This window comes from Methanocellales archaeon, assembly GCA_028715985.1.
Taxonomy (GTDB): Archaea; Halobacteriota; UBA148; order UBA148; family UBA148; genus UBA148.
This window is the reverse complement of the sequence record JAQUQR010000001.1, coordinates 1-57066: the sequence shown is the minus strand read 5'-3', so window position 1 is coordinate 57066 and position 57066 is coordinate 1. Positions and strand designations below refer to the sequence as shown.

Annotated in this window: 64 protein-coding genes and 1 tRNA gene (1 of these 65 only partly in view); 21 read left to right on the top strand and 44 right to left on the bottom strand. The window is 43.4% G+C overall.

The genetic code is table 11. The features are described from left to right. Positions 1 to 2334: the 3' portion of a RelA/SpoT domain-containing protein gene (locus PHI74_00325; protein ID MDD5484470.1), read on the top strand. It extends 528 nt beyond the left edge of the window; only the last 2334 of its 2862 coding nucleotides appear in the window; its start codon lies beyond the left edge, outside the window; its stop codon occupies positions 2332 to 2334. A 140-nt stretch (positions 2335 to 2474) separates the two neighbouring features. Here PHI74_00325 and PHI74_00320 read toward each other — a convergent pair whose 3' ends face one another. Next, on the bottom strand, positions 2475 to 3245 hold the full coding sequence (locus PHI74_00320; protein MDD5484469.1) for an S-methyl-5'-thioinosine phosphorylase: 771 nt from the start codon (positions 3243 to 3245) through the stop codon (positions 2475 to 2477). 9 nt (positions 3246 to 3254) lie between these two features. Then, complete coding sequence (udp, locus tag PHI74_00315; protein MDD5484468.1) at positions 3255 to 4043, bottom strand: uridine phosphorylase; 789 nt, start codon at positions 4041 to 4043, stop codon at positions 3255 to 3257. Between the two features lie 176 nt (positions 4044 to 4219). On the opposite strand from udp, the gene PHI74_00310 reads away from it, so the two are divergent. Beyond that, positions 4220 to 4774 (top strand): arginine decarboxylase, pyruvoyl-dependent, encoded by a 555-nt coding sequence (locus PHI74_00310; GenBank protein ID MDD5484467.1) that lies wholly within the window; start codon positions 4220 to 4222, stop codon positions 4772 to 4774. 45 nt (positions 4775 to 4819) lie between these two features. Here PHI74_00310 and PHI74_00305 read toward each other — a convergent pair whose 3' ends face one another. Continuing rightward, positions 4820 to 5395 carry a multiprotein bridging factor aMBF1 gene (locus PHI74_00305; protein MDD5484466.1) on the bottom strand — a complete coding sequence of 192 codons (576 nt, stop codon included), beginning with the start codon at positions 5393 to 5395 and terminating at the stop codon, positions 4820 to 4822. Positions 5396 to 5414: 19 nt separating this feature from the next. Between PHI74_00305 and PHI74_00300 the strand changes: the two genes are divergently transcribed. Next, positions 5415 to 6671, top strand: a complete 1257-nt coding sequence (locus PHI74_00300) for a proteasome-activating nucleotidase (protein ID MDD5484465.1) — start codon at positions 5415 to 5417, stop codon at positions 6669 to 6671. Between the two features lie 15 nt (positions 6672 to 6686). Here the strand turns inward: PHI74_00300 and PHI74_00295 are convergent, their stop codons facing one another. From PHI74_00295 to PHI74_00205, 19 genes are all read right to left on the bottom strand, one after another. Then, positions 6687 to 7286, bottom strand: a complete 600-nt coding sequence (locus tag PHI74_00295; GenBank protein MDD5484464.1) for a CDP-alcohol phosphatidyltransferase family protein — start codon at positions 7284 to 7286, stop codon at positions 6687 to 6689. After that, positions 7283 to 7804, bottom strand: a complete 522-nt coding sequence (locus PHI74_00290; GenBank protein MDD5484463.1) for an adenylate kinase family protein — start codon at positions 7802 to 7804, stop codon at positions 7283 to 7285. The genes PHI74_00295 and PHI74_00290 overlap by 4 nt, the downstream gene beginning before the upstream one ends. Continuing rightward, a complete protein-coding gene (gene hisC / locus PHI74_00285; GenBank protein ID MDD5484462.1) occupies positions 7801 to 8877 on the bottom strand; it encodes a histidinol-phosphate transaminase in 1077 nt (358 codons plus the stop codon). Before hisC ends, PHI74_00290 begins: the two co-directional genes overlap by 4 nt. Continuing rightward, on the bottom strand, positions 8870 to 10072 hold the full coding sequence (locus tag PHI74_00280) for an acetylornithine transaminase (GenBank protein MDD5484461.1): 1203 nt from the start codon (positions 10070 to 10072) through the stop codon (positions 8870 to 8872). The genes hisC and PHI74_00280 overlap by 8 nt, the downstream gene beginning before the upstream one ends. Positions 10073 to 10177: 105 nt before the next feature. Beyond that, the gene (gene pyrG / locus PHI74_00275) at positions 10178 to 11758 is read right to left on the bottom strand and encodes a CTP synthase (glutamine hydrolyzing) (protein MDD5484460.1); all 1581 of its coding nucleotides are present in this window, start codon (positions 11756 to 11758) and stop codon (positions 10178 to 10180) included. A gap of 5 nt (positions 11759 to 11763) precedes the next feature. Next, positions 11764 to 12354 (bottom strand): hypothetical protein, encoded by a 591-nt coding sequence (locus PHI74_00270; protein ID MDD5484459.1) that lies wholly within the window; start codon positions 12352 to 12354, stop codon positions 11764 to 11766. Further along, positions 12351 to 12530, bottom strand: coding sequence for a methytransferase partner Trm112 (locus PHI74_00265; protein ID MDD5484458.1), 180 nt, complete (start codon positions 12528 to 12530; stop codon positions 12351 to 12353). Before PHI74_00265 ends, PHI74_00270 begins: the two co-directional genes overlap by 4 nt. Positions 12531 to 12563: 33 nt before the next feature. Continuing rightward, positions 12564 to 13871 (bottom strand): signal recognition particle protein Srp54, encoded by a 1308-nt coding sequence (locus tag PHI74_00260; GenBank protein MDD5484457.1) that lies wholly within the window; start codon positions 13869 to 13871, stop codon positions 12564 to 12566. Positions 13872 to 13877: 6 nt separating this feature from the next. Further along, positions 13878 to 14774, bottom strand: coding sequence for a signal recognition particle-docking protein FtsY (gene ftsY, locus PHI74_00255; GenBank protein ID MDD5484456.1), 897 nt, complete (start codon positions 14772 to 14774; stop codon positions 13878 to 13880). Positions 14775 to 14781: 7 nt separating this feature from the next. Then, entirely contained in the window at positions 14782 to 15195 is a 414-nt protein-coding gene (gene pfdA / locus PHI74_00250) for a prefoldin subunit alpha (protein ID MDD5484455.1), read from the bottom strand. Between the two features lie 2 nt (positions 15196 to 15197). After that, on the bottom strand, positions 15198 to 15374 hold the full coding sequence (rpl18a, locus tag PHI74_00245; protein MDD5484454.1) for a 50S ribosomal protein L18Ae: 177 nt from the start codon (positions 15372 to 15374) through the stop codon (positions 15198 to 15200). 6 nt (positions 15375 to 15380) lie between these two features. Continuing rightward, positions 15381 to 16040 carry a translation initiation factor IF-6 gene (locus PHI74_00240; protein MDD5484453.1) on the bottom strand — a complete coding sequence of 220 codons (660 nt, stop codon included), beginning with the start codon at positions 16038 to 16040 and terminating at the stop codon, positions 15381 to 15383. Positions 16041 to 16054: 14 nt separating this feature from the next. After that, entirely contained in the window at positions 16055 to 16312 is a 258-nt protein-coding gene (locus PHI74_00235; GenBank protein ID MDD5484452.1) for a 50S ribosomal protein L31e, read from the bottom strand. An 8-nt stretch (positions 16313 to 16320) separates the two neighbouring features. Next, positions 16321 to 16473 carry a 50S ribosomal protein L39e gene (locus tag PHI74_00230; GenBank protein MDD5484451.1) on the bottom strand — a complete coding sequence of 51 codons (153 nt, stop codon included), beginning with the start codon at positions 16471 to 16473 and terminating at the stop codon, positions 16321 to 16323. Next, positions 16470 to 17108 carry an alpha hydrolase gene (locus PHI74_00225; protein MDD5484450.1) on the bottom strand — a complete coding sequence of 213 codons (639 nt, stop codon included), beginning with the start codon at positions 17106 to 17108 and terminating at the stop codon, positions 16470 to 16472. Before PHI74_00225 ends, PHI74_00230 begins: the two co-directional genes overlap by 4 nt. Then, positions 17105 to 17431, bottom strand: a complete 327-nt coding sequence (locus PHI74_00220) for a DNA-binding protein (protein MDD5484449.1) — start codon at positions 17429 to 17431, stop codon at positions 17105 to 17107. Before PHI74_00220 ends, PHI74_00225 begins: the two co-directional genes overlap by 4 nt. Before the next feature lie 8 nt (positions 17432 to 17439). Continuing rightward, on the bottom strand, positions 17440 to 17889 hold the full coding sequence (locus PHI74_00215) for a 30S ribosomal protein S19e (protein MDD5484448.1): 450 nt from the start codon (positions 17887 to 17889) through the stop codon (positions 17440 to 17442). A 214-nt stretch (positions 17890 to 18103) separates the two neighbouring features. Further along, complete coding sequence (locus tag PHI74_00210) at positions 18104 to 18418, bottom strand: ribonuclease P (protein ID MDD5484447.1); 315 nt, start codon at positions 18416 to 18418, stop codon at positions 18104 to 18106. Positions 18419 to 18423: 5 nt separating this feature from the next. After that, positions 18424 to 18536 (bottom strand) — tRNA-Gly (locus tag PHI74_00205). A gap of 58 nt (positions 18537 to 18594) precedes the next feature. Here PHI74_00205 and PHI74_00200 point away from each other — a divergent pair. From PHI74_00200 to PHI74_00180, 5 genes are all read left to right on the top strand, one after another. Next, positions 18595 to 19119 carry a DUF367 family protein gene (locus PHI74_00200; protein ID MDD5484446.1) on the top strand — a complete coding sequence of 175 codons (525 nt, stop codon included), beginning with the start codon at positions 18595 to 18597 and terminating at the stop codon, positions 19117 to 19119. A gap of 154 nt (positions 19120 to 19273) precedes the next feature. Further along, the gene (locus PHI74_00195; protein MDD5484445.1) at positions 19274 to 19420 is read left to right on the top strand and encodes a 50S ribosomal protein L40e; all 147 of its coding nucleotides are present in this window, start codon (positions 19274 to 19276) and stop codon (positions 19418 to 19420) included. A gap of 1 nt (position 19421) precedes the next feature. Continuing rightward, a complete protein-coding gene (locus PHI74_00190; protein ID MDD5484444.1) occupies positions 19422 to 20177 on the top strand; it encodes a geranylgeranylglyceryl/heptaprenylglyceryl phosphate synthase in 756 nt (251 codons plus the stop codon). 234 nt (positions 20178 to 20411) lie between these two features. Continuing rightward, positions 20412 to 20717, top strand: coding sequence for a hypothetical protein (locus PHI74_00185; GenBank protein MDD5484443.1), 306 nt, complete (start codon positions 20412 to 20414; stop codon positions 20715 to 20717). A gap of 18 nt (positions 20718 to 20735) precedes the next feature. Beyond that, the gene (locus tag PHI74_00180) at positions 20736 to 21482 is read left to right on the top strand and encodes a nuclease-related domain-containing protein (GenBank protein MDD5484442.1); all 747 of its coding nucleotides are present in this window, start codon (positions 20736 to 20738) and stop codon (positions 21480 to 21482) included. Positions 21483 to 21520: 38 nt separating this feature from the next. Here the strand turns inward: PHI74_00180 and PHI74_00175 are convergent, their stop codons facing one another. The 6 genes from PHI74_00175 to PHI74_00150 form a co-directional block, all read right to left on the bottom strand. Continuing rightward, positions 21521 to 23524 carry a DNA topoisomerase I gene (locus tag PHI74_00175; GenBank protein ID MDD5484441.1) on the bottom strand — a complete coding sequence of 668 codons (2004 nt, stop codon included), beginning with the start codon at positions 23522 to 23524 and terminating at the stop codon, positions 21521 to 21523. Beyond that, on the bottom strand, positions 23496 to 24926 hold the full coding sequence (gene gatB / locus PHI74_00170) for an Asp-tRNA(Asn)/Glu-tRNA(Gln) amidotransferase subunit GatB (GenBank protein ID MDD5484440.1): 1431 nt from the start codon (positions 24924 to 24926) through the stop codon (positions 23496 to 23498). The genes PHI74_00175 and gatB overlap by 29 nt, the downstream gene beginning before the upstream one ends. Before the next feature lies 1 nt (position 24927). Further along, the gene (gatA, locus tag PHI74_00165; protein MDD5484439.1) at positions 24928 to 26322 is read right to left on the bottom strand and encodes an Asp-tRNA(Asn)/Glu-tRNA(Gln) amidotransferase subunit GatA; all 1395 of its coding nucleotides are present in this window, start codon (positions 26320 to 26322) and stop codon (positions 24928 to 24930) included. 1 nt (position 26323) lies between these two features. Continuing rightward, complete coding sequence (gene gatC / locus PHI74_00160; protein ID MDD5484438.1) at positions 26324 to 26602, bottom strand: Asp-tRNA(Asn)/Glu-tRNA(Gln) amidotransferase subunit GatC; 279 nt, start codon at positions 26600 to 26602, stop codon at positions 26324 to 26326. Beyond that, complete coding sequence (purB, locus tag PHI74_00155; GenBank protein ID MDD5484437.1) at positions 26599 to 27933, bottom strand: adenylosuccinate lyase; 1335 nt, start codon at positions 27931 to 27933, stop codon at positions 26599 to 26601. Before purB ends, gatC begins: the two co-directional genes overlap by 4 nt. A 174-nt stretch (positions 27934 to 28107) precedes the next feature. Next, on the bottom strand, positions 28108 to 29145 hold the full coding sequence (locus tag PHI74_00150) for a hypothetical protein (GenBank protein ID MDD5484436.1): 1038 nt from the start codon (positions 29143 to 29145) through the stop codon (positions 28108 to 28110). A 336-nt stretch (positions 29146 to 29481) separates the two neighbouring features. Here PHI74_00150 and PHI74_00145 point away from each other — a divergent pair, with 336 nt between their 5' ends. Beyond that, on the top strand, positions 29482 to 29907 hold the full coding sequence (locus PHI74_00145; protein ID MDD5484435.1) for a hypothetical protein: 426 nt from the start codon (positions 29482 to 29484) through the stop codon (positions 29905 to 29907). Positions 29908 to 29915: 8 nt separating this feature from the next. On the opposite strand, the gene PHI74_00140 is transcribed toward PHI74_00145, so the two are convergent. Then, positions 29916 to 30392 (bottom strand): rubrerythrin family protein, encoded by a 477-nt coding sequence (locus PHI74_00140; GenBank protein MDD5484434.1) that lies wholly within the window; start codon positions 30390 to 30392, stop codon positions 29916 to 29918. Between the two features lie 313 nt (positions 30393 to 30705). Between PHI74_00140 and PHI74_00135 the strand changes: the two genes are divergently transcribed. Next, positions 30706 to 31437, top strand: coding sequence for a ZIP family metal transporter (locus PHI74_00135; protein MDD5484433.1), 732 nt, complete (start codon positions 30706 to 30708; stop codon positions 31435 to 31437). Between the two features lie 58 nt (positions 31438 to 31495). Here the strand turns inward: PHI74_00135 and PHI74_00130 are convergent, their stop codons facing one another. Further along, on the bottom strand, positions 31496 to 32458 hold the full coding sequence (locus tag PHI74_00130; protein ID MDD5484432.1) for a calcium/sodium antiporter: 963 nt from the start codon (positions 32456 to 32458) through the stop codon (positions 31496 to 31498). A 121-nt stretch (positions 32459 to 32579) separates the two neighbouring features. On the opposite strand from PHI74_00130, the gene PHI74_00125 reads away from it, so the two are divergent. The 5 genes from PHI74_00125 (at position 32580) to PHI74_00105 (ending at position 35906) form a co-directional block, all read left to right on the top strand. Then, positions 32580 to 33560: a tyrosine--tRNA ligase gene (locus tag PHI74_00125; GenBank protein MDD5484431.1), complete on the top strand. Its 981-nt coding sequence runs from the start codon at positions 32580 to 32582 to the stop codon at positions 33558 to 33560. A 47-nt stretch (positions 33561 to 33607) separates the two neighbouring features. Next, positions 33608 to 33850: a translation initiation factor eIF-1A gene (gene eif1A, locus PHI74_00120; protein ID MDD5484430.1), complete on the top strand. Its 243-nt coding sequence runs from the start codon at positions 33608 to 33610 to the stop codon at positions 33848 to 33850. Continuing rightward, complete coding sequence (locus tag PHI74_00115; protein MDD5484429.1) at positions 33847 to 34599, top strand: serine protein kinase RIO; 753 nt, start codon at positions 33847 to 33849, stop codon at positions 34597 to 34599. Before eif1A ends, PHI74_00115 begins: the two co-directional genes overlap by 4 nt. A gap of 5 nt (positions 34600 to 34604) precedes the next feature. Continuing rightward, positions 34605 to 35129: a KH domain-containing protein gene (locus tag PHI74_00110; protein MDD5484428.1), complete on the top strand. Its 525-nt coding sequence runs from the start codon at positions 34605 to 34607 to the stop codon at positions 35127 to 35129. Between the two features lie 84 nt (positions 35130 to 35213). Further along, complete coding sequence (locus PHI74_00105; protein MDD5484427.1) at positions 35214 to 35906, top strand: DUF1614 domain-containing protein; 693 nt, start codon at positions 35214 to 35216, stop codon at positions 35904 to 35906. Positions 35907 to 35970: 64 nt separating this feature from the next. Here PHI74_00105 and PHI74_00100 read toward each other — a convergent pair whose 3' ends face one another. From PHI74_00100 to PHI74_00085, 4 genes are all read right to left on the bottom strand, one after another. Then, a complete protein-coding gene (locus PHI74_00100) occupies positions 35971 to 36690 on the bottom strand; it encodes an HAD family hydrolase (protein ID MDD5484426.1) in 720 nt (239 codons plus the stop codon). Between the two features lie 156 nt (positions 36691 to 36846). Next, a complete protein-coding gene (locus PHI74_00095; protein ID MDD5484425.1) occupies positions 36847 to 37617 on the bottom strand; it encodes an ABC transporter permease in 771 nt (256 codons plus the stop codon). After that, a complete protein-coding gene (locus tag PHI74_00090; GenBank protein ID MDD5484424.1) occupies positions 37617 to 38576 on the bottom strand; it encodes an ATP-binding cassette domain-containing protein in 960 nt (319 codons plus the stop codon). Before PHI74_00090 ends, PHI74_00095 begins: the two co-directional genes overlap by 1 nt. A gap of 529 nt (positions 38577 to 39105) precedes the next feature. Next, positions 39106 to 41940, bottom strand: a complete 2835-nt coding sequence (locus PHI74_00085; protein MDD5484423.1) for a GAF domain-containing protein — start codon at positions 41938 to 41940, stop codon at positions 39106 to 39108. Positions 41941 to 42137: 197 nt separating this feature from the next. On the opposite strand from PHI74_00085, the gene PHI74_00080 reads away from it, so the two are divergent. The 3 genes from PHI74_00080 (at position 42138) to PHI74_00070 (ending at position 44476) form a co-directional block, all read left to right on the top strand. Then, positions 42138 to 42866 (top strand): hypothetical protein, encoded by a 729-nt coding sequence (locus PHI74_00080; protein ID MDD5484422.1) that lies wholly within the window; start codon positions 42138 to 42140, stop codon positions 42864 to 42866. A gap of 211 nt (positions 42867 to 43077) precedes the next feature. After that, a complete protein-coding gene (locus PHI74_00075; protein MDD5484421.1) occupies positions 43078 to 43899 on the top strand; it encodes a fumarate hydratase in 822 nt (273 codons plus the stop codon). A 1-nt stretch (position 43900) separates the two neighbouring features. Then, positions 43901 to 44476, top strand: a complete 576-nt coding sequence (locus tag PHI74_00070; protein MDD5484420.1) for a FumA C-terminus/TtdB family hydratase beta subunit — start codon at positions 43901 to 43903, stop codon at positions 44474 to 44476. Here the strand turns inward: PHI74_00070 and larA are convergent. The 5 genes from larA to PHI74_00045 all read right to left on the bottom strand — a co-directional run bounded on the left by larA (position 44446) and on the right by PHI74_00045 (position 48713). Next, complete coding sequence (gene larA, locus PHI74_00065; protein ID MDD5484419.1) at positions 44446 to 45684, bottom strand: nickel-dependent lactate racemase; 1239 nt, start codon at positions 45682 to 45684, stop codon at positions 44446 to 44448. The genes PHI74_00070 and larA overlap by 31 nt on opposite strands. Further along, positions 45672 to 46190 carry an ArsR family transcriptional regulator gene (locus PHI74_00060; GenBank protein MDD5484418.1) on the bottom strand — a complete coding sequence of 173 codons (519 nt, stop codon included), beginning with the start codon at positions 46188 to 46190 and terminating at the stop codon, positions 45672 to 45674. Before PHI74_00060 ends, larA begins: the two co-directional genes overlap by 13 nt. Positions 46191 to 46287: 97 nt before the next feature. Beyond that, positions 46288 to 46710 (bottom strand): polymer-forming cytoskeletal protein, encoded by a 423-nt coding sequence (locus tag PHI74_00055; protein MDD5484417.1) that lies wholly within the window; start codon positions 46708 to 46710, stop codon positions 46288 to 46290. A gap of 14 nt (positions 46711 to 46724) precedes the next feature. Continuing rightward, positions 46725 to 47543, bottom strand: a complete 819-nt coding sequence (locus PHI74_00050) for a geranylgeranylglycerol-phosphate geranylgeranyltransferase (GenBank protein MDD5484416.1) — start codon at positions 47541 to 47543, stop codon at positions 46725 to 46727. A 357-nt stretch (positions 47544 to 47900) separates the two neighbouring features. Beyond that, positions 47901 to 48713: an aspartate dehydrogenase gene (locus PHI74_00045; protein MDD5484415.1), complete on the bottom strand. Its 813-nt coding sequence runs from the start codon at positions 48711 to 48713 to the stop codon at positions 47901 to 47903. Positions 48714 to 48759: 46 nt separating this feature from the next. Here PHI74_00045 and nadC point away from each other — a divergent pair, with 46 nt between their 5' ends. After that, a complete protein-coding gene (nadC, locus tag PHI74_00040) occupies positions 48760 to 49572 on the top strand; it encodes a carboxylating nicotinate-nucleotide diphosphorylase (GenBank protein MDD5484414.1) in 813 nt (270 codons plus the stop codon). A 214-nt stretch (positions 49573 to 49786) separates the two neighbouring features. On the opposite strand, the gene PHI74_00035 is transcribed toward nadC, so the two are convergent. Beyond that, positions 49787 to 51379: an FMN-binding glutamate synthase family protein gene (locus PHI74_00035; protein ID MDD5484413.1), complete on the bottom strand. Its 1593-nt coding sequence runs from the start codon at positions 51377 to 51379 to the stop codon at positions 49787 to 49789. Positions 51380 to 51513: 134 nt separating this feature from the next. Between PHI74_00035 and PHI74_00030 the strand changes: the two genes are divergently transcribed. Next, positions 51514 to 52500 carry an NrpR regulatory domain-containing protein gene (locus tag PHI74_00030; protein ID MDD5484412.1) on the top strand — a complete coding sequence of 329 codons (987 nt, stop codon included), beginning with the start codon at positions 51514 to 51516 and terminating at the stop codon, positions 52498 to 52500. On the opposite strand, the gene PHI74_00025 is transcribed toward PHI74_00030, so the two are convergent. Genes PHI74_00025 through PHI74_00015 form a run of 3 tightly spaced genes read right to left on the bottom strand, consistent with a single transcriptional unit; the run spans position 52497 to position 55406 of the window. Then, positions 52497 to 53198: a (5-formylfuran-3-yl)methyl phosphate synthase gene (locus PHI74_00025; GenBank protein ID MDD5484411.1), complete on the bottom strand. Its 702-nt coding sequence runs from the start codon at positions 53196 to 53198 to the stop codon at positions 52497 to 52499. The two genes, PHI74_00030 and PHI74_00025, sit on opposite strands and share 4 nt — an antisense overlap. After that, a complete protein-coding gene (locus tag PHI74_00020) occupies positions 53195 to 54244 on the bottom strand; it encodes a hydantoinase/oxoprolinase family protein (GenBank protein MDD5484410.1) in 1050 nt (349 codons plus the stop codon). The genes PHI74_00025 and PHI74_00020 overlap by 4 nt, the downstream gene beginning before the upstream one ends. After that, positions 54225 to 55406 (bottom strand): ATP-grasp domain-containing protein, encoded by a 1182-nt coding sequence (locus PHI74_00015; protein MDD5484409.1) that lies wholly within the window; start codon positions 55404 to 55406, stop codon positions 54225 to 54227. Before PHI74_00015 ends, PHI74_00020 begins: the two co-directional genes overlap by 20 nt. Before the next feature lie 42 nt (positions 55407 to 55448). Here PHI74_00015 and PHI74_00010 point away from each other — a divergent pair, with 42 nt between their 5' ends. Beyond that, entirely contained in the window at positions 55449 to 56171 is a 723-nt protein-coding gene (locus PHI74_00010) for a HisA/HisF family protein (GenBank protein MDD5484408.1), read from the top strand. Between the two features lie 561 nt (positions 56172 to 56732). Here PHI74_00010 and PHI74_00005 read toward each other — a convergent pair. Next, the coding region (locus PHI74_00005) for a cohesin domain-containing protein (GenBank protein MDD5484407.1) at positions 56733 to 57066 on the bottom strand (334 nt) is incomplete at its 5' end.

The following is a 57066-nucleotide window of genomic DNA, read 5'->3' as shown; positions in this document are numbered from 1 at the left end:
TTCTTAAAGGAAAAACTAGCTCAGGTAATGTCAAAATATATTACTAAAGCTAGTTATAATTTTTCATTTATTGTTGATCAATTCGAGAGACTTAAAGAGGGCAAACAAATACTAAATATCGACAAACTAAAAGAACTCTCTCAGTTGGGTTCAAATGAAAAAATACTAGAGTATATGGATAAGTTAAATATTTTTTCGAGTTATTATAGGTTGCCAGAAGAGTTTGATTTTTTACCTATTTTAGAAGATATTTGGAACAAATCAAAACAGAATGATGGTAACTCGAAGACCAAAAAGAGTCAAGATATTATCACTGCTTCTTTTAGATTTATTAGATCTGTTAAGTATTGGGATTATAAACGAATTATTGAACTTTGTGTGAATAAATGTTCTGAAGACCTATTCCGAAAAGAATGTCTTGAAACACTTAAGGTATTTGGAAAATATGATTTAAATGCAGTTAGAGCGATTGGTTATACCCCTCAAAAAATATTGATTGAGAGAATCTCTCAATTAGACAGTGAAAATACAGAAATTAAAGACGCTTTGATTTCCATATGCGGTTCTTTATTGAATAACACAATTGAAGGCTCGGCACAGGAACAGTTTGATACATTCACATTGATTATGGGTCCAATACCCATTAAGGACAAGATTAAAGAGATCAGGCACGACTCTATACAATTGTTAATTAAATTGTTTGAGAACGAACAAGATTGTAGAGAATCAGAAAAGATTATCACCGCATTGTTTAATTCTTCATCTCCAATACATAATGGGAAGACAACAGAAGAGCATACTAAAACTATGCGTGAAAATATTGATACTATTCTTTCCTTTTTGATCCAAAATTATGACAAAATAAAAAACTACAATAAAAGAGCCATTGAGAAGCATTTAATATGGTTTTCTGGAACGGGTAACGAATCTGAAAAGCTGAAAGAGATAAAGGGAAAGCTATCAGGTGATGAGAATTACCTAAAATACAAAACATTTGTGGGTTATGGCTTAGATTATGGTTCAGACTTCGAACAGATAGAAAAAGAAAGAAAAGAACAAATTGAAAGTTATGTTATTCAAATCACAGACAAAAACTTGAATGAATGGAAAAATTATTTAGTAACAGAAATATTGGCTGATTATAATGACCAGAATCAAGGAGAATACCAGAATGTTCATTATTTTTTATATAAGTTAGCAGTCAAAAAACCAAACGAAGGTAGAAAACTCCTTGATATTTCCGAATTATCTAAATTTAGAGTAGCTTTGCTAATTGGGTTGTTGGGAAGTGATAAAAAGAGCCAAATTAAAAAGGATATCAAAACAATGATAAAAAAGAGTGAATCTTTATCTGAAATTGCATCTGCATTTTTCTCAGTTAAAGACATAGATGAGTGTCTGCTATCAGATCTCACGAACAAGATATTGAAAAATGGTGAGATTTCATCTATTCTTGCAATTTTACACACGATATGTGGACAGTATTCTAATAATAAGAACCTTAAGGCGTTATTTGTAAAAATAATAGATAAAATGACGGATTTATCTTTTTATGAATGGCCACAGAAAGTATCATATCTTACAGATGAAATCAGTAAGGATTTATCTGTTGATGAATATGAAATCATTCTAAAAAATCTAGTTATGAAAAAGGTCGTGGATTATTATACTGAACAAGTTTTATTGCCTTTAGCTGAAAAAGAACCTGAGAGGATTATTGATTTTTTCTATAAGCGTGTTAAAAATAAAGAAAGTGGCGTAAAGTTGATTGATTCAATTCCTTTTGATTTTCAGTTATTAACTGGTAAATTAAACAAAAATAGTGATTTGATAATTAAAGAGATTTTCAAATGGTTTGAAAACGGTGATGGGAAGCTAAGATGGGGAGCAAGCTGTTTATTCAACATAATATTCCCAAAAATAGAAGGAGATATTAAGGGTAAATTGATTCAAATAATAAAAACAAAAGATACTACAAAATTAGACTATATTCTTTGGATTTTAGATAAATATGAAGGAAGTCCTGATGTATTGGAGATCATCAAGGAAATTGTTAAAAATTTCGAGGTTTCGCACGAATTAAGATTAGAGCTTCAATCTATTCTTTCCCATATAAGATTTGTTGGAGGGGAGTACGGTTTAGTAAAAGCCTATGAAGAGAAAATTAAAGATATAACGTCATGGAAAGATGATCCTAATGAATCTGTTTCCTCATTTGCCAAATCTTATATGGCGTATCTCCAAAATCGCATAAAATGTGAAAACGCCCGTGTTGAGCGGGAAATAGACTTAAGAAGAAGTGAGTTTGATAGGTTTAAAACAATAGAGCCTTAATATAAATTAAACAGCACAAAGTTAGCATATATGTATGAGTTCAAATGCTGGTTCGAATATCTTACACAGCATTCAAAGAGCTAATATTTCTTTAGTATATAATTGGATAACCATTGGATAACTAAAAGTCTTGCTCAACATCAACATATAGATGCCCTATCAGGCTTATCCCCACATTCACAACTTCTCTCTTCCGGTAAAATCGAAAGGGTCTTCCTGAGAAGTTTGCTGAGACGTTCCTGTTTAGACTCCATAAAAGAGATTATCTGGCGAATTCCAGGCTCTTCATATGAGATGCCTGCTGCCGGGTTTGCAACCAGTGCTATGGCAGCGTAACAGATTCCAACTTCCCTAGCCAAGATGCACTCTTTGGCGACTGTCATTCCCACCACATCCCCTCCAAGAAGTGCAAACATCTGTATCTCCGCACTAGTTTCAAATCGCGGACCTTCGACGCAGACATAGGTTCCTTTTTCATGCAAGCTCATTTCCAGTGCTTTTGATGCTTGCAGGATGATTTTCCTAAGCCCCGGACAATAGGGATTTGTCATTTCAATGTGTGCAACCTCTTCATCATGAAACGTCAGAGTTTGCTTCGTAAAATCCAGAAATTGATCCAGTAATATGAAATCACCCGGTTTCATGCTAGAATTTATGCCCCCCACAGCAGTCGTTCCAATAATCCTTTCGACTCCCAGGGCTTTCAGTGCAGCAATATTAGCTCGGTGATTGATCTTATGGGGGGGTATCCCATGACCTTTACCATGCCTTGCAAGAAAGACGATCTCCCTATCCCCATACTGCCCCTTAGTTATATTGGCAGCACCATATTCCGTCTTGATGATTTCTTCTCTTGACTCAAGCAATGCAATGTCATAAACACCGCTTCCACCTATTATGGCAATTCTCATAGGATCATCTCACATTAAAGAAGGATACCAATATTTCTTATCGCGTTTCTCTTTCCTTACATCCCATTCACTGAGTATCTTAACCGCCTCACTAGCAACTTGGGCTGCATCTTGCTCTCCCTTTAACTCAAACTTGTCTGGGCTAACTGCGAACACCGTGCAAATGGATCCGGCCCTGAGCCCGAAGAGGTTTGCTAACGTGAAGATGGCTGCTGTCTCCATTTCTAAGTTAAGCACACCTGCTCTCTGAAGATCTGACATCAAATTATTTGTCATGCTCGATTTATGTCCACTGAACCCAGCTCTCCCTTGTCCGCAATAGAAAGAGTCCGTCGATGCGGTAATTCCCACATGGTATGTACATCCTAAGATTTCTGCTGCCTCTATCAGTGACAACACGACCTCATAGCTCGCAACAGCTGGATATTCCGAGCATATGTATTGTTTGCTTGTTCCCTCGAGGCGTACTGCCCCAGTGGATATCACAAGATCGCCACAATTGATATGTGGCTGAATCGCACCGCAACTTCCAACCCTTATCATCGTGTCAGCGCCAATTCTTGCCAGCTCCTCTACTGCGATTCCAGCAGATGGGCTACCGATTCCAGTGGAGACGGCGCTAATGGGCACTCCTTTGTACACCCCTGTGTTGGTGCTGTATTCCCTGTGTCTCGCCACCTCTCGAAAGCTGGCCCATAATTTGGAGATGATTGATATGCGTGCAGGATCACCAGGTAACAAAACATACCGTGCTACATCTCCTTGACAACAATCGATATGGTATTGTCTTGATTCCATTCAGATCATTCCATCAATTCCTGTACTAGTTTACTTATGTATGGGAGTACAGCTGTATATCTTTTATTGTATTGCCAAATCTAGCAATTTATCTCAAAAATTTTTATCTAGGATATGAAAATGATTTTAAGCGTATATGTTACATTTAAGTACAAGTTCTGCAAGAGAGGTGACAAATGAATACGCCATTGGTTCCTAAGATGATGTTTTTTACGAGAGGTGTTGGGAGGCATACAGAAAAGCTAAGCTCCTATGAGTTGGCCCTAAGAGATGCCAAGATAGAAAAATATAATCTTGTTACTGTTTCAAGCATTTTTCCGCCTGGCTGTAGAATAGTCCCAAGAAGCCAATATTTAGGTGAATTAGAGCCAGGACAAGTCGTATTTTGTGTCATGGCACAGAATGCAACAAATGAGCATAATCGACTAATTGTTGCATCGGTTGGATGTGCAATACCCTCAGATCGAAAGGCATATGGATATTTGAGCGAGCACCATTCTTTTGGTGAGACTGAACAAATAGCAGGAGATTATGCAGAAGATTTGGCTGCATCGATGTTAGCATCCACGCTGGGCGTTGAATTTGACCCAAATGTTAGTTATGATGAGAAGAGGGAAATCTGGAAAATTAGTGGTAAAATAGTCAGAACGAAGAACATAACCCAATCTGCCGTTGGAGGGAAAAACGGCTCTTGGACGACTGTAGTGGCTGCTGCCGTATTTCTGCTTTAATTTTTCCACTAGTAGACGTGATGGATGGGGTGCTACTGCCCTCTGCTATCTTTTTTTATGTTTTATCACAGCGATCTCTCCAAACGTAAGTTCTTTTGGGTTCTGTGTGTCCAGCTTAGGCTCCAGGACCTGTTCAGTTAGCTTGATGGCCAGAGTGTGCTCCAATTTCTTTCGCAATTCATCGTCTGGCACCATATCTCCACGCTCTATTTTACTTATCAGCGATGACTTCTCTTTTACCATAGAAGCAAACTCTTCTTGAGTCCAACCGTGAGCTTGACGTGCTCTGCGGATTATCGTATAAAAATCCGGGATTAGCTCTCCAAAAAGTTGGTCATATGTGTCCCTATTTCTTCTGATTTTTTTAACGTGGTCTCCGCGAAGTAACCTACGCTGATCGTCTTCCACCCTGCGCACACTACTAACACCCCCCAGTCCAAAAGAGTATTTCTTGGCTATATCCGAAAGTACAGCTTGGCTTCCAGACATAGAAGGATCCCCATAGGTTGGATGCTTTTCATACTGTGCACATTTTCCACATGCGTTTAGATTGGATCTCTCTATTTTGATTATATGTAACTGTCCTTTGATTTCAGCGCCGCATATTTCACAGTAGACCATACCAAGAGATATATACAACATGAGCCTAATTAATATTACGGGATTACAGATGAGTGATGTTGATGCTGACCCAGAGCTAGATGATTTCTCAAAATACCTGCTTGACAGAGTTCGTCAATTAGAGGAGAAAAATCTCAGACTTTGGGAGGATTATCGCAGAATAGAGAGCGAAAGGCGATCTGCAGAAAACCAAAAAATACAGTACGAGCGAGAGATCCGAAAACTGAAGAGTGAACTTGAAAGACTAAAAGGTCCACCCTTAGTGGTTGGGACCATCCTAGATGTTCTAGAAAATGAGAAAGTGGTGATTAAGAGCAGCACAGGTCCTAAATTTGTTGTAAATGCCTCTCAATTTATCGAAGGGTCCAGTCTACTGCCTGGAACCAGGGTTGCCCTGAATCAGCAGACTTTGGCAGTTGTTGGCGTTTTGTCGCCACCCAAGGATCCAACGGTTTATGGCATGGAAATCATCGAATCTCCGTCTGTAGATTACGATCAAATAGGCGGACTTGAAGCCCAAATACAAGAATTAAAGGAGATCGTTGAGCTACCATTAATTAATCCAGACATCTTTGCCAAGGTGGGCATAAAACCGCCAAAAGGCGTATTGTTATATGGTCCACCCGGAAGCGGAAAAACGCTGATGGCAAAAGCTGTTGCTAAACGCACAGAGGCTACTTTTATTAGGATTGTGGGCTCCGAACTGATTCAAAAGTATATCGGCGAAGGCGCTCGCCTTGTCCGCGAGTTATTCGAAATGGCGAGAGAGAAGTCACCCTCTATCATATTTATAGACGAGTTGGATGCAATAGGGGCAAAACGTCTCGAAAGTGCAACGTCTGGTGACAGAGAGGTTCAAAGAACTCTTATGCAACTCCTAGCAGAGATGGATGGATTCGATCCAAGAGGAGATGTTAAGATTATCGCAGCTACCAATCGCCCGGATATTCTGGACCTTGCCCTACTTCGCCCTGGCCGTTTTGATAGAATGATCGAGGTACCGCTACCAAACCTTGAGGCCCGAGTGGAGATACTCAAAATCCATACCAAGGACATAAATCTCGCTGATGAAATCGACTTTAAGCAAATAACATCTGTAACTGGTGGCTTAAGTGGGGCGGATCTGAGCGCCATCGTCATGGAAGCGGGGATGTTTGCAATCCGGGAGAATAGGGAGGCTGTAACGATGAGCGATTTTGATAGAGCTGTAAAAAAAGTTTTAACCAATTCTCCAAAAATGGAGCCCTCATCTGATGCTGGAGAGATGTTCGCCTGAGATATTTTTGAAGCCCTACTTAGAGAGCTCCTGCCAGATGCGTATAAATCGTTGAATGGCTGTAAAATGGCTAGTAATTGCTATTAGGAGCAGTACCCACCCAAGAAGGGGCAACCCATAAATGTCCTCCGAGTAGACCGAATTTGCGATTATCGCGATAAATATAACTACCAGCCTATCAGCCCTGCCCAAAATTCCGCCGTAATATCTTCCAATATTCACAGCCTGTGCTTGTGTCCCTAGATAACTCGTTAATAACACGCCTGTGATCGCAGCAACGCCGATCTGCCAAGGTGCATAGCCTCCAAAGAAGATTCCACATACGATGAATATATCAGCATATCTATCGATCACATGATCTAGAAAGTCACCTCGCAAGTCTGCCGTACCAATACGGCGTGCAAGTGCCCCATCCAGTGCATCAGAGGCTGCATTTAGAAAGACCATGAGCCCAGCAAGGAATAAAAACCTGAAATAGAGGGAAATACCTGCCAGTGCTGCGAAAAATAGCGATGCAACTGATAAGGAATTTGGACCAGCACCCAGATCCTCTAGTGCACTTGCTATCGGGTCTATAAGCCCCCTAAAAAATGGTCTGAACGATTCAAGGGTCATCCGAATAACTCTCCGCTCCAATCAATTGACCCCGGACGGTACTTTTCCGAGCCATCGATGATCTCCATGATACAGCTCACAACCTCGGTTACATCCTTCTTAGACGTATCTATCTCATGTACATTTTCATGCCTTTCAAGTGCTTCAACGAGTATGACATCCAGTGCTTCGGCCTCCACATTCTCCTTTATCTTGGCTTCATCAAATCCCTTTTTGCTCAGCCGTCTCTTGAGCTCAGAAGGTGATGCCCTAAGCACAATGACCATATCCAAGGGAAGATGATGCGCCAAATGCCCCTCAAATATGGCCGTTTGTTTTACGCCCTTCGAATAATTTGACACATATTTTAGGAGCACATCCGTATCTGCGACCAGAGTATTGCGCTCTCGATCTTTTTTCGTATAGAATTTCTTTTCCTTGATGAGTTGATTCAGATCGATCACAGGGTAGTATTTTTGGAGGATTTCGCAGACTGCACTTTTGCCGGTCCCTGGAGTTCCTGTGATGCCAACCTTCAAGTCCTTACACCCTTAAAAGCTTCGATAACACGCTTATTCTGTTCCTTGGTACCAACGCTTACCCGGATCAATGAGTCTCCGGCACCTCTGAAAGAGCTGCAGTCCCGAACAATTATTCCTTTTCTCAAGAGCGATTCACATATTTCTTCTGAGGAAAACGGGGACACATCCACCAAAACAAAGTTTGCTTGAGAGGGATATACTTTGAAAGGCATGTTATTCTGGAGAAATGCCCTGCCACTCCTTATGGTTTTGATCGTCCGGGTGAGATGTTCGTCATCCCCTAACGCTGCTACTCCTGCAGACATCCCAAGCCTGTTAACGCTAAAGACCGGAGCAACCTTCATATATTCTCTAGAAATCTCAGGAGGCGCCACAGCATAACCTATCCTCAACCCCGCTAACCCAAATGCTTTGGACATCGAGCGCGTGACGATGAGGTTTTCATATTCCCTGATAAGTTCCACCATGGAAAAATCCGCAAATTCCACATAGGCCTCGTCCAAGATTATCATTATTTCTGTGGCGTCGAGTATTTGCCTAAGGTCACTCTCCTTCACCGGATTTCCTGTCGGATTGTTCGGCGAGCATAGGAAAATGATTTTGGTCCTTTTGCTCACAGCACCCAGCAATTTTTGAACGTCAACATCAAAAGTTGAATTTCTGGGCAAGAAGACGGGGACAGCCCCACAAGCTAATGTAAAAAGCTCATAATAGGAAAAGGTGGGAATCGGTATGATCACTTCATCATTTTTCTCCATAAATAAGCGAGTAAATATATCGAGCACGCCATCCATGCCGTTGCCGACCACTATCTGATTCACCGGGTAACCGACATATTGTGCCAGCGCATGCCTCAACTCCTTGGCACCCGATGGAGGGTAAACACTGATGGTGCTTGCATGATCTTTCACCGCTTGAACTGCCTTAGGACTAGGTCCCAAGGGATTCTCGTTTGAACCCAGCTTTATGACCTCTTCGGGGATAAAACCATATTCTTTGGCTACATCCTCTATCGTCTTTCCCGGCACATATTCGCTTATCTTAAGAATTGCATTCCTTATCCTAGCCAAGAACTTCCACCACCCTGTCGATCTGCTCTTTTGTGATAACCAACGGTGGCGCAAATCTGAGCACCGTCTCTGAGATACAATTTAGCAATACCCCTCTGTCCCTCGCCTTATCGACTATGGAACTCCCGTCCATCGCCAACTCCATCCCGATCATCAATCCCTTACCACGAATCTCCTTGATGTAGTCGTGCCTCAGCTCGCCTAATTTTTCAAGGAAGTATTTTCCCAGTTTTTCTGACCTATCTACCAAACCATCTTCAAGTGCCTCTATCGCCCCGAGCGAGGCTGCACATGCCAGTGGATCCCCTCCAAACGTAGAGGCGTGATCTCCGCTTTGGAACTTTTTTGCCACACTCTCTTTCGCAACCATTGCACCCATGGGAAAGCCCCCAGCCATTGCCTTTGCAAGGACCATAATATCCGGCTGGACGCCCCAGTGCATGGATGCAAACCATCTCCCGGTCCTGCCGAAGCCAGTCTGCACCTCATCGAAAATGAGCAATATATCAGCATCATCACAGATCTCTCTCACAGCCCTTAGATATCCGTCTGAAGGTACATTTACTCCTCCCTCGCCCTGAATGGGCTCCAGGATGATCGCAGCTGTTTTTGGAGTGATCGAATTTTTAATCGCCTCTGCATCATCATACGGTACAAACTTGACCCCAGGAATCAGGGGCTCGAACGATTTTCTGTACCTTTCCTTCGATGTAACGCTCAGTGCACCCATGCTTCTGCCATGAAAAGAGCCGTCAGCTGCTATGAAGTCTGTTTTTTCAGATGCTTTTCTTGCGAGCTTTAGAGCAGCTTCAACCGCTTCTGTACCTGAGTTACAGAAGAAAACCTTGTCCAAGCGTGTCAGAGATGCTATTTTTTCTGCAAGCTCAACTTGTACCTCCGTATAATACAAATTGGATGTGTGAATCAATCGCTCTGCTTGCTTCTTAATCGCAGAAACGACCTTTGGGTGACAGTGTCCGACATTGTTAACCGCTATGCCAGCTATGCAGTCGATGTACTCCTTACCACTTATATCCCATACAATTGCACCTTTACCCTTCGCGATAACAAGGGGCTGGCGCTTGTATGTTTGGATCAAATATATAGCCTCTTTAGCCATCACATCTTTGTTCATGCATACCACGTTTTGATAAGTAATTACTTCGGGCATTATAAAAAGTGCTTTTCTTGCCATATGGGTCAGCCCAATTTAGTAGAGAGGCATCAATAGGGGGCATAAATTTGTTTCTAAATAAAAATAGATGGATGAATAGATAGATATATATGTATGTCCAACCATTCACCGAGATGATTCTAAAATCGCTTTTACAAACGCCTTGAACGGCGGTGAAGCCCGCCCAGGACGCGATGTGAATTCCGGGTGGAATTGTGAGGCGAAGAAGAAAGTATGAGAGGGGATCTCTGCGATCTCCATCCTGTGGTCGTTCCTGCCGGAAAAGATCATGCCATGCGCCCCTATTTGATCTATATATCTTGGATTCACCTCATATCTATGCCTGTGGCGTTCAATGATCTCCGTAGCCCCGTAGATCCTATGTGCGAGGGATCCTTTTTTTAAGCTCGCTTCGTAATTACCCAAACGCATCGTTCCGCCCATGTCTTCGATGCCACATTGCTCCGGCAGAAGATCGATAACCGGATGTTTAGTCTCCGCCAATTCAGAGCTGCCTGCACCCTCTAAACCAACTACATTTCTGGCAAATTCGATGACTGCTAGCTGCATGCCAAAACAAAGTCCCAAAAAGGGTACATCGTTCTCTCTGGCATATTTAATGGCACAAATCTTGCCTTCCGTTCCCCTGACGCCAAATCCCCCGGGAACCAGTATGCCGCCCAAACCATCTAGGCATTTCGTTCCTTCTGCCTCAAGATTTTCTGCCTCGATCCATGTGATATCTATAGCACAGCCCAGATCGATGCCAGCATGTTTCAATGCCTCTTTGATGCTCAGGTATGCATCTTCGAGATGGGTGTATTTACCGACTATTGCAACACTAACTCTTCTTTTTAAAGAGGACATTTTTTCAACCATCTGGCGCCATTCCGTCCTATCCCCTCGGGGAGTAAGATGAAGTTTGTTCATGAGAAATTCACCTAGACCCTCCTCCTCCAATAAGAGAGGTACAAAGTAAATATCCTCGGCATCATGTGCATTTATTACTGCTTGAACAGGCACGTCACAGAACAGCGAAATTTTCGATTTTGTTTCCTGTGATAAAGGCGTCTTACATCGCCCAACGATTATGTCAGGGCTGAGTCCCAATTCTCGGAACGCCTTAACTGAATGCTGTGTTGGTTTAGTTTTTTGTTCCCCCAGCAGGCTAAGAGGTACCAAGGTAACATGGATGAAAACCAAGTCCTCTTCAGCCTCCTCACCATGCATTTGGCGGACGGCTTCCAGGAACGGCATGCTCTCGATGTCACCAACCGTACCACCTATCTCGATCAAGCAAATATCTGCCTTGCTTTTGGCTGCAACATGCCTTATTCGTTCCTTGATATCATTGGTTATATGGGGGATTATTTGAACGGTGCCCCCGAGATAGTCTCCTCTGCGCTCTTTTTCGATCACAGAACGATATACCTTGCCTGTTGTCAGATTATGCTCGCCGGTAAGTTCAGTATCAAGAAAACGCTCGTAATGTCCCAGGTCCAAGTCAACCTCAGCACCGTCTTTGAGTATATAGACCTCCCCATGTTGGAAGGGATTCATCGTACCTGCATCGATGTTTATGTAGGGATCGATCTTGATTGCAGTAACTTCATATCCTTTGTTTTTCAGAATTTGACCCACTGATGCGGCCGTAATTCCCTTTCCTAAGCCACTCATAACTCCGCCCGTAATCACGATGTATTTCATCTCACTCACGCTTTGACTAGTTTGATTAGGCCGTATAGTATGACAAAAACGATCAAGACGGAGGCCATTACTGCGCTGAAAAGTTGTGCATTCCCAGATTTCGCGTATGCCAAAATCAGGAAGACGATGATGAAGCAGATCATTAGGGGGATTGCCAAAGGATGCCATACCAACGTAATATCGACGGCTTTTTTGTGGCGCATTTTGATATATTTGCGCTTAACTAAGCCCTCATCGACCACAACATGTGTTTCTTCTTCGAGCCCCAATTTTATGACAAAACCGCTCTTCTTTGCCCCATAACCGGTGGTTACGACTATCTCTCCGACGTAAAGCCCTTTGCCATCCCTTGGAAGTCGTGCCACTATGGGTATCGTCTCTTCATATCTCACATAGGGATTATGGCTTAGGAATGTGATCTTATCCCTGATATTCTCAGTTGCTGACAGATATATGTGAGTGGGGGTCCCATAGTTGATCACCTTGATCTCGAAACTCGTTTCATCCCCTGGACTTAGTGGGATTGTGAGCTCTTTGATATCGAATTCGATCGAGTTAATATCGCTCCGGTTAATGTGTATTGTCTGCAATTTCATCGCCTAAGGTCCGGTGGCAGTAGATTTGGAATTCCTTCCTCAATCGGATAAAACTCATCACATTTTGCGCAGTAAAGTGTTCCAGTGATTATTTCCCCATCGCCTTCGACGACCTCCAATTCCAGATCACACTTACACATAGGACAAGCCAGGATGTCCATCAAATCCCTTTTCATGTTGATTACCTCGGCACATTCCAATATGGCATTTCACATATTAAATCTCTTCATCAATTTTCTCATCGGGAATTTACCCCCACGAAAACCCTTCATCGCATTTTGCATCATTTTATGATATTTCAATAACTCACGAACATCTGCCAGAGAGGTACCAGATCCCAAGGTGATTCGCTTTATTCTCGAGCTGCCAATGATTCTCGGATCTTGCATCTCTTCATCAGTCATAGAGTCCATTATCACCTTATAGCGACTTAGTCTGTCCTTCGTAACTTGATAGGTTTCATCAGATACGTCCACCCCTAAGCCGATGGGCATCATCTGCATCACTTGCTTAAGGGGGCCTAATTTACTTACCGCTTCAAGTTGTTTATACATGTCCTTTAAGGTGAACCTTCCGCGAAGCATCGATTCCACGTCTAAGTCCTCTGCAGCCGAAGTTTCTTCCGCCCGCTCGATCAGGCTCTTGATATCCCCCATGCCAAGCAACCTCGATATGAATCGATCTGGATCAAACCTTTCGAAATCATCCAACGTCTCACCGGTCCCTATAAATGCTATGGATGAATTTGTTTCTGAGATGGCTGACAGAGCCCCACCGCCTTTGGAGGTGCCATCCAACTTGGTTAGTATTACGCCGGTAATTCCAATGGCATCATCAAAATCCTTCGCATATTTGCCGGCAATTTGACCCATAGCCCCGTCCAGCACGAGCAAACTTTGGTCCGGCTTTACAAGTGCATGAATTTGTTTCATCTCCTTTATCAAATCTGACTCTAGCGCATGGCGTCCTGCAGTGTCGATGATCATCACATCCCCTTTGATCTCTTTTAGCCCATTTCTTACGATTGTGATAGGCTCACTATCCCTCTCGCCATAAAAGAGGACGCTAATCTGCTCGCACAATTGTTTTAGCTGATCATAGGCTCCTGGCCGGTAGGAGTCGGCACAAATTACGGCAGGCTTTAGACCTTTTTTTTGGAAGTATCTTGCAAGCTTTGCTACAGTAGTCGTTTTTCCCCCGCCATACAAGCCCACCATTAGGATCGTTTGTTTGCCCAGAGGAATATCTGCACCCTTGCCCAATATATCCACTAACTCCTGATACAGGATTCTTATGACATGCTCCCTTGGATTTGCCCCTACTGGTGGCTTCTCCTTGAGCGCTCTTTCCCTTATTCTCGTCGATAAACCCATTACCAGCTGGACTTTCACATCCGCTTGCAATAAGGCTCTCTGGATATCCTTGACCATTTCATCTATCGTGCGAGGGTCTATTCTTCTGGCTCCAGCGATCTTCTTGACCACATTCTGTAGCGAGAGACTCAGGTTATCGAGCATACGTATTTACTCCTCAAATAATCGGTCAAACAACCATTCTGGCTGGAACTTCACCAGGTCTTCGTATTCTTGTCCGGTTCCCAAAAAAAGTATTGGGGACCCAGTGGCATAGGCTATAGAGATTGCAGCACCACCTTTTACATCTACATCCGCCTTGGTAAGAATGGAACCATTGATGCCGACCACCTCTTTGAACATCTGGGCTCGAACCACAGCATCGTTTCCCGCAATAGCCTCGTCGACGAAGATGACGAGGTCTGGAACGATCACCCTGCATATCTTCTTTAGCTGGTCCATTAAGCCCACCTTTGTGTGCAGTCTGCCTGCAGTATCAGCCAGCAAAACGTCTTTGTGTCTCGCCTCGGCATACTGAACTCCATCGTATATCACTGCAGAGGGATCGGCACCAACCTGGTGTTCGATTAGCTTAACGCCTAACCGCTGTGCATGGATGCTTATTTGCTCAGATGCACCCGCCCTATGTGTATCTCCAGCTGCGATGACGACGGAGTGCCCATTTTTTTGCAGACGCCTAGCAACTTTCGCTAGGGTAGTTGTTTTACCCACCCCATTGATCCCGACAAAAAGGATTTTGATCGGCTTTGTCGTATTCTTGACATACTCATCAAAATCAAAATCTCTTGAATAGAGCACTTTTTTTAATGTATCGCGTATTGCACTCTCTAGCACGTCATCAGCTTGTTTTCTTTTGGTGTCGAATAGATTTGCTTTTACAGACTGCACTATAGCCTCTGCCACTGGCAATGCAACATCGCTTTCAATAAGGCTTAACTCAAAATCCGATAGCATTTTATCCAGGGCTTTTTCGTCTAATTCACCTTTAAGAAAGGTCGTTGCCTCTTTTTGAAAGGCATGGATTCTTTTTTTCACACCATCGAACATAGACTAATTACCCATATTGAGAGGCTTTCAGCTGCAAATTCTGCATTTCCTTATGTATCTCACCCAAGTCTTTATTAAAACGCTCGATCATCTTGCTTAACCTATCCTTTCTTTCCGATATGCTTTGTCTCGCTTCCTCAACGCTTTTTTCTGCGCTTATACCAGCACCAAGTTCCATCAAAATCTGATCTGAGGTGATGGATGCATATATGTAGGACCCGGCACCGATGGGCACTAGCATTTCCCTGCTGTCCTTTACACCCTCCAGCCCATCAAGGACCTGCATGGCACTCTCACATCCACGTATTGAGGTGTCTATCAAGGCGATCTGCTGCTGAAGTGCCTCTGAAGTGGCTTGATATTGTTGTAGCTGTAGGAGGATATTTCGAAGTTCTTCTTCACTCATCTTTTTCTCAACCATGCTCATTCCTCTTTGACTGAATGAATTTTTATGAAATTTCTTTTCAAACCATGCTTGCTACCGACCAAGGAATAGAGCTTTTCAACAGCCATTCTTTCATTTTGGCCTTGTACCTGCTTCCTAAACTTTTCCCACTCAGTCCCGGCCCTGAACTCTCCTTCTATGAGAAACGTCTTCATATTTTATCACCCAAAACTAAGCGTATCTTCTATCCTACCGAGCTCTGGCCCCGTGGTCTGTGACCCTACGACGCATCCCTTCGAGTTTGCCAATAAAGCGGAGCCTATCAATCCAGAGCCACGGTTTACGGTGCCTATGTCCACCGGCAAACCAAAAACATCTTCCAGAAACTCTAATTCCGATGCAGATGCTTTCGGATGGACCAGGACTCCTTTGTTTGTTGCGACCGCTGCCATTCCAACGGTTTTTAAATGAGCGATGGTTCCCTTGTGCACATCCACTTGTAATGTATTTTTTATTACATCTATGGCTCTCTTGTCCATGAACGGATGCACCACCGCTGCACTATCATTTGCCAAGATCAGGTTGCCGGCCGAAGTCATTTTACCTGGCAATCTGGCGACAGGAGCATATTTCTCTATCACCTCAATTTCCTCTTTGAGCGCATAAGGAGACGTCACAAAACCATGCGAGTTTCCAGCTATTAGAGCGCCCAGTACGGAGCTCTCCCCGATAAAGGCTCTCACAGCCTCAACGCCCAATGCATCAGATACCTTTTGAAAGGTCTTGTTTGGGATGTCTGGCGGTAATATCGCCACATTCTCTGTGCTTGCAGCGAACACCCCAATAAACGGATTTCCATCGAAGCTCAATCGCCTTATCATGGAATCATCCCATCCTATGCAACTTCTGCTTCAACAACTCCGTCTTCGAACTTCATTGCTTTAATCCGAATTTTCGATGGTGCCTTTTTGCTTCCATGTTCCCATACAATCCCATTTATCGACGCATCTAAGTGTATTTTTTCCTGGTCAGCTTTCATATGCTTTGCCAGATAATCTCTGATCTCTTTGATTGCCCTATTGCACCTCTGCCATCTTGGCGCACCTCTTACAGCCCTCAATGGAATCGTGTATATCTTTTCTCCCTCAACCATGGTTCCTCCTAGATATTCAGATCACTTCTCCTCCAATGCCGCCTTTTCGGATGCGTCATCACCGCCCTATTTGTTTTCATTATCACCCATACAGGCACCCGTCTATTCTGATTAGTCGCCTTTGACAACCGGATCTTTCTGCCTTTTGTCTTCTTGCTCAATTTCTCACCTTAGCCCTTTTGAATCCCGGGAGTTCAAAAAATTCTGTTCGCACTTTGATCACCCTGGAATGAGTATGATGTCGTGGGAATATCCTTCGCACCTCATCATCTCCATATAGCCTTTTGATCTCTTCCCTAAGCTCGAATTCATATTCAGCACCTTTCATTAAAGCGCTTTCCTTTTCCTCAATCTCAAAGTATCTGTCCACCAGCACATTAATAGTTTTTCTACCATAGCCTTCCAAAGGACGGATATAATGTACATTAAGCCTGCTTTCCAAGCTCAATACCTCAGATAAGCTTAGCACCGGCACCCTATCATCACGCCGGGTTCCATCTGCGATTGCCTGCACATCAGTCGCCACGTGCTCCAATGCATGACAATGTATCAACTTGATGCCATTATTTGGAAAGCCATCGTTGACCACCAAACGCACGGCATCTTGGAGTATTTCTGGCTCCAACTGCACGAATCTGTGTGGAAAACCTAGTTCGCTTGCAATCGAGCGCACAGGACGACACGTAGGAAGGATGCCAAAGTTACATGTGACCAACTCAACTTCAAAGAATTGTCCCAGCATAATTGCTGCAAGCGAGCTGTCTTTTCCACCGCTGAACAAAACTGAAACTTTCATATTCGTCTGATTGTTACATCCTTCTTCTTGGGTTGAAGCAGGAGAAGTATTCGTTTTAACTGATTGTCATTAATTTGCTGGCGAATCTGACCACTCTGAACGAGTGCTATCAATTGAAGTTCGACCTGGTCGGCAAATGAGGGTCTCGTCGTTCTTATGCTATTCAGACGCTCGCGTGCCTCGGTGGTCAATATAGCACGCAGGATGGATTGCTTTTTAGCTTGCAATTCCTCTTTTGCCGCCTCTTCCTGGGCTACTCGCATTTGCTCTTGCTTAAGTTCTTCTAGTTTTCTCCTCCTGATTTCATCTAATTCATCGTTCATCATAAAAATCAATACTTTTCGAGACCTGAAACTTCTTTTACGAGTTCTTTCTTAACTTCATTCGCGATGTTGTCTAGGAATGATTGTCCCTGTGGGGAGATTATCCTACCGCCTTTAATCTTTTTAACATACCCCGATTTTTCCAATTGCTGGAGGGCTTCTCGGATGATTGAGCCGCTCCCTTTTGAAAATCGCTCTGGTTTCGACCCCCGGTTCCCACTACCGCCATAGAATGATCTGAGCCTTGAAACCCCAACTGGCCCATCGATATAGATACGCCGAAGGATTGAAGCGCACCTCACGTACCACCAATCTTCGCTTGAGGGTGGCATCTCCTTATGCACGCCTGTTTTGGCATATGCTGACCAATCAGGTGGGACCATATGTTCCTCATCTTTTAGTTGCTGCGCTGCTTTGTTTATAAGCGCAGACGCAGGTACATCGTAAATTGTCGTCATCTCTGACCTCCATTGGAAGCATTGTTGATTAATCTATCGCTTGCTTTTTAAAGCATACGGTAATTAATTCACTCGACTTGCCATAACTGTTGAGATACTATAAATAGCATATCTGTTGGGGAGATTCTCAGTGACCAACAAATGGCATCTGGCAGTTACAACCCATAGCGCAATATAGCTTTTAAATTTAACTAAGGCGCCCTCAAAAAATAATCTATCTTTCTTCAATTCTTGAAGAATAGGGATACCGCATTTGCTTCTCGCACACGAGACAGGTTACTGCCACATGTGTTCCTCGCAACCTCACTCTTGCGTTGCTTCCAGGCACCAAATAAGAATGGCAATATTTACACATTCGCCTTTTTAACCCCCTAGGAATCCTGACATTATGCCTCATGCCGATTTGTCTGGCCAACTGAACATACCTGTTGCTTCGATCGGGATGTTCATCAAACTCCTGACCAGCGAATTCAAATAGTCTCTCAATTCGTTGTTTTGATATGTCTTGGATCCAATATTTTTTTTTCATTTTCATGCGCCGACCGGGATTTGAACCCGGGTTGTAGGCTATCTCCCTCACTTTCCATCTGCACGAAATGGGAAAGATCGTTGGAAGGCCCAAGTCCTAACCACTAGACTATCGGCGCGCTGTTCAGCAACGTTAACATGACTGAACTCTTAATTAATATGCTTGGACGATAATAAATGTTGACGATGATGACGGATGTCCGTTTGCATGCGTATCATGCAGGACAATGTGCATCGAAGAGGTGCACCTCTTTGAAGCTGGCAAGGCTGGGCTTAGTGGAGCTACATAGAAAAGTGGAAAAACTGCCTTCTGACTCAATATTACTCGACCCTTTAGCAAGTAATGCGATATCCCCGGCTGATGAGAGCGGATTAAAAAAGGGCATAGTGGTGATGGACTGCTCCTGGAAAGAAGTGGAGAATGTCTTCCCACGACTTCGGAGAAAGCGGATGCTTCACAGAGCTTTGCCATATCTATTAGCTGCGAACCCCGTAAACTATGGCAGACCTTTTCAGCTGAGCAGCGTTGAGGCATTGGCTGCAGCCCTGTACATACTCAACCGAAAAACGCAAGCCATACAGATTCTCAGCAAGTTTGGCTGGGGGCTAAATTTTTTGGAGCTGAATCGAGAGCCGCTGGAAGAATATTCAAAGGCAAAGGATAGCGCAGAAGTGATTGAGATTCAGAAGGGGTATATGTGATGTGATTTTAGGCTTCTACCCGTAAACTACAAAAAGCCCACAAATCCTTAAATCATCCTGCGACAAAAAGCACGGATATCGTTAAGGTTAAGTGTTAATATCATATTGAGGTTATACCGAACGTTAGATATCACATTTAATTGAGGTACTATCAATGGCGCGATTTCCAGAGGCAGAGAAAAGAATTCTTAATTTAAGAATCTGTATGAAATGTAATGCACGCAACCCTGTTCGGGCTGTAAGATGCAGAAAATGTGGTTATAAAGGATTGCGAATGAAGTCTAAGGAGAGTAAGAAGTGAGATGAGATTAGATGAGATGAAGGTGGAAAGACGCCTTAACGAAATCATCGATAAAGATGGTGTAGCCCATCTGACATTGATTGATCCGGACTCTCAGAATGTGGACAGGGCTGCAGAAATCGCTGCTGATGCCACGGCTAGTGGGACGGATGCGATCATGATCGGTGGCTCTGTAGGCGCTGGAGGCTCTCAACTTGACCAGACTTTGTTGGCGATAAAGAAGAGGACGGATTTGCCCACAATCCTGTTCCCAAGTGGTGTCTACGGACTCAGCAAACATGCAGATGCAGTTTTTTTTATGAGTTTATTGAACTCCAGAAACGTCACGTATATAACTACCCATCAAGCCCTAGGAGCACCCATCATCAAGAGGTACGAATTAGAGCCGATTCCGATGGCATACCTCCTTATCCATCCGGGGGGAACAGCTGCCTGGATTGGCGATGCTAAGCCAATACCCAGGGAAAAGCCAGAGTTGGCAGTTGCATACGCTCTCGCTGCCAAATATCTTGGGATGCGATGGGTTTATTTGGAGGCGGGCTCCGGTGTGGACGAGCCGGTTCCAACGTCTTTGATTCAGGCAGTCAAGGAGTCCATCGGTGATACAAAGGTCATCGTGGGCGGAGGAATCAGAGATGGCACGAGCGCAGAGCAATGCGCAAAGGCAGGCGCAGATGTCATCGTAACAGGAACGGTGGTAGAAGAGGAAAACGCAAAGTCCAAGATCGAGGAGATCGTCAGGGCGATTAAGGAATAAGATTCTAACACGAGATTGCTTTTCTTCCACCGAGATCAAATTTTGGCGTAGTCTACAGGTTGAGTCTTTTAGCGGCTGTTATATTCTCCAAATTAAACGAGGTCGAAGAACGAAGTATAGCGAAGTGACGAATAGCAGCCAAGTAGGGAGTTCACAGATTTTTATTCAATTTCAAAATAGAAAGATTTAAGTATCCTTGTATCTAATAGTAAGATAGATACTTAAGGCGAGAAAATGGAACATATTATGAAACTCAACCAAATGAGAGAGAAGGTCAAGGAAGAATTAAGCCATATACCAAGATGGGATTTTAACCAGAACATGTTGCGACAAGCATATTGGAGCTTTAGGTTGCATAGTCTTGGTAAAAAAAGCGAGAAGGAAAAAACAAAGGAAGAAGTTTTAATTGAGGTTACAGAATTGATAAAGAAAGATAATCCAAACTTCTGTCCAAGATTTGATGATACTTTTTTTGATTTGAAATTAATTCGAGAAATCACAGAAGATAAACCATACGTTCAAAAATGTTTCTTTAAATAAAGGAAATAAAATTGTACTATGAAAATCCTGAAAGAAAAAGGCAATTATCTTAAAGAACAAATGGAATTTTACGCGAAAGCATCATTTGTATTTCTCTCAATTGGAATTCTAGGAATGATTTTCTCTTTTATGTTTGCAAACTTTATTTTTGTGTGTATTTCTGGTTATATTATGGTGATTGGCGGATATTTCTTGGTACAATACACAAAGTATAGCGTTGGGTTAGTTGGAGAAAAAATAGTTATTGATATGCTTCGGAATTTAGATGACGGTCATTACTTAATCAACGATGTAATGCTACCAGAAAGATACGGGAACGTTGATCACATTCTCCTTTGCCCAAAGGGGATTTTTGTAATCGAGACCAAAAACTATGAAGGAGAGATTATTTGTGATGGTGATGAATGGCACAGACATTATGAGGGTGGTTTTACAATAAGTATGCGAGGAAGACCGTATTGGAAAGAACCGAGAGATTATGATATCGGGAGCCCTAGTAAACAAGTTAAAGGAAATGCAGTAAAATTAAAACAACTGATAGAATCGCAGAAAAACATATTCAGAAATCCATTAAAAATATGGGTCGAAGGAATTGTTGTTTTTACAAACCCCAATGTTAATTTGAAATTAAATGAGCCAACCGTTACTGTACTGAAAGTTGAAGAATTATATGATTATCTCCAAAATAAAGAATCAAAAATCAAATTTTCTTCAAAAGAGTTAGAATCAATTGGGAATTTGATTCTAAAGGTAGCTCTCCGTTAAGCTCGACAATTGAACATAACAACGTTTTAACGTAATTCTCATTCTTTCTTCGACTTCTGCCACTCGATGTAGTTGCAATGGGGGCACCCCAGGTCCCATGGCCTGCGCCCTTTGGTGACGATCCTTAAATGGTGAAGACCGTGCTCGTCGCACTCTTTGCTTGTCACTATTATGCTTCCGCTCTTTGGCAAAGGAAGGGAGAACGAGCAATCCGGATAGCCTGTGCAGCCTATAAAACGGCCCCTTCTGGACCTTAGTATAATGAGATCGGAGCCGCAATCCGGGCACTTGCCCACTATCTTATCCTCTCTCAATCCCTCTTGGAGGGTCCTGGACACGTGCTCTTTGCTTCCGTTTAATTTTTCAAATAGTGCATCAAGCATCTCCCTGGATTCCTGGACAACGCTCTCTTCATCGATCGTGCCATCGGCGATTCTGTCCATGTCCTTCTCAAGCCTGGAAGTCATCTCAGGCTTTGTGATGGTATTTGCGTACTTCTCGAGCGCTTCGATCACAGCATATGCCGTTCTTGTAGGCTGTATGGGGTTACCCACGACATACGCTCTGGAGTACAGTTTTGAGATTATTTCATGGCGCGTGGATTTAGTGCCCAGCCCCATATCTTCCATTATCTTGATCAGATGCCCCTGCCCGTATCTTGAGGGGGGCTGCGTTTCTTTCCCTGCAAGGTTCGTTTCTTTGACCGTCAGAACCTGTCCTTCCTTGAGCTGAGGAAGGAGTCTGTCCTCGGGGGCATTATAGGGATAATACCATCGCCATCCCGGCTCAATCATCCTTGCGCCGTTCGCTCCAAAATCTTCGCCGCTTATATCCACGGTCACTGCAAGGGTCTCCCACTTTGTTTCGCCTGCAAACGTCGCAAAGAATCGTCGCACGATCAGTTCGTATACTTTCCACTCATGCTCTCGGAGTTCGCTTCGTTTAACAGGAGTCGCCGGGTGTATTGGCGGGTGGTCAGTGGTCTCCTTCTTGCCTCTTGTGGGCGTCAGCTTCCCTTTGAGGAGTTTCTGCGCATACTCATGGAACTCCGTGTTCAAAAATGAGGCCATGATGCCCTTGGTATCAAGCGTGGCGGGATAAACGGTATTGTCGGTACGGGGGTACGAGATAAAACCGTTGACATACAGATACTCTGCTATCCGCATGGCATTTGCCGGAGATATCCCTAAAGCGCTTGCTGCTCTCAGGAACTCTGTCGTATTGAAGGGGGTGGGAGGCTTCTCGCTTCGTTTTCCCGTTTCGATGCTTTTAACGAGTCCTGTCTTTCCGAGCTTTGCATGAACCGCTGCAGCTTCAGCTTTATCCAGGAATCTTCCCTTCTTATGCTGTGCCTCGAATTCCCCGCTGTTTGCCAGTATCACATAGATTTCCCAGTAGGGTACGGGTACGAAAGCATCCCTTTCCTTTTCCCTGCTTACCAGTAGGGCAAGAGTTGGTGACTGGACCCGCCCCACGGAAAGGAACTTGTCGCCGAGCCTTCCTGAACTGAGCGAGACAAAACGGGTCAGCACTGCGCCCCATACCAGGTCTATGATCTGACGGGATTCACCTGCTGCAGCCAGGTTAAAATCTATCTTTGTCGGGGATGCAAATGCCTGCTTTATCTCTGCGGGGGTTATGGTGCTGTAATGAACCCGATCTGCTGGAACATCGGGATTTATCTTCTGTATCACCTTCAGCGCCTCGACACCGATAAGCTCGCCTTCCCTGTCGTAGTCGGTGGCAATGGTAAGATGCTTCGCCTCTTTCCCGAGCTTTCGAAGCGCAGTGACCATATTAGCATGTGTGGGTGAAGTGCGTATCTGAGCATAGATAAGTTCCTTCAGGTCCGTCTTTTGCCAGTTGTTATACTCCTTGGGGAAATCCACTTCCAGTATATGGCCAGATAGACCCATCACAACCGTTTCGTTGAATTTATAGGTATCAACGCCGCTGATCCTCTCTTTCTTCAGTTTCTTTTCGGAAAGTATAGCCGCGATTCTCTTCGCTGTGCTATGCTTCTCGGTGATTATCAGGTGCATTTTGTAATTTCTCCTTGAGCAATTTGCTAACAGTTCTGGGATCTGCCCTTCCGCGAGTTTTTTTCATAACCTGCCCCACCAGGAAATTCAACGCTTCATCTTTGCCATCGTGATAATCCTGAACAGCGGCAGGATTCTCCGCTAGGACCTCAAAGACAGCATTTTCGCTGACATCTGCCGCAATCTTCAGCAAGCCCTTACGTTTGACGATCTCTGATGGAGTCCCTCCCTCATCAAGTAGCGTTCGTATGACCTGCACTGCGCCTTTTTCCGTGATCGTGTCTTTTTTCAGCATTTGCAAGATTTGGACCATGTGAGCGGGTGAAAATGCGCTTATATCCAGATCGCGGTAGTTCAATTCTCCTTTCAAGACGTCTGCTATCCATGTTGCGCTTAAGTTTGCATCCACCTCAGTTGCGACGGTCTCAAAGAAATTGGCCAACCCCAGCTCGGATATAAGCACTTTAGCGTGATTATCCGAGATACCATACTGAAGAGCGAATCTCTGGCGCTTGGCATCCGGCAATTCCGGTAAGGTCTTCTTGATGTCATCCACCCTATCCCTTATGGTAATCGGAACTAAATCCGGCTCAGGAAAGTATCGGTAGTCCTCTTCTCCCTCTTTCGTCCTAAGCGAGATCGTGATACCGCGCACTTCATCGAAGTGACGCGTCTCCTGCACCACTTTAACCCCCCTCCTCACCAGATTATTCTGGCGCACGATTTCGAACAATAAAGCCTTCTCAACTCCCTTATAGGAGGAGATATTCTTTATCTCTGCCCGTTTCCCTCCTGCTATAGATACGTTGGCATCTACCCTAAGCGAACCTTCCAGAGAGCTATCAAACACATCCAGATATTCCAGGATGTTTTTCAACTTGTTCAAAAATAATCTGGCCTCTTTTGGCGTACGCAAGTCTGGTTCCGTCACCACTTCCAACAAGGCCACACCAGACCTATTGTAGTCAATAAGCGAATATTTAGACTTGTCTATCGTGCCTACGTGAACCAATCTGCCTGGGTCTTCCTCCATGTGAACTCTCTTGATCCTGATGGCCCTTTCGCCATCTTCCGTATCCAGACTGATACTGCCGTTGGTCGCAATGGGGTAATCATATTGGGATATCTGGAAGCCCTTGACCAGATCGGGATAATAGTAGTTTTTCCGATAGAACATAGTCCATTCTTCTATGTTGCAGTTCAAAGCCAATGCGACTTTGATCGCATTATCAACAGCTTTCCCATTTGTAACAGGCAAAGCCCCTGGCAGCCCCAAGCAAACGGGACAGGTATGAGTATCAGGCTCAGAGTCATGATATTGCGTAGAACAGGAACAAAAAAGCTTGGATCTTAGCTTGTTCAGTTGTACATGGACCTCCAAGCCGATGATGACCTCTTTCATTTCATGTCATCCCCCGCTCAAAAGCATATGCGGTTCGCAAGATTGTGGCTTCATCGAAATGGCGCCCAATGATCTGCATGCCGATCGGCAGTTTTCCTGCAAATCCACATGGGACAGATATGGAAGGCACCCCTGCCAAATTTATGGGAACGGTGTTTACGTCTGCCAGGTACAATGCCAAGGGCTCCCCCATTTTCTCACCTATCTTGAATGCAGGGAAAGGCATGGTCGGCGTTATCAACACATTCGTATCCTTCAGAGCGGATTCAAAGTCGCGCTTTATCAAAGTGCGCACTTTTAGCGCTTTGAGATAATACTTCCCATAATAACCGGCCGATAACGCATATGTTCCCAAGAGTATCCTTCGCTTCACTTCTTCACCAAAACCCTGGGCTTTGATCTCTGAAAAAGTGGTATGCCAATCCTTGTCCTTTCCCAGACGAAGACCGTACCTAAGGCCATCGAATCGTGCTAGGTTGGATGAGGCTTCACTCATCGCAATTATGTAGTAAGCTGCCAGGGAATATTTGGTGTGAGGCAAGCTGATTTCTGTGTAGGAGGCCCCCCCGTCCTCCAGAGCCGTGATACCGCTCCATACCGCTTTTTCCACTTTTTCATCGATGCCTTCGCCGAAGAACTCCTTGGGAACGCCTATCTTCACATCAGAGACATCATCCCTGAGTTCTTTCAGGTATTCACACTTTTTAGCCACAGAAGTCGAATCTCTTGGGTCGTAGCCTGAGATTGCGTCTAAGAGCAGCGCAACGTCCTTTACATTGCCAGCAAAAGGACCGATTTGCTCCAAGGAGTTGGCATATGCGATCAGTCCATATCTGGAAACCGAGCCATAAGTGGGCTTCAATCCCACCACGCCGCAAAAAGATGCAGGACATCGAACTGAGCCGCCGGTATCCGAGCCAAGTGCAAGAGGGATTTCTCCACCTGCCACGGCTGCGGCGCTTCCGCCGGAAGAGCCTCCCGGCACTCTGTTCAGGTCCCATGGATTTCTGGTGGGGCCGAAACAGCTGGTTTCAGTGGAGGTTCCCATTGCAAATTCGTCCATGTTCGTTTTGCCGATGATGATTGCGCCCTCTGCCTTCAATCGCTCAATTACATGCGCATCATATGGAGGGATGTACCCCTCCAGAATTTTTGAGCAACAGGTGGTTTGTATGCCCTTGGTGGAGATGGAATCCTTGATTCCGATCGGGATCCCTCCGAGCATTCCTTTCGCGCCATGTTTGTCCGCCCTTCTTGCCTCTTCCAATGCGCTCTCCTTTGCGAGGGTGACGAACGCATTCAGTTTGCTGCGCTCGATTTTGTCAAAGATGGAGTGAAGCAATTCCTCCGCAGACTTCCCGCTCTGGAGCATTTCTCGTAGACCATCGACGTTCATGCTACACTATCCTTGGGCCTTTGAAGTACCCTCTTTCCTTCTTGGGCGCATTGCCAAGTGCTTCTTCCTGGCTGATCGACTGCCCAGCTACATCATCTCGAAAAACGTTCGTAAGCCCCAACACATGATGGGTGGGGGGAACATCTGCCTCAACCTCATCCAGCTTCTCAAAATAACCTAGTATCGAGTTCAGCTGATCTGTGAACTTCTCTTTTTGTTCCTCAGTCAGCTTTATCCTTGCCAACCAACCAAGGTGATCTACGGTTTCCTCAGTGATCATGGTTCATCTCTTAACTTTTTCGCCACCAGCTCAACCTGCTCCACTGCAGCGCCAATGTAATTTTCTGGATTCATCAGATGCTCGATTTCACTTGGGGAAAGGTGCTTAATGATCTCTTCGTCTTCAAGGAGCGCATCTGCCATATGCTTACCTGTCTTGCGGGCATTCATCGCACATGTTCTGAGGAGGTCGTGCGCCCGCTGCCTACCAACCCGCTTCGCCAATCCGATCATCACTGCCTCGGACATGTTCACTCCTTTCAGCAGGTCAAGATTTTTCCGAATATTTTCAGGATGTAATTGAAGATTCTGCAGGATTTTTACCATGGTATCGATCGTGTGATCTGTCAGTATCATGACCTCCGGGAATAGGATTCGCTCGCAGGAGGAGTTCGTCAGGTCGCGTTCATCCCACAGCGTGTTGTTCAGCAAGGAGGGCTCGACTTGTGCCCTGATGACCCTGGCCAAGCCACATACTTGCTCTGCCTTAATAGGATTGCGCTTATGGGGCATCGTAGATGAGCCCACTTGCCTGGATCCAAAGCTTTCTTCGACCTCAGCAATCTCGCTCCTCTGAAGAGTTCTCAAGGCGATTCCGATTTTATCAAGCGTAGTTGCCACATTTGCCAAAAACATCACAAGCTCTGCGTATCGATCACGCTGTATGAGCTGATTCGAGACGTCAACTGTGCCCAATCCAAGGTACTGCATCGTTTTATCCCTGACCCCCATATAAAAAGGAGAGAACGCAGCTCCGGTGCCCGCTGCACCGCTCATCTGACCAACCAGAATTCTTGGCTTCAATTGATTCAAGCGTTGAAGATGTCGACCCACCTCGGATGCCCAGATGGCAAAGCGGAGCCCGTACGTAGTGGGAACCCCAATCTGACCATGGGTTCGGGATACACAGATGGTATGCTTGTGCTCCAAAGCCAGATTCACCAATACGCCCTTCAATCCTTTTAATTTTCTCTCTAGTATATCGATTCCGTCTCTCAGTTGCAGAGCAAGCGCAGTATCCGATACGTCATTTGAGGTCGCACCAAAGTGAATCCACTCGCCGGCATCACCACACTGCTCTGCAAGCGCGAGCACAACAGCCATCATGTCATGCCCGATCTCATCTTCGATCTCTTTGACCCTGGGAACTTTGACCTTGCTTAAGTTGGCAGCAATCGTATTTGCGGCTTCTTTTGGTATCAGCCCGACATCCGCTTCTGCCCTTGCCAGTGCAGCCTCCACCTCAAGAAACTTCCGCAGCCTCACCTCTTCGGTCCAGATTTTTTTCATCTCTGGCGTGCCATATCGGTACTCAATTGGATGAATTGCCATAATGATCTCCTGAAAAAGCTATTTCCTCTGATGATTAAAGTATTTACCCTTATTCTCAGTGGATTTTATTAAAGTATGGATGGGGATGAAAAATAATTTCAGAAATGCATCTTAACTCTGAAATCTATATATAAAGCGAATAATTATCTCGATTAATAGTTGTTAGGCAAAATATTACTCGGACGCCAGACTTTTTAAGGTAGATAAATTAATAATTTTTGATTCTAGTCCAAATAAAAGAGATTTCTTGAGAATTATCGTTAAAGCTTGAGTAATAAAAAATACAAATCCAATGACCCAATAGATCATTTTACTTACATTCTGTCCTTTTAGCACACTTAAAGCAACGGGGATATCTGATAAAATAATTATAATAACTACAGAAATTATTGAATAATGTAGAATATTGGAAATAAAAATTTTTGCTACATCTCGATCTCTGAAAAAGGTCAATCTCGAACGTTCCAACAGATAATTTGAGATATATAATGGTGGAACAGCAACTAAAAATGCAATAAATGGAAAAGAATCTAACAGTGTTGGAAAATATTTGCTAACATTAAATAAAAGAACGAATAATATCATCAAAGAGAGCATTAGAGTTAAACTCATAAGAGTTAACAAATTGACTTTAATTTTTTTAGGATCGATATTAGTTGTATCTTTAATATGACCATTCATAAAATGATTTCCCATAATTACTAATATGCTTAGCAAAAAAATAATCCCAAAAAGAGTCGTTATGTCTTTAGCACCAACAAAAACTGAGATTAGCAAAAACAGACAAGCCAACAAAGCAACATAAATAAAGTTATTAATCCTTTTTATAGTATCATTAAGACCATATTTTGGTTTTTGAGGTTTCTTTTGATACTCTTCAATGGCGTACATTTTTCCTTTGTACTTAATCATGGGCACAAGAACCATAATTCCATAAATTATGAAAACTATAAAAATAGAGGTATCTATAAAAAAATTAAAACTGAATTTTCTTGCAAAAAAAAGGAAAAGAAATATCATCCCAAATAGACCTTTAAAAATAGATTTCGAATGTATAGGGGGCATCATTCCTAAAAAGAAAGGTACAAAGACAAATGCAAAAGCAGATTCTGCAATAAAATTCACAATAAACGGTAATTCCACCATATCATAATAAGTAACCTTAGTAAGACATATAATTCTTTCCGTATTTGTGCAGCCGTCCTGCGTCATACTACCCACCCCCACTTCTTAAGGGCGGATTAGGATAACACGAATTAAACGGTTTCAGTTGGGTGAGCCCCTACTCTAAAGGTTTCCTTCATACCCTCCTTTCACCCAAATTTTACCCCACTTCTTATCAAAAACTTCTCTTAATATGGATGCTAAGTTAAATTGCCCAAAGACTTTTGAACCCTTTAAATACATTAAAAATAAGAATTAAACTATATGGAGAGCCGTAAAAGATGAATAAGGAAGTTAGCAGATATATAGAATAGAAAAGCAGAAATCGCCCCCAAAGAGGGGTTTGCCGGAAATTTATATAATAAAGAAGTAAACAGTTACAACATGAAAATGTTTGATAAATCCTTCAATGAATATTTGAAATTCTCGTGGAAGCATATAATAGCCGTATTTATTGTGAGTCTTGGGATATTCTCATCAGTTCAACTAAAAATAATGTCGCAATTAGCTTACAATCCGCTTGGCATATTTTCTGGTTTGATTACCTTCATCGCAGGATGGAACGCAACAAAAAATAAATTCAATCTCAAACAAGTTTTCATTATTGGAATATTCTGTTTTGTCGGGATGATATGGTTGATTCCACTTTCCGTTATGCCTTATTTAGCAAACATGCCATTTCCGCAAAATCATTTTTTGATCAATCTAACAATTCTTTCATTGATTAATGGACTTATAACCTTGCTAATTTATGGGATGTTTGCCTTACTGGGGGGTTGGACTTCCTCTAAATTGAGTGAGAAAAAATAAGAATTAAACTAAAATTCCTCTGGCTCATAGTATTCACGTGGATATCCACAACATGGGCACTTTGCCGGTGGTTCTGTTCCCTCATACACGTATCCACACTTCGAACATCTCCACTTTATCGGCGTATCCCTTTTGAACACAGTGCCTTTTTCCACCATCTCCAATAGCTTTTTATAGCGTGCCTCATGCTCTGCTTCGACTTTCCTTATTTGCTTAAACAGCATTGCAGCCTCTTTGTTCCCTTCCTCCTCGGCTTCCTTGGCAAATGTTGGATACATATCAGAGGCTTCATAACGTTCCCCTTCAGCCGCTTCCTTAAGATTTGCTTTTGTATCCCCGATGCCCCCCAAACGCTTAAATTCGTCTTTTGCGTGTTGCATCTCATTAAGTGCCGTTTCCTCGAATATTTTCGCTATATAGTGATAACCCTCGTTTCTTGCAACCTCTGCAAAAAAAAAGATACTTATTTCTAGCCTGACTTTCACCCGCAAAAGCAGCTTTTAGGTTTTCTTCTGTTTTACTCATTTGTATATCCCCATAGCAAATGTGCCTAACAATGTTCATTTCAACACAATACTTATTCAGAGCTTTAGGTCCTATTTTTCATTATGTAATATTGATACTCTATAATACAATATTAATTGCACCTTAAATCTTTCCGTGGAAGAAAACGCCCTTTAATATATAGATTATATCCCGTACCAGAAAGACTAAATCCACTACAAAATAGTCTCAAAAACTCAGAGAAAGTTTTGATAAAGCTTATATGCAGTTTAATCTTTTTATTAGAGTTGAAAAATGAATAACACATTATTAATCATCATAGCAATTTCAGTTTTAGGTCCTGTAACAGGATCGTTAATTGGCGTCCTAAAAAAGCCCTCTGAAGAGTTCATGTACAATATGTTGGCTTTTGCAGGAGGGGTGATGTTAGCTATTTCTTTTTTAGAGCTTATTCCCGAAAGCATACATCTTTCTTCAGAAGAGATGTGTCTTTTAGGGATTGGTTTAGGTTCAGTTGCTATGTACATCGTTGATAAACTAATCCCCCACGTACATCCAGAACTTTGTTCTCAAGACCAAGAACATAAATTAAAAAGAACGACCTTGTTCCTCATTACAGGAATATTTTTGCATAACATCCCTGAAGGAATGGCCATAGCCATTGGAGCTGTTTCAACAGCTAAAGTAAGTGTTATCATAGCTTTAGCAATTGCAATCCATAATATTCCTGAAGGAATATGCACCTCTGCCCCATATTTTTACTGTACTAAAAAAAGGTTAAAGTCCTTTTTGGTTTCGTCGTCGACAGCAATCCCAATTTTAATAGGACTACTAATCGCTAACTTGGTGTATACCCGCATTTCCACATCTTTGGTTGGACTAATTATAGGAGCTACTGCTGGCTTAATGATATATATTACAAGCGATGAAATCATTCCAAATTCATGCGGCAAATCAGAAGATCATTCCACAATTTTTTCTTTAATTTTAGGAATTTCACTTGTTATTTTATTGAGGTTATTGTGATAGGCATGCCTAAAAAGAGTCAGCTAAAAACTCGAAACTCAAATTAGAAGAGTGGTGATTAGCCCCTCACAACTATAACAGCAATATAAACAACATACAGCAATAGAAGTATCATTCCTTCCCATCTGTCTAATCTACGCTTTGTGCCGCTAAACATAAAAATAAATAATAATATGGTGGCGATTATCAGAACAATAAAATCAAAATTTATTCCTACCGGCACAGCCAAAGGAGAGATAACCGCGCTTACGCCCATTATGAAGGATATATTGAAGATATTTGAGCCGATAACATTCCCTACTGACAGGTCCATTTCCTTTTTTAGCGCTGCCATAAAGGATGTCACCAGCTCAGGTAAAGATGTGCCCACCGCAACAATCGTTGAGGAGATTAATAGCTCACTAATTCCAAACTGCCTTGCTATATTAACTGCTGAATCCACAGTAAGCCTTCCGCCAACATATAAGGCAGCAAAGCCACCAGCCATCATGAAAAAGAGGATGATTCCTTTATGTTTATGCACTTCAACCCCTATTGCACTTTCTCCCTGTTTAGACCTGGTTAATCCAAAAACATAATACAAAAAAATCATAAAAAAGAAAAGCAGGACCACTCCATCCGTCCTTGTCAAAGAGTTAGTGCTTGCTAAATTAAAGAATGCCTCATTTGACATCGCAAAAAGAGTTAGAGCGGCAATCAAAGCAAATGGTATTTCTTTCCAAACCGTTGAGCTTTGAACTTTTAAGGGCATTAGTAGGGCAGCAATGCCCAGTATCACCAATACATTGCAGATATTGCTTCCAACGATATTGCCATAGGCAATATCAGCATTTCCTTGAAAAGAGGAATAAACATTAACGATGAGCTCGGGCATCGATGTGCCGAATGCAACAATTGTCAGCCCAATTACTAAAGAAGAGATGCCAAGCCTCTTAGCTAGAGAGGATGAGGCATCAACCAGATAATCTGCACCCTTGTATAAAAGGGCGAGCCCCAATATTAGCCCTAGGTATTCAAGCATAACAGTGCTTAAGTGTAGCTCCTTTTATAAATGTCTATTTCAGATTTTTTAGAGGGCAAAAAGCACAACTAGCTGAATTGAGGCAAAACATTAAGATATTGCCACCCCTTGTTAGACCCAGATGGATAAATTATCTTTGGTAACCAGAAATGTAGAAGAGATCGTGACATTGGATGAGTTGAAGGAGTTGATCGAGTCCAAGAAGCGTCTAACTGCTTATGTGGGATATGAGCCTTCTGGAAAAATACATATGGGACACGTTCTCACAGTCAACAAACTGCTCGATCTCCAAAAGGCCGGATTTGAGATCATCGTTCTTTTGGCAGATCTCCATGCGTACTTGAACGAAAAAGGAGAATTGGAGGAGATCAGGGGAATGGCAAAGGAGAATAAAGAAGCATTCAAGGCTATGGGGCTCGACCCAAATAAGACGACATTTGTGCTCGGCGGCTCAGATGGGTATGATCTCTCAGATAAAGATGGCTTTCAAATGACTCCCGAATATCAGATGTTGAGCCATAGGCTGATGAGCCATATAACTGAAAAAAGGGCAATAAGGAGTATGAAGATGATAGCTCGGGACCCAAAAAACATGAAAACCTCTAACGTGGTATACCCGGTCTTGCAGGTGGCAGATATAATAGAGCTTGGTATAGATGTTGCAGTAGGAGGCATGGATCAGCGTAAGATCCATATGCTGGCCAGAGAGGTGATGCCAAAGCTTGGGCTAAGAGCTCCGATATGCATACATATACCGATTTTAGTTGGATTGGATGGAGCAAAGATGAGTTCATCAAAGGAAAATTACATTTCAGTGGATGATTCCGGTGAGCAAGTCAAACAAAAGATTAGCGATGCCTTTTGTCCAAAGCAAGTAAAGGATAACCCGATAGTCCAATTGTTCAGATACCATATCTTTCCTAGATTCTCCGAAGTCACGATCAAACGTCCAGACAAGTTTGGAGGAGACCTGCATTATGCATCCTATGATTCTCTGGAGAGGGATTTCGTTTCCGACACATTGCATCCTTTGGACATGAAGAATGCTGCAATAGAATATGTAAATGAGATCTTGGACCCCGTACGAGAGGTGTTAATTTGAATCAAGAAGAAGAGATCGTACGTGTGCGAATTCCCAAGGGTAAAGAGATGCTGGGTATCGTGGAGGGCATGCTTGGCGCTAATCGAGTGAGCGTTAGATGTTTGGATGGAAAGACAAGACTGGGCAGAATACCCGGTAAGATGAAAAAGCGGATTTGGATACGCAACGGAGATGTCGTAATCATCGTGCCTTGGGATTTCCAGGACGATAAAGCAGATGTGACTTGGAGATACACCTCTCCGCAGGTGGATTGGCTGGAGCGCAGGGGATACTTAAAAGGCAAAACATGAAGGAGATTCAAAGAATCGACGAAAAGATTGAACGACTGCGAGTAAGGGTAAAAGATTCTGAGGATCTAAAAGTATGGGGCGACGTATTTGACGTTCCCACGCTGAAAGCCCTGTATAGACTCGCAAGCAAGAATATCATCAATGCAATGGGCGGAGTCGTCAGTACCGGAAAAGAGTCAAACGTGTTTCATGCCATCGGTAAAGAGGGCGAGCTTGCCATCAAGATATATAAAATAGCTACCAGTGACTTCAAGGCGATGCAGGAATATTTGACAGGCGATCCCAGATTCAAAAACATAAAACATAGCAAAAAAGACATCGTGTTTGCTTGGGCTCGAAAAGAGTTGCGAAATCTGGGTAAGGCATATGAAGCCGGAGTTAGGGTTCCGAAACCGATGGTGGTGGAAAGGAACATCTTGGTTATGGAGTTCATCGGAAAGGATGAACGTCCGGCACCTCTGCTAAAGGAGGTAGCACATGAAATTGAGGACCCCGCTGGGCTGCTCGCCAAGATCGTGGACTATATGAGCATCCTTTACAATAAATCAAAGTTGGTTCATGCTGATTTGAGTGAGTACAACATCTTGTATGATGGCTCACCGATTTTCATCGATATGGGGCAGTCCGTCACAAGGGACCACCCTAATGCTGAGGCTTTTCTTCTTAGGGACGTGAAGAATGTAGTTAGATTTTTTAGAAAGTTGGGCGTGGAATGTTCCGATGAAGAGGTCGTTGCAAAGATCAGGTGAGTTCAATGTATGTTAAAGTTCCACTAGATAGGGTGGGGGTTATAATTGGTGCTAATGGAAGCACCAAAAGTATAATTGAAAAACTCGGCGTCAACCTTAACATCGACAGTAAATTGGGGAGTGTCCAGATCAACTCCTCTGATTCCCTGAAGGAGATGACGGCAGGCGAGGTTATCAAGGCGATTGGACGGGGTTTCAGTCCTGAAAGGGCACTTTCATTACTCGAAGATGAAATGCTCATGTTGGACACAATAGATTTATCCAAGATGCTTAAGGCGAAAAAAGACATCATACGAGTGAAGGGACGGATAATTGGAAAGGGTGGAAGGACAAGAGAGCTAATGGAGACATTGACGGGCGCAAAGATTTCGGTCTATGCAAAAACAGTTGGAATAATAGGCACACCAGACCAAATCCAGATCGTAAGAAGGGGCATCGAAATGTTGATCAGGGGGGCGCCACATGCACCCGTATATGGTTATCTTGAGAAGCAGAAAAAGGAGAGAGATATCCAGGAAATCCTCGGTTAGCCCCCATATAAGATGACGAAGAGGAGCGTGCCTTTCTACGGTATATTTAAGTAGCCAACGAACAACTTGCTCTAGGGTGGTAGGATGGTCAGGGGCCTCATCAACAAGCCAGATTCGAAAATGTTTGCGCTGTTTGGCTTTTTATTGCTCCCGATATTTTACCTGTGTTATGTGGGAAAGTTGGGCAATTCTCTTGGGCTTTTCCCTAATACATTGTTTGCCATAATCGCCGCGATATTCTTATTGCAAGTTTTTGAGATGCCACTATACCGTACAAGGACGAAGAAACCAGATTATACTAGTCATGAGGCTTTGCTATTGGGAGAGGTTTATTCCGTACCGTTGAAAGAGGAACTGGAGAGCGGGGATCCACGCATATATAATACGATGGTTACCCTGAACATAGGTGGATTTATCTTGCCATTGCTGTTTGCTCTGAGCGTTTTTCACATCACACCCATGCTGGAGACTATACTGATCACGTTGATCATGATAGTTGCCACAAACCTGCTATCTGAACCGAAAAGTGGAGTGGGCATAACGGTTCCCAGTTGTATCGGATTTTTAACGATCCCGTTCGCATTAGCCTTATCACCCCAAAGCATCGCACCCGTGATCCTCGTTTCAGGCGTTCTGGGCATACTGATTGGGATGGTGACACGATTACACTCAATAAAAGAGCGTGGAAGCGCTTATGTCAATCTCGGCGGAACCGGGAGCTTCCAAGCAGTTTACATCACGGTCTTATTGTCGGTGCTGTTCTCGTTCTTTGCCTAGGGCATTTGCCTTGGAAATCAAGAAATACGATGAGTCAACTCATCAGTGCATACTGTTTACCATATCATCGATGCTGCGGGAACATCAGGTTAACGATCTCCAAAACTTCTTCCATGTCTGATATGGTGAACATCGGATGGATGCCATCGACAGGACGCTTGTTCCTTCGGTTATACCATATCGAGCCGATCCCGGCTTTGTTCGAGCCTGCCACATCGATGCGAAGATTATCACCTATATGCAGAGAATCACATGCCTTGGCCCCAAGCTCCCCCAGAGCGATCCTGAATATCTCTGGGTCGGGTTTATACAGCCCAACCTTTTCAGAGGTTATCACTGAATCAAAAATTTCAACCAGATCTCCCAGATGATACAGAACCTCTTCATCGTCGCCATTGGATACTAAACCCACATTAGCACCATCCTCTTTCAGCTTGCATATTATTCTGCTTGCTGAAGGCAATACGGAGCATCGCTGGTCCAAGAATTCCCTGCAAATGATGTTGAGTTCAGCCACCCGCTCATCTTCGAGGTGAACCGAGTGCTGGAGAAAGGCGCTCTTAAGACTTGCCCCGTAAATCACCCGAAGGGTTGTGAAAGGGCGCTGACCTCCAATTATATCGAAGACCATTCGCTCAAATTCAGTATTCCATGCCAAGTGAAATGAATCCAGGTCCAAGTCGCACTTGGTCTCCTTTAACATAAGCGCAGAAAGGTCCTGGTGATAGTTTCCAAGCTCCAGCAGGGTCCCATATGCGTCGAAGAAGATCGTTTTTTCGCTCATGCGGAGTCTGTATAATCAACCCAAAGATGATTAAGGTTTTCCATTGTTGCATGCGATTGGCGAGATGAAGAAGCAAATCATAGCTGGGCACCTACAAACATTCCCGATGGTGGCAGCATAATACTGATTTTTTAAGCTTTATAAAAAAAATAATTACTAAATTTTCATCTTTTTAAATGCATACGTGCCAATTGAGATCATTGTTATTGAGAAAATGCAAATTATCAGGAAATCATATACGAGGCTAAACCTTGAGGAGCCGATCAGAACGCCCCTGACACCATCCACTGCATATGTTACTGGATTAGCCAATATGAAAGGGGCTAACCAGGACGGTAAATTATTTATGGGAAAAAGTGCCCCCGATAAAAAAAACATGGGAAAAATAACAAAACTGATAATCAATTGAAAACCTTCGGGGCTTTCCATCTGAGAGCCAAGTATAAGCCCGATGCTGACAAGTCCAACCGTTGTCACATACAAAAAGACCAGGGTAACAAATATTGTGAAAAAATTAAAATTTATTCCGCTCATAATCCCGGTTGCAATAAAAACAACACCGATGGTTAATAAAATGATAATTTGAATCAATGTATCCGTAGACCCGCCAAGTATCTTACCAACAAATATCGAGGTTCTTTTCATAGGTGCAACCAGTACTTCTTTCATGAAATCTATTTTTTTATCCCAGACAATATAAACCCCGAAAAAAATAGAAGAAAATAGTGCTGTTTGAATTAGGATACCAGGATAGATAAATGTTTGATAATTTATACTACCAAATGAGACAGATGCTCCAAGACCCCCACCGATGATAAAAAACCACAGCAGAGGATTAACAATCGATGAGATAACTCTGGACCGTTCTCTCGTGAATACCTTGATTTCCCTGTACCATAAGGCATAAATACCTTTCAATTCACCCATTAATTCGACCTCATGTGCATGGCTTTCTCAGCCCATCCACCTTCCGGGGAACTCTCTCGAATTCCTCGACCGGTATAATGTAAAAATACGTCATCGAGTGTCGGTGTTCGGATCTCCACGGAATCGACTTTACCGACAATACCCAAAATTTCTTGTAAATTTAAATTGGCATCCTCAACGGTCAAACAGAATTCACCATCACAATTAGTGATATTTTTGACATAGGTTAATTGTTTTAAAGCGTCGATGTTAAGTTTTTCAGCTTTTATTCGTATGATATCTCCGCCCAAATCTTTTTTTAATTTTTTTGGAGAACCGATGACAACAATTTTCCCGCTGTCGATGATGGCCAAACGGTCACACAATTTATCAGCCTCATCCATATAATGAGTGGTTAAAATAATGGTAATGTTTTTTTCCTTGGATAATTTCTCGATATAGGTCCAGATATATTCACGGGATTGGGGATCAAGCCCAAGAGTCGGCTCGTCCAAAAATAACACCTTTGGATGGTGCATAAGCCCCCTGGCAATTTCCAGCCTTCTTCTCATGCCACCTGAGTACTTTTTTACTAAATCATCTTTCCTATTCGTGAGATCGACCAAGTCAAGAACTTCGATAATTCTTTGTTCCCGTAAATCATCCGGCATATCATACAGCCATCCGTGAAGCTTAAGATTCTCATAACCAGTTAGTATCTCATCTGAACTTGGGTCCTGGAACACTATTCCAATCGACTTTCTGACCATATCAGGTTGTTTAATGATATCAAAATTATTGATAGTTGCAGTGCCTGAAGTCGGTGGTTTAAGGGTGGTTAACATCAGAAGGGTCGTGGTTTTCCCTGCCCCATTTGGTCCAAGCAACCCAAATATCTCTCCTTCTTTTATCCGTAGACTTATATTATCCACCGCAGTTATTTTTTCAAATTTCTTTGTTAAATTTTCAATGTTGATCATCCAGTTCACTCGAATATTATGATACCTAATAACGTCTAATTATCTTAAACGTAGACCTCATAAACAAGCATAAATTTTCCAAGATGCGCATCTTTAAGAGTATAATGTAATGTAATCGAAAAATACTCTCAAACAACGAATCGAATCCCGATGAGGTGGGACATTATCAATCATTGTTTATTCCCTTGCCTAGTAATAAACCAGTGAAGTTGTATGGTAAATAATATATTAAACAAACTAATAACTATAATCCAGACCAAACCAACTTCCTATCAAGAGATATACCAGAGAGCACAAATATGAAGGAGTTATTCCGAGAATTGGGATGGGATTGATGAGATGAAGAAGTAGAAGAAAAAGAAGAGATAGGGCATCCCAGCGGATAGGCGGTGCTTATCCGAGATTGGAAATAAATTCGTTTCAATCGTTGAAAGCAATTATGACCGTAACTTCATAGCTTACACAGACGATCTTGAAAAGCATAGTAAAATGACTATTTTATATTATATTTATCAGACGCATAGCACGCCTATTGTCTTCCACTGAATGTGGAGTCCACTCCATCAGGAATATCTTTAATGTAAATACAAAAAATAGGTTTAGAAGACCTTAATTTTGAAAAACAACCCCGTAACTCTTCGAGTTTATTCTTTGCTTTTTTTCTATCCCCCAGTTTTATTTCAGTTCTTATATTTTTTGGAGAAATTTCTAGCTTTTCCAATAAGCGCAGTTCCTCCTCAAATCCAACATCTTTACATCGCCCCCATTCATGTACCATGTCGCAATAATTCAAGAGAAAAACCAGTGGAGAATCTTCGAATGTTATATCTGGAAAATCAGATAGCATTTTCTTATGTGAAGCAATGGCGATACTTGCAGGTAAAATTATTTCATTATTCATTACATTTTTACTCAAGATAGAAAGAGCTCCAAGAACTCCATGATCTCTCTCACCCATTTTATCGAGAAACTTAGATTTTAGACTATTTACAAGATCACTTCCAATCTTCATTGATTGCCCACAAAACTCTGCCCATCTATCTATATATGGTAGTGCTTCACCTGCAAGTTTTGTTAACTCAATATCACCCACCAACTTCTTCTCAGTGCTAAAGAAAGTAGAAATAAATATACCTATCCAATCATCGAACCTTTCTAGGGGATAACAAAGATCGTGGGTTGTCGAGGCAATTAGCCAAGCAGTCTCAGCTATTTTACGTTTTTCATCCTCACTAAATTTTTGATTGCCAGACAAAGTATTTTCAATTGACTTAAAATATAAATCAGAAAAAGTAGAAAAATTTTTAGTCTTCTTAAACTTGTACATCTTATCGATTATACAACATCCTAAAAGAAACACTTGAAACTGATGCATAAAATGATCTCGATAGTGGGGGATCTCTTTTAGCAAAACTTCTATATTTTTTAGTTCATTAAATAAATTACAATTGTATTTTTCCATCTCATCTATTTGCCAAAGCGAACTAATGGAGTCTAAAACGGCTTCAATTGGAGATTTAATTTTGACTTTATCCATACCCGATTTTAAGTCTCCTGATGATGGGTAATGAGATAAAAATTTTTGAATTTGCGGTGTATAACTAAGTTCAGATATATCGCGACATTTTTCAAGCAGACACTTAGAGAAAATATTTTCGAAATTTTCTCTTCTTTCCTTCTCAGATTTTTCAAATTGTTTTATTCTTATTCGATCATCTGCTTCTCTTTTAACCCTAGAAATAACTAGACTTAGATATCTTGCAAAAAACTGAAATAGATGTTTATCAGCTTCAGTGTAAAACTCTTGAGTATCAATTTTTTCATATTCGCGAGGCGCACGAACTACTCCAATTACATCTTCCTTTCCAGTTAGGGTATTTGTTGTCTTAACAGGAACTGCTAAAAATGGTCCAACTCTCTTAACCTCACAATACTCACCAAGTCTCCGAAGACCTTTTTCAATCTCATCGAGCTCTTTTTCGTCCTCAGCGTTCCGTAAACACAGAGTTTTTCCTGTTTGGACTACATACCCAGTAAGACCCCTCCCAGATTTAACAGCTATTTCATCAATAGGGGAAGATGGGGGGGATGTAGTTCCCTTAAGTTCAAAACATTCTGGATCACTTTTAGATTTTATAAAAACAGAACATCCACCAGCATCAACAAGTAATTTTCCTTCATCAGCCATTCTTTGGTACAACAATTTTAAGTCCTGGATTTGTGCCATTTCAAGAAAAGTGTCTACCAACTCGTTCCTTGCCTCAAATATCCTAGATTCCTCAATGATGGGTGATAATTGGTCTGCAAAGCGTTCAAGCAGGATTGTGTGTTCATCAGTGAATGCATTCTTTTTTGTACTAGGCACTCGGATAATGCCGATAACTTCATTTTTGTTATTAATATTTCTAATTGGAACGGCAAGAAAAGATTTCGCTTGCTCCCCAAACTGAGATATTGTTTCACATATTTCTCTTTTTGTACTTTCACTTAATAGTCCATACCTCTCTAAAAGAATTTTATCATCTAAATCATCTATTTTTAGTGTTTTGTTATTTTTTGCAACCCACCCAGTCTTACCCTCGCCAACCCCATATGATAAATTTTGTTTTTTGTATTCATCTTCAAATTCTTTATGAGTGCTTTTTTTCAAAAAATATTTTGTTGTTTGTTTATCCAAAAAAAAGATTGAACAAAGTGCCCCCACTCCAATAATATGTGCTGCTTCGTTAACTATATGTTCAAGTAGCTTATCCTTACTTCGAGTACTACCAATCTTTAGATTAGCGACCCAAGAGTTATTATTTCTATACAAATCCATCTCTTCTAAAAGGTATGCTAAATTGATGGCATCCTCTTCGAGGCATATTTTATCCTTATCGGAAAATTCACTATCAGTTGCTACTGTTACTAATATAACCCCTATAGCACCCGCACTTTCCTTTGTATGGATAGGAGCAACTAATATTGATCGATTTCTAACTGGAAATCGAGTAAAAGTTCCTAATTTATCTCTCCACACTAAATCCGGAGAAATTTGTCTGAGCTCGTTTTTGTTGTGTACATCCTTGATTTTTAAAGACTCCTTTTTTTGAAAGACCCAACCAGTGAGCCCCTCATTTGGTTTATATTCCGCTTCTTCCTCACCAATTAATTCAGCAAAGACTGGACGAGTAGCTGCAGATAACACCAACTTATTTTCTTTGTCTTTTAGTAGATATATAGTACAATCCTCACCATGTGTTCTTTCAGCAATTCTTTGAGCGATTACCTCAAGTAACTTCCCTAAACTAAAAGTATTGGCGGGATCAAGTATATTTAAAAGCCATTTTTTAGTATCTTGTTTAATTATTTTCATCTCTTCCATTTTTCCATGATTAATATCAGATATCTGTAATATAAATCTTTGTAATATACTAGTAGATTGATAAGTAAAATCTCATCAACCAAGTCGATGATTGGGTGTTAAGATAATAGTAAAAATCCTTTTATGGTAGAGTTTGATATAATAGCTTAGTCGAAACGGCACGCAAAGAGTTTTAAGCTTAACATTAGAGGTGAAAAATGGATTGGACAGCGTTTTGGTCGCATTGGGCCTGGCCCCTGGTAACGGGGATAATCGGTGCCATTTTTACGATTTTATTAGTAAAACAATACTTAGACCGCCGTAAACTACATCAAGTAGCATGGTCCATTGGATTTCTAATTTATACCATTGCCGCCTTCATGGAAGCCTATTCAGAGTATGCGGATTCATGGGACCCAAATATTTATCGGATCTATATCGTTTTTGCAGCATCCCTCGTTGGTTTTTTGGGTCTGGGCGTATTATATCTTATTTTTAGAGAGAAAATCTATGGACACATCTTTTTTATGTTTGTTTTAATCGTAATGGCTATATTTCTCTATGGCACATTTACCACCGAGTTGGTGGAAGAAAATCTGGTGGCAGGGATCACTGTGGGTGGGACTGCCCTTGGCGATCCACAGACATTTCCGAGAATCTGTTCCTTATTCCTCAACATACCAGGCACAATATTTCTATTGGGTGGTGCAATCTATTCTATCGTCCTGTTCGCCCGAAAAAAACAGTACTCTTACCGAATGTGGGCTAATGTGTTGATTGCTCTTGGAACTTTGATCATTGCATCTGCAGGCAGCATGGCAAGGGCGGGTCAATCAGTTGGTTTGTATCCCGCCGAGATGCTGGGTGCAGCATTTTTGCTCTGGGGATTTTTGAAAGCCGGGACATTAAAAAATGGTGCTGAAGCTGTTAAAAAAGGAGTTCAGTAAAATGTTTTCACACCCCTATGATCTCCAGCGCTTTTCTCCTTGATATCCTTACTTTTATCTTGGTGCTCTCGTCCCATCCGAAGCCCCTCCCGATGTCCTTGAATAGAGCGGCCATATAAATTGAAGTATCATTTTTTTATTTCCTCTTACTTTCCCAACAAATAGAAAACCCAATTGAAACCTTTTAGTACTTCATGCCCCATTAAAAACTGTGAGCAAAATAACCCGAAAGCAGGTCGTAAACGCAGTCTTTCAACTGCTGCGCCAGGCAGAGACCGAGCTGCCGGAAGACGTCCTTTCCGCCCTGAAGGCTGCGCTGGAAACAGAGAGCAATCCAATCGCTCGCATACATTTGAACCAGATGCTGGAAAACGCCGAGATCGCGAGAGAGAACGGCACGCCCATGTGCCAAGACACCGGCACGCCTGTTTTTTTTGTGGAAGTGGGCTATGACGCGGAAATCGATTTCGACCTTATGTCAGCAATTCAGGAGGGAGTAGCCAAAGCAACGGAGGAGATACCGCTCAGGCATAATGCAGTGCATCCCATCACCAGAGAGAGCTCTGAAAGTGAACTCATGGACGTAAGCCTTTCCCTCGTGAAGGGGAACAAAGTCAAAATAACGGTCTTAACAAAGGGGTCGGGCTCAGAAAACATGTCTGCCTTGCGAATGTTCAACCCTTCCGAGATAAAACATATCAAGCATTTTGTACTGGAAACCGTGAAAAACGCTGGCGGTAAGTCCTGCCCGCCCGTCATAGTGGGCGTTGGCATCGGTGGAACCTTTGACGGAGCGGCAAAACTCGCCAAGAAAGCTGTACTACGGAAATTGGACAAACCCAAGGACAAGTTTGAACTAGAGTTGTTGGATGCCATCAACTCACTTGGCTTGGGGCCGATGGGACTTGGCGGAAACACTACCGCGATGGCGGTGAATGTCGAATACGGGGATTGTCATACTGCATCCCTGCCCGTAGCGGTCAATATGCAGTGCTGGGCTGCCCGCAGAGCTTCAATCACTTTGGAGGGGTAACATGGAGCACCGGTTAACAACGCCCCTGAGCGCGAAGGATGTGATTAAGCTGATCGCAGGAGACGTCGTATACCTGAACGGGATCATCATTACTGCCCGAGACAAGGCACATGATCGGTTATTGCAGTGGAGCAGAGAGGGAAAGAAAATACCGTTCGACCTGGAGGGCGCCACCATATATCACTGCGGGCCCCTTATGCGAAAAAAGACAGCCCTGTCTGCCGGACCAACCACCAGTGCTCGAATGAGCGAGATGACCCCAGAGCTGCTAAAAAGTTTTGACATCAGGGCCATCATCGGAAAGGGCGGAATGGGCATTACAGAGGCATTACGCGATAAATGTGTTTATCTAGCCTATACAGGCGGGTGTGGATCGGCCGCCGCCAAACAGATAAAGCGCGTCGTCGGCAACCATTGGGCAGACCTCGGGATGGCGGAGTCTGTTTGGGTTCTTGAAGTAGAAAATTTCGGGCCCCTCATCGTCGCAACAGATGCCCATGGCAACGATCTGTTTGATGACGTTCAAAAAAAAGCAAATGAAAAAGTTCAAGTAAAAGGAAGCGTGGAGTTGCCATAGGGCATTACGATTATCTTGGCATCTCCATGCTTTTTCATCGCCGCCTCCAAAGCCACCCCCACATCTTTCACCGGTATGAAGAAGGATTTTTCCGCCAGATGATCTGGCAGCTCTGATAGGATGTAAATGTCATGCTTTTCCGCTATACGTGCGATTGCAGCAGCCATATGTCCCCCTAACTTGAAATTTCTCTCTAGCCGATCGATCACTTCTCTGGGGCTATTCGCCTCTCTTACCCAGGACTCAAGCACAGCACTGCCCATCCCCTCTGGGCATTCGGCGACCAAGATTATTGAGCCATCTCTCGAGACGGCATGTTTTGCGTTGTCCAGGGCTTTGTATGCTTGATAAACGTTGAGGTCCTTGGGCGCGCCACCAGAAGATGCGATCACTATATCTGCCCGCTCCTTTATGGGAACCCTGTAAATTTGATCTGCATAGATTGCTCCGGCCCTATGCGCATGTACCGGGTGCCCCGCAACTGCCCTAACAATTTCTCGTTTGGTATTCAAGACCACATTCAGGATGAAATCTATCCCCAACATGGCCCCGGCTTCCTCCATGTCCTTCCGGACTGGACTGTCCGCGCATCCGGATGCAGCATTTGGCAAAAGCATCAGTTTATGATTCATTTCTATCGTCTCCCTTGAACTGACGCCCGGCAAAATGGACTTCGCACCACCGCTGTAACCCGCAAAGTAATGAAGCTCTATGGTGCCGAGACATATCACGACATCTGCATCGAAGACGTCCCTTAGGATGCTGACCTTAGTCCCACTCCTGGTGCTGCCAACATATATACAATCATCTGCATCATGATTGATGCACTTAATTTGATCATAAACGTCTCCCACCAACGATTTTCTCTCTGCCTCGATCAGTTTTCTGTGAAGCCCTGTTGCAAAAACTACCACCACGTCTTCGCTGGATACGCCACCTTTGTTCAGCTCTTCTAACAAGGGGGGCAGCAATTTTGAAGTGGGCGTGGGACGCGTAATATCGCTGACGATGATTGCCGTCTTCCCGTGGGGAGGCACCAACTCAGAAAGTTTTTTGCTGCCTAGGGGACTCATCAGCCCTCTTTTGATTTCCACCTCTCCATCCTGTCCGGGAAGATCGTTGGGTTTGACGATTTGTGAATTGGGAGGTAAAGTTAAATCGATCTCTTTCTTCCCATATTTTAGCGATAGATGGCTCAACCTATCCATGGCTTTTCCTCAGCCAACAAAAGCTTCTGACCCCTGACCGTTAATTTATTAGATCGCTTTGCCACTCCCCTGATGAAGCAGGCATTTTGATTTAGAGCCCGACACAAGCCAACTGTCGATGTATTTCCCATCTTTATCTCTTCCTCTATCTTGAAAACTATTTCAAGAAATTCTTCATCATCGGAAGATGCGATTCGTATCAAATTGCTCAGCTCATCCAACCCACATTGAAAATTGGCTCTCACATCAGAATAGGATGCCTGAAACTCTTTTTCAGGAACCCCCGCATCCTCGGGCATTCTCCACCTGCTCTGGATCAATCCGCCCTTTTGAAGTATTTTGAGGCTTTCACTTACGTCAGCACCTACTGCTTTTTCAAGCTCCTCCTTGGTCATCCAGTCAGAGGAGAAGGCATTAAACACCTTTTTATGTAAATCTGATCCAAATGCTTGTATCAACGGAACCAGATCAGCAGGATCATTAACGATTCTTGTCCTCTTTGGCATTCTTCTCACCCAAATATATTTCTCTTAAAATCCGATAAAGGTTTTGAATCGTTATGGTAAAAAGCTTCTACAAAATGTAAAGAATATCAGAACTCGATCAGGATGTTCTCGAGACGACTTTACCACCTGCTTTAACTCGCTTGGTGTTAACCTTACCAACCAGTTTCACATCCCCCCCGGCCTGAACATGGTCCATCATTACTCCTGGTCTGATCAATGCATTGCCCCCACATAGTACGTCGCCATCTATCCTGGCTCCGTCCAACAATGTTAGGTCATTTTCAACCTGGACATTTCCCTTAATGTGTGTGCTGGGCCCAAGGAGGGCATGATTTGCTGTCAAGTTCCCTTTGATTTCTGAGGACTTTCCGAGCTCTAGCGTGCCGGAGACAGCCAAGTCACCCCAGAAGTACACTTTCCTACCGACTATCAGGTTTCCGTCCACATTGAAGTCTCGATCAACAAAAGACCTGCTCAAAATCACATACGTGTTCGTTCCAATATGTTTCTTGAGGACCATTTTTTTCACCTGTCCTATATCGCCAATTCAATGATGAAAGCGAGCAATGCCACCATCATTCCATTCTTGAGAAAAGATGAGGACCTTGATGGCCTTTTGATCGTCACAATTGCCGCTAAGAAGCACACATCTGCAAAGCCCACGACCATTAAATAAGGCATGCCAAAAATGTTAAGCACGGCTGGCAATGGGCTCAATAATATGGCCCCTAATATGAACATTGAGGCTATGGCTGCAGACCTTTTCTCCCCAATCGCAATCGGCAATGTTATGGTGCCCTCTTTTTTATCGCCTTCCATATCCTCCATATCCTTCACTATTTCTCTACCCACCGTAGATAACATTGCAAGCATGAAGGGCACTGATGTGGTCACGAGCCCACCAACTGCCGCCCCACCAAACAGAAAAGTAGAGCCTACCAGATAGCCAATGCATATGTTACCCCATAATATCTTTCTCTTCAACGTATGTGAATAATAGATCAGTACCATTGAGCTTAAAAATGCGATGAACAGGCATGTAGGGTTTAGGAAAAACGAGAGCACTGTACCAATGACGAACAGACTCAGAGAGAAAAGAAGGGCATTCCTTGGGCTAATTCTTCCGGAAGGTATCGGTCTATCTGGACGGTTTATGGCATCTATCCTAGCGTCATAGAAATCATTGATCGCATTGCCACCAGCGGTGATCAAGCATCCAACGATGGAGGCAATTGCTATAGGCTGTATGTTATCGATGAAAGTACTTTCTGCACCCATCAGACCACCGATTGCTATGGCAAGTCCAGCCATTACACAATTCTGGGGTCTAGCCAGCTCAATATACCTGATCACCTTCCCAACCCCCGGTCCAATTTCTGAGTTGATGCCTTAATTGCATGTACATCCATCTCAATTATCTTTAGCCTGTCGACCTGCTCATTAGCCAATATAAGATATATCTCATACAAGAGCTTTGCCTACTGGCTCGTAATCCTAAAACTTATGGTCCCTTTCGTCTTCTGGGCAAAAATCGGCCCAGCCTTGGATTCCCCCACTTTTTCAAGGGTCTTTTCTATTAGATAAATATAATACCTTAGCTGGGCCCTTCATATTTGCATAGACCAAGAGGCCACATTCACCATCATCTAGCGTTCCTTGCAAAGCCTTCCTCATGAAACACAACAATCTTAACTCCACTCTTTTTTCTTGTCACGTACCAATCTGTATTGGGTCTGACAGTCTCCGCAGCGTTGCTATGGCGGATAATGCGGCCAAATAACTGGTTCTTGGATTGGCTGGTGATGGGACGTTTTCCACCCTTGTTTCAAACTTACCAAAATCCCCCTCTACGCAAATTTCATGAACATTTCTTTCCAGCGTCGGGTCAGCTATTATTCGAATTTTAGTGTTTTGAGTGCCGATACCAGCAAGGCTGAGCGTTGCAGCCACATTCACATTATCTGGAAAGCCCTTGACCGCATCTTCTGCACTTCCCTCGAATATGAGAGTAGGTTGCTCTAAGGTGCTCAGATCAATCTTGCGTTGCTCGATATAAGGCGCTCTCTCCAGAGAGTGCACTGGCTTCCTGGTGGTCAGCGTCACAGAGTCTATTTTACCTATAGAAGCTGATTTCAGTCCGTCCAAGCCCACGATTGCACCTGAGGGCAGATAAACCTTGCAACCATATGTCCTTGCCAAGAGGGTTATCTCCTTTAGAAGGTCAGGGCTGGTCAATGCCCCAACACTCATGATCATCACATCTTTGCCCTTCTTGAGTGCAGAAGGCACTATCTCCCTCACGGCTGTTTGGGAGGCGCACTCTACCACCAAGTCCACAACATCTATCAACTCTGCGGCGCTCATCACCTCTGGGGGCGATCTCAGAGAGGATGCAAATGCCGATGCAGCCTGAAGTTTTCTATCTGCTATCGCCACCAGTTGTACCTTTATGATCCCTTTATCGACTGCCCTGCAAATCTCCCTCCCGATCGCTCCACATCCCACTATTCCTATCTTAATCATCAAAGGAAACTATATATCGGGGGTATGAAATTACTTACGGTGAAACATGACAATTACTGACCTTGAGCGCTTCCTCGAAGAAGATATCGGATCCGGAGACATTTCGGGGGCAGTGGTCCCTGAAGTTCCTGTGATAGCGCAGATTAAGGCTGATAAACCGGGATACTTAGCAGGGCTTGAAGAGGCAAAAGCTGTGTTTGAGCATTTTGAGCTAAAGGTTGAGTCCCAATTCACCGATGGGTCTGAAATTAAAAAAGGGGACGTAGTTCTCAAGATTAGTGGCAGCTCCAGATCAATTCTGGCAGCAGAGAGGCTGGCATTGAACTTCTTGGGCAGGATGAGCGGCATAGCTTCGTTAACCAGAGAATGTGTTAAGATCAGCAAGGGCGTCAAAATCGCAGGCACTAGAAAGACCACGCCGGGCTTCAGAAAATATGAGAAAAAGGCAATTGCAATTGGGGGAGGGAACACACACCGATTTGCCCTATCTGACGCGATATTGATCAAGGATAATCATATCCAGATCGCGGGTCTGGAAAATGCCGTAAGGAATGCTAAAAAGATTTACCCTACAAAGGAAATCGAAATCGAAGTGGATAATGTCAATGATGCGATTAAAGTAGCACGACTTGGCGTTGACATCATAATGTTTGATAATATGAATCCAGAAGATATCAGAGAAGCTGTGGAGAAATTGAAGAAAGCAAAACTTAGAAAGCTGGTGCGGCTTGAGGCATCTGGCGGCATCAACCTAGAAAACATCAGCGAATTCGCAAGTACCGGAGTGAACATAATGTCATTGGGAGTGCTCACGCATTCTGCCCCATGGGTAAGTTTCAGTCTGGATATCATATCATAACATAAAGATCTAACCTGCTATTATTACGAGAAAGTTGCCAATGCCCACTTAGAGGGGATGAGGTCCTCTTTAACAATGAGAAGTAAAGAGTTCTAGCTTCCGATGTAGGAAAGCGGTATTACACAGTATAGCATTATAGACTCCCGCCATAGATCCCCACCTGAAACTGCTATGACCACTTTTCCATCCCGATTTTCTCCTTGATTAAGCATCCCTATCGGCTAAGAATGCTTTCCATGACGTCGTTTTCGATTTCTTCTATGGTGGGTATGAGGGTAACTTTGCTTGCCCTATCTGACAATGAGGCTATGTCCCCCCGATCTATCAAGTCCAGTCTCCATTTCCTCGTAGCAGCTAATAACTGTTTCAGACCGACGCCAAGTCTACTATAATAGTAGGTGTAGACACCTATTGCACCTGCCGGGATGTCTCGGAAATTATCTCCGAATTCACTTTTTAGCTCTGGTGTAGCTATGAAGAACTGTTCTGGAGCTTCGCCATATTTCTTTGCGAATGCCTGGGGCAATTCTCCTTTCACAGCAAGCTCTGTGAAATAGGATGCTTTCAAAGCGGCTGTGATGGGGGCTCTGGCCATAGCGATGGCTTTTACACATGGGCCGTCTCCGAGATTGCTCATTGCCATCGATTTAAACATCTGCGTCTCGTTGACAAAACCACCAGCCATTACGATATCTGGCACGTATCTTCCCTTATCCATCAGCAACTCCATGCATTTCAAAACCTGTGCCTCTAGATATACGGTGGGAGTGCTACACTCATTCATCATTGGAACCGGGCTCATGGCCGTCCCACCTCCCGCTCCATCGAACGTCACCACATCGATTTTTGCCTCTGATGCGACCTTCAGGGTAAACGCTACCACAGAAGGACGATATGCCCCAGTTTTCAAAAAGACTTTTTTTGCGCCTTGTCCCCTTAGCCATTCGACATCTTCGACAAAGCTCCTTTGCTCTGGCATTCCTACACGAGAGTGGCGTTCAAAGGATCGGAACACTCCTTCTCTAAAGGCCTCTTGCACAGACATATCCTCTGGATCTGGAATGACGATGTATCCTCTCTGCTTAAGCAGCTTAGCCTTCCCTATATCATAGATTCTCACTTCCCCACCTATGGCCTTTGCTCCCTGACCCCATTTTCTTTCTATGATGTTGACACCCAACTTTGACAATGCATATGTGTCCGCCCCCAGCCTTTGGTCTTCGACATTGGTTTGCACCACTATGTCACCATGTTTTCCGTCCCAGAACTCCCTGTACTTTTCAACCCTGTACTGCAGGTCCTCCGAATGCACAACCTTCCCTCCGGTTATCCTTGCGGCAGGGTCCATTCCACATACGTTCTCTCCGATAACTTGTATGGTTCCGGTTAATGCTGCGCCTATTGCAAGGGAGTCCCAATTCTTCTTGGCTACGGCCGTAGATCCAAGACCAGCTGTTAACACTGGTATTTTGAGCGGAACACCTCCCACTTCGGTTCTTATGTCTACTGCCTCAAATATCGCTTTGTCTGGGTCCGCTTCGACCCCCTTGGCACCCAGCACATCAACCAAAATCTGAAAATGACTCCAATCAAGCGCATAATCTTTATTTGACGCAGATGTACTTTCGCTAAATACCTCTGGAGAAGGATAGAGAACTTCTCTTCCTCTGAACGCAGACAACCCAATTTCACAGAGCGTTTGACAATTTCTGATGCATATTGGGCACATTCCAGAAGTCGGATTTATATCCGTTAACCTTGTTCTTGTTCCAGTTGTAGACCTTGCATTTGCATATATGTCAGCCATGTTTTTCACCACGCACTTTAATCATCGGTAATATATTTCCTTTAAATTTGCTTTTTAGGCTCCAATATATAAATTTAGCGGCAAAAAATTTCCGATATGATATGTATATAAGCGTTGATAACACAACGACATTCATGGTCAAAACCACAGATGAACAGAGGTTGTTGGACATTCTGGGCACCCTTAGAGATAGCAAGGAGCCTCTCGGCGCAACTATCATCGCGAGGAGACTTGAGAAATTGGGGCACCATATCGGCGATCGAATGGTAAGAAATTATTTACAGATACTGGATGAGAGGGGATTCACAAAGAAAGCAGGTCGGCTTGGACGTCTAATCACAGAAAAGGGAATAACAGAGCTTAACGCAGAAAAAATCCATGAGAGGGTGGGCTTCATAAAATCAGTGATCCAAGATTTGACCTACAGAGTAACCTATGACCATCTCACGCGCGAGGGGGATATCATCATAAATATCAGCTTGCTGAGGGCTGAGAGGCTCAAGAAGGCCCTTAGTGTGTTAAAGAAGGTACATGAGAGCGGCTGGATGATCAATCCTCTGGTAAAGGTCTTTTCAGAAGGAGAGGATGCATGTGGAGTCACTGTACCAAAGGGCAAAGCAGCCATATGCACCGTGTGTAGCATCAATATTGATGGAATTCTAGTGAGCAGGGGTGTACCTACGGATCCGATCTATGGCGGGATAGTGGAAGTGAAAGATAAAAAACCCGAGAAGTTCGTAGAAATAATCCGCTTTGACGGATCATCGCTCGATCCATTGGAGTTGTTCATGGCGAAAGGCATGACGAGCGTTCTCAAAGTTGTCAAAGAAGGTAGGGGCAGGATACTTGCAAATTACAGAGAGATACCCGCATCCTCACGAAAAGAGGGCATGGAAGTCCTTGACCAAATCAGCACTCTTTTTAAAGGCATCATGATGGTCGGTGAGGCGGGTGAAAGGGTACTCGGACTTCTCCCCCCTACACGAAGTTGCGGTGTAGCAGTCATTGGAGGCTTAACGCCCATTGCAGCCATAGAAGAGGCGGGAATAGCTACTGAAACAAGGGCAGTACATGGGCTGATGCCGACTAAGAGGATGAAGCACATAGAAGAGCTCATCTAAAATATTTTTTTTAACTCCGTGACCCTTTTTAGTGAGATCCTGCCTTTTCTGTCATGGTGCTCACAAGCAGCCCCCCTGATCCCAATAACATCGGGCTTCATCTCCCTCAGCAGCAAAATATCCTCAGATCTGAGAGATCCTGCCAAGGCCACGAGCAAGCCAAACCCATGTCCACATTCGGTAAAATCCCTTATTTTTTCAAGGCTCATGAAGTCAAACAGCCGCTTACCATCTTTGATGCCTGTGTCCACCAGTATTCCCTCGCACCCGGATTCGCTTGCCACCTCTGGCAATAGCAGGGGGTCCAAACTGCCAACCCGTCTAAAGTCGGCATAACCAGAGGCTATTATACTGATTTCGTCATTGAAGTCCCCCACGCTTCTCACCACAGCTCTCATGACCTCCAACGCCTCTCCCTGGTTCTTTGTCCCATACAGCCCAACCTTTATGTAATCCGGGCCAAGTGAAGCACAACCCAAAGCAGCCAAGCTGACCGTGCCAGGCAAATACGGAACATCTCCCAGAGCACAGCTCATCTCAATATCGTCCGGAAGGGTTTGCTTTATCTCATTTATTATCCACGGAAAATTTGCCCCCAAAGACCCTTCTTTTGGGTTTTTCACATCGATGATATCTGCACCACCTTTTAGAGCATCAATCGTCTCGTCTGCATCAACAACGCTGACCAACAATTTCATTTTCCCATCCCTTCCATGGTTAAGAGGACTGCCATACTAAAAGCGGGAGCGGATACAGATGTTTTTTCAGCAGAGAGACCGATGTACCTCTCGACGAACTCCTCAAAATATGTGATGTCGCTATAGCCCAACTGCCTGATTGCAACATTTCCTAAAAAAGGCGCACCCGTTCCTGCAAGTATTACTGGCGTATTTCTTTCCATATCCATATGCTGTTGTTCGATCACATGGATAAGACCAGCTTGAATCTGCTCGACCTGTTTTTTGTATATGTGGTTTGCTATACACATGACATCAGCCTCGTCCAGCATGTCCATATCAGCACATATTAACCTTGCTATTCTTCTTGATATATCTTCTTTGGCTTTACCACTCCCATCAGGCGTCTCACAGGAATATTCCTCCTCCCGCATATGATCCAAGATAAGATGGACGTCTGCGGTTATGCTGAAATATTCTGAGGACACGGGTATAGCATTATTTCTGAAGGGAACGGACTGCACTATCGTGGCGAGATTTGTTCTGAGCGCACCCGTGTAGACCAATTCCCCGTAGGACAGCCTCTCAAGATCATTTCTCCCCAGAGCTGAAGGCTTTCCATCCACTATGGGAACTATATCCGTAGTCGTGCTCCCGACATCGATGAAGAGCGCGTTAGGTACATACCTTGAGATCAGAAGCGGGGGGGCAATCCAGTTAGAGGCCGCGACTTTCAGCGGATATCTGAGAGCTTCCTCTGCATTGATGAATTCTGCAGAGGAGCTTAAGACCAACGTTTTTGCCAGGGATCGAACGGAGTTCAAAATGTGCTCAACGCCTTCTCCTTTAGAAGAGAAGCAGTCCGCCAGTTCAGCGGTCATAGTAACCCCTATCAATTTTTCTGCTTCCGGAAGGCGTGCTCTGATGAATTGGGGGAACTTATCGCTGAGCTTCCAAAAGGGAAAGTAATCTGAGCCTATATCCAGTACTTCTCTCTTTTTTCCTTTGACCCTTAGGACGGCGACCTTCGTATAAGCGCCACCTATATCAAGGCCGATGATCAACACAACATACTACCCCTATTTCTCTCAACTTTTTTTGAACAGCATTAATCTCATCTGTGATACCATATAAACTTGAACTCTTGACAGATGCCAGCACCTTACCTTCCTCTGAAAAAGGAGGGGATATGACCTCAGGAATCTGCAGTATTTTTTCATATCCGACAGCACAACTCCTTTTCAAGGGAAAAATGACGACAGACCCAAAGCCATTTAGATTTACGGAGGAGGGGAGATCATCTTCAAGACAGCCGACCAGCAATTCCCCCATTTGAATTACATTGGAGAGCGCTATGAAAGAGGTGGTAACTCTGGGGTTGATTTCCATGAAATATGTTCTATCCCCTGACACCAACAAGTCCATTCCGACAAAACCAAATAACCCCAATTTTTGTGCGATAGCCTTTGATTCCTCAAATATTTCCTCTTTATGCGCACAGGGATATGGAGATATGCCGCCCAGGTAGCTGATATTGCTGCCAGAGATGTTGATTCGTTGAGAATTCATGGAAATGGGAAGCGCTCCGGATTTGGAGCAAATGAGGCTGCAGCTCATATGTTCACCTTCACAAAACTTTTGGGCGATAAGCTTCTTCGCCATCGAGACATCAGACACTTTTTTTACGGCACCCGCCAGCCCTTCATTGGAATTTACCACACTGATTCCTTCACATCCGGCACCATCGACCGGTTTGATGACTACAGGGAAGCCTATTTCATTACAATATTCCGAGATAGGATCGACCTCTATTGGAAGAGCGGCATAATCTGGCACTTCAAAATATCTCGATATCCTGGAGGCGAGCCCATAAGTCTCATCCTTATTTGAGCAAGATAAGATGCTTTTAGAGGGGCACCCTATTACCGACGTTTTGGCTTCGATCATTTTAGTAAGGTCATACAATAGATTATCCGGAGCGATCGGAATGCAAGCATCCACATATGGCAAGATTTTTTTTACATCCTGCAGGGAGGAATAGGTTTTGATCTTGTCCGCAGGCGGTCGAATGCCAAGTTTACTTATCTCTGGGCATAACAACGTATGCACTTCATGCCCAGCAGCAGAGAGACTGCTGCAAATGCTTTTCAACATTGCATAACCCTCGGTCAGCAGAGGCGTTTCGCCCAAACCTCCAGCACTTACATACTCAAAAACGAAAATTTTCATGGAATGTTATTTAAAAACACGTCATATATTATATTGATATTGATGAGAATCATTCCGGTGATGGATGTCAAGGGTGGTATGGTAGTCCACGCAAAAGCAGGAGATAGGGAGAGATATCAGCCAATTAAGAGTGTTCTAACCCCGTCTACGAATCCTGTAGAAGTTGCAAATGCATTCAAAAAGCTTGGAGCCAGAGAACTGTACATAGCTGATCTAGACGCGATAGAGAAGCGGGGATCTAACCTTAAATCAGTGTTGGAGATAAAGAAATTGGGCTTTGATATTCTGCTAGACAGTGGAATATCCACTGCAAGAGATGTTAAGGACCTGGCAGATGTGGGAAGCATAGTGGTTGGAACTGAGACGTTACAATCACTGGATGAATTGGAAAAAATGACCGAGACATGCGAAATTGTGTTAAGCCTGGACTTCAAGGGGGGTGAACTATTGACAAGGATAAAGGAATTAAAGAATCTTGATGCAGAAGACCTGATCAAGATCATTTTATCTTATGATCATGATATTAAGAGGTGGATTTATCTCGATCTGAAAAGGGTCGGGACCTCTTGCGGAATGAGAGAGGATAGGATAAAAAAAATGGTTAAATCAATACCAATGCCCCTCCTAGTGGGTGGTGGTATAAATAGTATATCGGATATCAGACGGATGCAAACGATTGGTGTAAGCGGCGTTTTAGTTGCCACTGCCATCCATAACGGAAGAATCACCAAAGAGGACATTTGTGGGAGCCGATATCAAAGCTGAGCGCATTGTGAGAGATCACATTATAAGAGATGTCTTGCAAAGACTTTTGGGTATTCATTTCATTTTATTTAGAGTGTACATGAATTTTATTTAGAGTGTACATGAGAAGATATACCAGAGATTGAGTTGAAGGCGTCATCTCATATAGGGTGTAATTAGAAACGTTTGTAAAGAAGAAGAAAACAAAACAAAGTGATAAAAGAAAAGAAAGAGGCTAAGAGTAAAATGCATATGTATCCCTTCACAACGCTGGGCATAATCCTGATATCCCTAGGGGTCTTATTGGTGGTGATACCTTTCCTGATGTAATATGCCCCATTTAAGGGGTATGCATCCCTTCATAATATACGTTTACCAGCGCAACAACTTCTATTTCATCACATCGCCCATCTTGCTCCTAACTTTCATCATATCGATAATGCTCTTGTGCAGATACATCGTTTAGGTTTGAAAATTAGGATTTTTTTTTTTCAGTCTTATTTTAAATAATCGCCGCAATACAAGTCATACATTAGGGATAGTGCATACAACACAGCTTTAAATTTTAAAGGAGTAAAATAGTCACCAACTGCATTGAAGATGACGTTTGCAAAAATGATACCACCCGCTCACCCCTGCTAGGTTCCAAGCATTAATGGTTGAATAGGGGCCATTAGCAACGCCCGTAACATGAACCACCGAGGAATCATAGGTGATGTTTATGGTGCCGGTGCCGTAGGATTGCACATCGTTGAGGGTAACAGGGAGAGTAACGTAAGAGCCCGCTGGTGTCGTTATCTCAGGTATGGAAACTGTTGTTGCCTGAGCAGCTGTAATTGTCAGTGAGCCCATGAGCATTAAGATCAGGAGCATTAGTCCGTAGGCTTTTCTTGTCGTTTGCATGTCTTTTTTCCTG

Coding starts and splice junctions, on each gene's coding strand:
- purB (MDD5484437.1), bottom strand. CDS start 27,933: ATGGCAATTCATCCAATTGAGTACCGATATGGCACGCCAGAGATGAAA.
- ftsY (MDD5484456.1), bottom strand. CDS start 14,774: ATGTTCGATGGTGTGAAAAAAAGAATCCATGCCTTTCAAAAAGAGGCA.
- PHI74_00240 (MDD5484453.1), bottom strand. CDS start 16,040: ATGATAAGGCGATTGAGCTTCGATGGAAATCCGTTTATTGGGGTGTTC.
- PHI74_00195 (MDD5484445.1), top strand. CDS start 19,274: ATGGCGCGATTTCCAGAGGCAGAGAAAAGAATTCTTAATTTAAGAATC.
- PHI74_00090 (MDD5484424.1), bottom strand. CDS start 38,576: ATGATCAACATTGAAAATTTAACAAAGAAATTTGAAAAAATAACTGCG.
- eif1A (MDD5484430.1), top strand. CDS start 33,608: ATGCTGGGTATCGTGGAGGGCATGCTTGGCGCTAATCGAGTGAGCGTT.
- PHI74_00080 (MDD5484422.1), top strand. CDS start 42,138: ATGGATTGGACAGCGTTTTGGTCGCATTGGGCCTGGCCCCTGGTAACG.
- PHI74_00225 (MDD5484450.1), bottom strand. CDS start 17,108: ATGAAAGTTTCAGTTTTGTTCAGCGGTGGAAAAGACAGCTCGCTTGCA.
- PHI74_00095 (MDD5484425.1), bottom strand. CDS start 37,617: ATGGGTGAATTGAAAGGTATTTATGCCTTATGGTACAGGGAAATCAAG.
- udp (MDD5484468.1), bottom strand. CDS start 4,043: ATGGAATCAAGACAATACCATATCGATTGTTGTCAAGGAGATGTAGCA.
- larA (MDD5484419.1), bottom strand. CDS start 45,684: ATGGATAGGTTGAGCCATCTATCGCTAAAATATGGGAAGAAAGAGATC.
- PHI74_00185 (MDD5484443.1), top strand. CDS start 20,412: ATGGAACATATTATGAAACTCAACCAAATGAGAGAGAAGGTCAAGGAA.
- PHI74_00260 (MDD5484457.1), bottom strand. CDS start 13,871: ATGCTCGATAACCTGAGTCTCTCGCTACAGAATGTGGTCAAGAAGATC.
- PHI74_00145 (MDD5484435.1), top strand. CDS start 29,482: ATGAAAATGTTTGATAAATCCTTCAATGAATATTTGAAATTCTCGTGG.
- gatC (MDD5484438.1), bottom strand. CDS start 26,602: ATGATCACTGAGGAAACCGTAGATCACCTTGGTTGGTTGGCAAGGATA.
- PHI74_00180 (MDD5484442.1), top strand. CDS start 20,736: ATGAAAATCCTGAAAGAAAAAGGCAATTATCTTAAAGAACAAATGGAA.
- PHI74_00310 (MDD5484467.1), top strand. CDS start 4,220: ATGAATACGCCATTGGTTCCTAAGATGATGTTTTTTACGAGAGGTGTT.
- PHI74_00055 (MDD5484417.1), bottom strand. CDS start 46,710: ATGGTCCTCAAGAAACATATTGGAACGAACACGTATGTGATTTTGAGC.
- PHI74_00305 (MDD5484466.1), bottom strand. CDS start 5,395: ATGGTCTACTGTGAAATATGCGGCGCTGAAATCAAAGGACAGTTACAT.
- gatA (MDD5484439.1), bottom strand. CDS start 26,322: ATGAACGTCGATGGTCTACGAGAAATGCTCCAGAGCGGGAAGTCTGCG.
- PHI74_00280 (MDD5484461.1), bottom strand. CDS start 10,072: ATGGCAAGAAAAGCACTTTTTATAATGCCCGAAGTAATTACTTATCAA.
- PHI74_00025 (MDD5484411.1), bottom strand. CDS start 53,198: ATGAAATTGTTGGTCAGCGTTGTTGATGCAGACGAGACGATTGATGCT.
- PHI74_00030 (MDD5484412.1), top strand. CDS start 51,514: ATGGTCAAAACCACAGATGAACAGAGGTTGTTGGACATTCTGGGCACC.
- PHI74_00270 (MDD5484459.1), bottom strand. CDS start 12,354: ATGAAATTGCAGACAATACACATTAACCGGAGCGATATTAACTCGATC.
- pfdA (MDD5484455.1), bottom strand. CDS start 15,195: ATGGTTGAGAAAAAGATGAGTGAAGAAGAACTTCGAAATATCCTCCTA.
- PHI74_00125 (MDD5484431.1), top strand. CDS start 32,580: ATGGATAAATTATCTTTGGTAACCAGAAATGTAGAAGAGATCGTGACA.
- PHI74_00320 (MDD5484469.1), bottom strand. CDS start 3,245: ATGAGAATTGCCATAATAGGTGGAAGCGGTGTTTATGACATTGCATTG.
- PHI74_00115 (MDD5484429.1), top strand. CDS start 33,847: ATGAAGGAGATTCAAAGAATCGACGAAAAGATTGAACGACTGCGAGTA.
- PHI74_00235 (MDD5484452.1), bottom strand. CDS start 16,312: ATGGTTGAGGGAGAAAAGATATACACGATTCCATTGAGGGCTGTAAGA.
- PHI74_00295 (MDD5484464.1), bottom strand. CDS start 7,286: ATGACCCTTGAATCGTTCAGACCATTTTTTAGGGGGCTTATAGACCCG.
- PHI74_00070 (MDD5484420.1), top strand. CDS start 43,901: ATGGAGCACCGGTTAACAACGCCCCTGAGCGCGAAGGATGTGATTAAG.
- PHI74_00210 (MDD5484447.1), bottom strand. CDS start 18,418: ATGAAAAAAAAATATTGGATCCAAGACATATCAAAACAACGAATTGAG.
- PHI74_00190 (MDD5484444.1), top strand. CDS start 19,422: ATGAGATTAGATGAGATGAAGGTGGAAAGACGCCTTAACGAAATCATC.
- PHI74_00220 (MDD5484449.1), bottom strand. CDS start 17,431: ATGAACGATGAATTAGATGAAATCAGGAGGAGAAAACTAGAAGAACTT.
- PHI74_00135 (MDD5484433.1), top strand. CDS start 30,706: ATGAATAACACATTATTAATCATCATAGCAATTTCAGTTTTAGGTCCT.
- PHI74_00105 (MDD5484427.1), top strand. CDS start 35,214: ATGGTCAGGGGCCTCATCAACAAGCCAGATTCGAAAATGTTTGCGCTG.
- PHI74_00200 (MDD5484446.1), top strand. CDS start 18,595: ATGTTGACGATGATGACGGATGTCCGTTTGCATGCGTATCATGCAGGA.
- PHI74_00175 (MDD5484441.1), bottom strand. CDS start 23,524: ATGCACCTGATAATCACCGAGAAGCATAGCACAGCGAAGAGAATCGCG.
- PHI74_00130 (MDD5484432.1), bottom strand. CDS start 32,458: ATGCTTGAATACCTAGGGCTAATATTGGGGCTCGCCCTTTTATACAAG.
- PHI74_00300 (MDD5484465.1), top strand. CDS start 5,415: ATGAGCCTAATTAATATTACGGGATTACAGATGAGTGATGTTGATGCT.
- pyrG (MDD5484460.1), bottom strand. CDS start 11,758: ATGAAATACATCGTGATTACGGGCGGAGTTATGAGTGGCTTAGGAAAG.
- rpl18a (MDD5484454.1), bottom strand. CDS start 15,374: ATGAAGACGTTTCTCATAGAAGGAGAGTTCAGGGCCGGGACTGAGTGG.
- PHI74_00010 (MDD5484408.1), top strand. CDS start 55,449: ATGAGAATCATTCCGGTGATGGATGTCAAGGGTGGTATGGTAGTCCAC.
- PHI74_00110 (MDD5484428.1), top strand. CDS start 34,605: ATGTATGTTAAAGTTCCACTAGATAGGGTGGGGGTTATAATTGGTGCT.
- PHI74_00085 (MDD5484423.1), bottom strand. CDS start 41,940: ATGGAAGAGATGAAAATAATTAAACAAGATACTAAAAAATGGCTTTTA.
- PHI74_00060 (MDD5484418.1), bottom strand. CDS start 46,190: ATGCCAAAGAGGACAAGAATCGTTAATGATCCTGCTGATCTGGTTCCG.
- PHI74_00265 (MDD5484458.1), bottom strand. CDS start 12,530: ATGAAAAGGGATTTGATGGACATCCTGGCTTGTCCTATGTGTAAGTGT.
- PHI74_00035 (MDD5484413.1), bottom strand. CDS start 51,379: ATGGCTGACATATATGCAAATGCAAGGTCTACAACTGGAACAAGAACA.
- PHI74_00100 (MDD5484426.1), bottom strand. CDS start 36,690: ATGAGCGAAAAAACGATCTTCTTCGACGCATATGGGACCCTGCTGGAG.
- nadC (MDD5484414.1), top strand. CDS start 48,760: ATGACAATTACTGACCTTGAGCGCTTCCTCGAAGAAGATATCGGATCC.
- PHI74_00150 (MDD5484436.1), bottom strand. CDS start 29,145: ATGACGCAGGACGGCTGCACAAATACGGAAAGAATTATATGTCTTACT.
- PHI74_00015 (MDD5484409.1), bottom strand. CDS start 55,406: ATGAAAATTTTCGTTTTTGAGTATGTAAGTGCTGGAGGTTTGGGCGAA.
- PHI74_00215 (MDD5484448.1), bottom strand. CDS start 17,889: ATGACGACAATTTACGATGTACCTGCGTCTGCGCTTATAAACAAAGCA.
- gatB (MDD5484440.1), bottom strand. CDS start 24,926: ATGAAAGAGGTCATCATCGGCTTGGAGGTCCATGTACAACTGAACAAG.
- PHI74_00045 (MDD5484415.1), bottom strand. CDS start 48,713: ATGATTAAGATAGGAATAGTGGGATGTGGAGCGATCGGGAGGGAGATT.